The organism is Arthrobacter rhamnosi (genome assembly GCF_054510855.1).
Map to the genome: position 1 here is coordinate 1 of NZ_JBTNDT010000008.1, position 56,408 is coordinate 56,408.

Annotated in this window: 51 protein-coding genes, 2 pseudogenes and 2 riboswitches (1 of these 55 running past the window's edge); of the genes and pseudogenes, 31 read left to right on the forward strand and 22 right to left on the reverse strand. The window is 68.6% G+C overall.

Going from position 1 to position 56,408, the window contains the following annotated elements:
* The 4 genes and pseudogenes from ACX80I_RS14560 to ACX80I_RS14575 form a co-directional block, all read right to left on the reverse strand.
* Positions 1 to 212, reverse strand: a pseudogene (locus tag ACX80I_RS14560) (hypothetical protein); the annotation flags it as partial.
* A 14-nt stretch (positions 213 to 226) separates the two neighbouring features.
* Positions 227 to 1,225, reverse strand: coding sequence for a sugar phosphate isomerase/epimerase family protein (locus tag ACX80I_RS14565; protein WP_459345835.1), 999 nt, complete (start codon positions 1,223 to 1,225; stop codon positions 227 to 229).
* Positions 1,226 to 1,315: 90 nt separating this feature from the next.
* The gene (locus ACX80I_RS14570; RefSeq protein ID WP_459345836.1) at positions 1,316 to 2,488 is read right to left on the reverse strand and encodes a Gfo/Idh/MocA family protein; all 1,173 of its coding nucleotides are present in this window, start codon (positions 2,486 to 2,488) and stop codon (positions 1,316 to 1,318) included.
* A gap of 88 nt (positions 2,489 to 2,576) precedes the next feature.
* Positions 2,577 to 3,620 carry a substrate-binding domain-containing protein gene (locus ACX80I_RS14575; RefSeq protein WP_459345837.1) on the reverse strand — a complete coding sequence of 348 codons (1,044 nt, stop codon included), beginning with the start codon at positions 3,618 to 3,620 and terminating at the stop codon, positions 2,577 to 2,579.
* A 151-nt stretch (positions 3,621 to 3,771) separates the two neighbouring features.
* Here ACX80I_RS14575 and ACX80I_RS14580 point away from each other — a divergent pair, with 151 nt between their 5' ends.
* On the forward strand, positions 3,772 to 5,292 hold the full coding sequence (locus ACX80I_RS14580) for a sugar ABC transporter ATP-binding protein (RefSeq protein ID WP_459345838.1): 1,521 nt from the start codon (positions 3,772 to 3,774) through the stop codon (positions 5,290 to 5,292).
* Positions 5,289 to 6,374 carry an ABC transporter permease gene (locus ACX80I_RS14585; protein WP_459345839.1) on the forward strand — a complete coding sequence of 362 codons (1,086 nt, stop codon included), beginning with the start codon at positions 5,289 to 5,291 and terminating at the stop codon, positions 6,372 to 6,374. The genes ACX80I_RS14580 and ACX80I_RS14585 overlap by 4 nt, the downstream gene beginning before the upstream one ends.
* Positions 6,375 to 6,677: 303 nt before the next feature.
* On the opposite strand, the gene ACX80I_RS14590 is transcribed toward ACX80I_RS14585, so the two are convergent.
* Complete coding sequence (locus tag ACX80I_RS14590) at positions 6,678 to 7,649, reverse strand: sugar phosphate isomerase/epimerase family protein (protein ID WP_459345840.1); 972 nt, start codon at positions 7,647 to 7,649, stop codon at positions 6,678 to 6,680.
* A 301-nt stretch (positions 7,650 to 7,950) separates the two neighbouring features.
* Between ACX80I_RS14590 and ACX80I_RS14595 the strand changes: the two genes are divergently transcribed.
* The 3 genes from ACX80I_RS14595 to ACX80I_RS14605 all read left to right on the forward strand — a co-directional run bounded on the left by ACX80I_RS14595 (position 7,951) and on the right by ACX80I_RS14605 (position 10,843).
* On the forward strand, positions 7,951 to 9,159 hold the full coding sequence (locus tag ACX80I_RS14595) for an ROK family protein (protein ID WP_459345841.1): 1,209 nt from the start codon (positions 7,951 to 7,953) through the stop codon (positions 9,157 to 9,159).
* A gap of 72 nt (positions 9,160 to 9,231) precedes the next feature.
* Positions 9,232 to 9,807: an orotate phosphoribosyltransferase gene (gene pyrE / locus ACX80I_RS14600; RefSeq protein WP_459345842.1), complete on the forward strand. Its 576-nt coding sequence runs from the start codon at positions 9,232 to 9,234 to the stop codon at positions 9,805 to 9,807.
* Between the two features lie 34 nt (positions 9,808 to 9,841).
* Positions 9,842 to 10,843, forward strand: a complete 1,002-nt coding sequence (locus ACX80I_RS14605) for a thioesterase domain-containing protein (protein ID WP_459345843.1) — start codon at positions 9,842 to 9,844, stop codon at positions 10,841 to 10,843.
* A 23-nt stretch (positions 10,844 to 10,866) separates the two neighbouring features.
* Here ACX80I_RS14605 and ACX80I_RS14610 read toward each other — a convergent pair whose 3' ends face one another.
* Positions 10,867 to 11,646: an HAD-IIA family hydrolase gene (locus ACX80I_RS14610; protein ID WP_301224076.1), complete on the reverse strand. Its 780-nt coding sequence runs from the start codon at positions 11,644 to 11,646 to the stop codon at positions 10,867 to 10,869.
* A gap of 96 nt (positions 11,647 to 11,742) precedes the next feature.
* Between ACX80I_RS14610 and ACX80I_RS14615 the strand changes: the two genes are divergently transcribed.
* The 8 genes and pseudogenes from ACX80I_RS14615 to ACX80I_RS14650 all read left to right on the forward strand — a co-directional run bounded on the left by ACX80I_RS14615 (position 11,743) and on the right by ACX80I_RS14650 (position 17,249).
* A complete protein-coding gene (locus ACX80I_RS14615; protein WP_459345972.1) occupies positions 11,743 to 12,399 on the forward strand; it encodes a TrmH family RNA methyltransferase in 657 nt (218 codons plus the stop codon).
* A 138-nt stretch (positions 12,400 to 12,537) separates the two neighbouring features.
* Positions 12,538 to 13,557, forward strand: coding sequence for a class II fructose-bisphosphate aldolase (gene fbaA / locus ACX80I_RS14620; protein WP_459345844.1), 1,020 nt, complete (start codon positions 12,538 to 12,540; stop codon positions 13,555 to 13,557).
* A gap of 3 nt (positions 13,558 to 13,560) precedes the next feature.
* Complete coding sequence (locus ACX80I_RS14625; RefSeq protein ID WP_459314003.1) at positions 13,561 to 13,980, forward strand: DUF3151 domain-containing protein; 420 nt, start codon at positions 13,561 to 13,563, stop codon at positions 13,978 to 13,980.
* A gap of 244 nt (positions 13,981 to 14,224) precedes the next feature.
* The gene (locus ACX80I_RS14630) at positions 14,225 to 14,428 is read left to right on the forward strand and encodes a helix-turn-helix domain-containing protein (RefSeq protein ID WP_459314002.1); all 204 of its coding nucleotides are present in this window, start codon (positions 14,225 to 14,227) and stop codon (positions 14,426 to 14,428) included.
* 168 nt (positions 14,429 to 14,596) lie between these two features.
* Positions 14,597 to 15,094, forward strand: a complete 498-nt coding sequence (locus ACX80I_RS14635; protein WP_459345845.1) for a DUF2975 domain-containing protein — start codon at positions 14,597 to 14,599, stop codon at positions 15,092 to 15,094.
* Positions 15,094 to 15,324, forward strand: a pseudogene (locus ACX80I_RS14640) (helix-turn-helix domain-containing protein); the annotation flags it as partial. The gene ACX80I_RS14635 and the pseudogene ACX80I_RS14640, both read left to right, overlap by 1 nt.
* An 89-nt stretch (positions 15,325 to 15,413) precedes the next feature.
* The gene (locus ACX80I_RS14645) at positions 15,414 to 16,289 is read left to right on the forward strand and encodes an oxygenase MpaB family protein (RefSeq protein ID WP_459345846.1); all 876 of its coding nucleotides are present in this window, start codon (positions 15,414 to 15,416) and stop codon (positions 16,287 to 16,289) included.
* A gap of 111 nt (positions 16,290 to 16,400) precedes the next feature.
* A complete protein-coding gene (locus tag ACX80I_RS14650) occupies positions 16,401 to 17,249 on the forward strand; it encodes a trypsin-like serine protease (RefSeq protein WP_459345847.1) in 849 nt (282 codons plus the stop codon).
* A gap of 6 nt (positions 17,250 to 17,255) precedes the next feature.
* Here the strand turns inward: ACX80I_RS14650 and ACX80I_RS14655 are convergent, their stop codons facing one another.
* Positions 17,256 to 17,858: a hypothetical protein gene (locus tag ACX80I_RS14655; RefSeq protein ID WP_459345848.1), complete on the reverse strand. Its 603-nt coding sequence runs from the start codon at positions 17,856 to 17,858 to the stop codon at positions 17,256 to 17,258.
* A 218-nt stretch (positions 17,859 to 18,076) separates the two neighbouring features.
* Here ACX80I_RS14655 and ACX80I_RS14660 point away from each other — a divergent pair, with 218 nt between their 5' ends.
* Positions 18,077 to 19,366, forward strand: a complete 1,290-nt coding sequence (locus tag ACX80I_RS14660) for an adenylosuccinate synthase (protein ID WP_459345849.1) — start codon at positions 18,077 to 18,079, stop codon at positions 19,364 to 19,366.
* A 28-nt stretch (positions 19,367 to 19,394) separates the two neighbouring features.
* Here ACX80I_RS14660 and ACX80I_RS14665 read toward each other — a convergent pair whose 3' ends face one another.
* Complete coding sequence (locus ACX80I_RS14665; protein WP_459345850.1) at positions 19,395 to 19,901, reverse strand: DUF427 domain-containing protein; 507 nt, start codon at positions 19,899 to 19,901, stop codon at positions 19,395 to 19,397.
* Between the two features lie 75 nt (positions 19,902 to 19,976).
* Here ACX80I_RS14665 and ACX80I_RS14670 point away from each other — a divergent pair, with 75 nt between their 5' ends.
* From ACX80I_RS14670 to mmsB, 8 genes are all read left to right on the forward strand, one after another.
* A complete protein-coding gene (locus ACX80I_RS14670) occupies positions 19,977 to 20,783 on the forward strand; it encodes a carbon-nitrogen hydrolase family protein (protein ID WP_459345851.1) in 807 nt (268 codons plus the stop codon).
* 22 nt (positions 20,784 to 20,805) lie between these two features.
* Complete coding sequence (locus tag ACX80I_RS14675; protein ID WP_459345973.1) at positions 20,806 to 21,855, forward strand: LacI family DNA-binding transcriptional regulator; 1,050 nt, start codon at positions 20,806 to 20,808, stop codon at positions 21,853 to 21,855.
* A 236-nt stretch (positions 21,856 to 22,091) separates the two neighbouring features.
* The gene (gene araB / locus ACX80I_RS14680) at positions 22,092 to 23,807 is read left to right on the forward strand and encodes a ribulokinase (RefSeq protein ID WP_459345852.1); all 1,716 of its coding nucleotides are present in this window, start codon (positions 22,092 to 22,094) and stop codon (positions 23,805 to 23,807) included.
* Positions 23,804 to 24,535: an L-ribulose-5-phosphate 4-epimerase gene (locus tag ACX80I_RS14685; protein WP_459345853.1), complete on the forward strand. Its 732-nt coding sequence runs from the start codon at positions 23,804 to 23,806 to the stop codon at positions 24,533 to 24,535. Before araB ends, ACX80I_RS14685 begins: the two co-directional genes overlap by 4 nt.
* Complete coding sequence (gene araA / locus ACX80I_RS14690) at positions 24,532 to 26,046, forward strand: L-arabinose isomerase (protein ID WP_459345854.1); 1,515 nt, start codon at positions 24,532 to 24,534, stop codon at positions 26,044 to 26,046. The genes ACX80I_RS14685 and araA overlap by 4 nt, the downstream gene beginning before the upstream one ends.
* A 58-nt stretch (positions 26,047 to 26,104) precedes the next feature.
* The gene (gene chvE / locus ACX80I_RS14695; RefSeq protein ID WP_459345855.1) at positions 26,105 to 27,223 is read left to right on the forward strand and encodes a multiple monosaccharide ABC transporter substrate-binding protein; all 1,119 of its coding nucleotides are present in this window, start codon (positions 26,105 to 26,107) and stop codon (positions 27,221 to 27,223) included.
* Between the two features lie 125 nt (positions 27,224 to 27,348).
* Positions 27,349 to 28,878: a multiple monosaccharide ABC transporter ATP-binding protein gene (mmsA, locus tag ACX80I_RS14700; RefSeq protein WP_459345856.1), complete on the forward strand. Its 1,530-nt coding sequence runs from the start codon at positions 27,349 to 27,351 to the stop codon at positions 28,876 to 28,878.
* A 4-nt stretch (positions 28,879 to 28,882) separates the two neighbouring features.
* A complete protein-coding gene (gene mmsB / locus ACX80I_RS14705) occupies positions 28,883 to 30,118 on the forward strand; it encodes a multiple monosaccharide ABC transporter permease (RefSeq protein ID WP_459345857.1) in 1,236 nt (411 codons plus the stop codon).
* Positions 30,119 to 30,191: 73 nt separating this feature from the next.
* On the opposite strand, the gene ACX80I_RS14710 is transcribed toward mmsB, so the two are convergent.
* From ACX80I_RS14710 to sfnG, 3 genes are all read right to left on the reverse strand, one after another.
* Positions 30,192 to 30,692, reverse strand: a complete 501-nt coding sequence (locus ACX80I_RS14710; RefSeq protein WP_459345858.1) for a CoA-binding protein — start codon at positions 30,690 to 30,692, stop codon at positions 30,192 to 30,194.
* Complete coding sequence (locus ACX80I_RS14715; protein ID WP_459345859.1) at positions 30,689 to 32,068, reverse strand: O-acetylhomoserine aminocarboxypropyltransferase/cysteine synthase family protein; 1,380 nt, start codon at positions 32,066 to 32,068, stop codon at positions 30,689 to 30,691. The genes ACX80I_RS14710 and ACX80I_RS14715 overlap by 4 nt, the downstream gene beginning before the upstream one ends.
* Complete coding sequence (sfnG, locus tag ACX80I_RS14720; protein ID WP_459345860.1) at positions 32,068 to 33,240, reverse strand: dimethylsulfone monooxygenase SfnG; 1,173 nt, start codon at positions 33,238 to 33,240, stop codon at positions 32,068 to 32,070. Before sfnG ends, ACX80I_RS14715 begins: the two co-directional genes overlap by 1 nt.
* A riboswitch (SAM riboswitch) is annotated at positions 33,234 to 33,337 on the reverse strand. It overlaps the preceding gene by 7 nt.
* 99 nt (positions 33,338 to 33,436) lie before the next feature.
* Here sfnG and ACX80I_RS14725 point away from each other — a divergent pair.
* Complete coding sequence (locus ACX80I_RS14725) at positions 33,437 to 33,673, forward strand: hypothetical protein (protein WP_459345861.1); 237 nt, start codon at positions 33,437 to 33,439, stop codon at positions 33,671 to 33,673.
* Positions 33,674 to 33,789: 116 nt separating this feature from the next.
* Positions 33,790 to 33,958: riboswitch (cyclic di-AMP (ydaO/yuaA leader) on the forward strand.
* Between the two features lie 5 nt (positions 33,959 to 33,963).
* The gene (locus ACX80I_RS14730) at positions 33,964 to 34,878 is read left to right on the forward strand and encodes a C40 family peptidase (RefSeq protein WP_459345862.1); all 915 of its coding nucleotides are present in this window, start codon (positions 33,964 to 33,966) and stop codon (positions 34,876 to 34,878) included.
* Positions 34,879 to 34,970: 92 nt separating this feature from the next.
* On the opposite strand, the gene acs is transcribed toward ACX80I_RS14730, so the two are convergent.
* From acs to ACX80I_RS14750, 4 genes are all read right to left on the reverse strand, one after another.
* Complete coding sequence (gene acs, locus ACX80I_RS14735) at positions 34,971 to 36,902, reverse strand: acetate--CoA ligase (RefSeq protein WP_459345863.1); 1,932 nt, start codon at positions 36,900 to 36,902, stop codon at positions 34,971 to 34,973.
* Entirely contained in the window at positions 36,893 to 37,771 is an 879-nt protein-coding gene (locus ACX80I_RS14740) for an ABC transporter permease (RefSeq protein WP_459345864.1), read from the reverse strand. The genes acs and ACX80I_RS14740 overlap by 10 nt, the downstream gene beginning before the upstream one ends.
* Positions 37,768 to 38,805: an aliphatic sulfonate ABC transporter substrate-binding protein gene (locus ACX80I_RS14745; protein WP_459345865.1), complete on the reverse strand. Its 1,038-nt coding sequence runs from the start codon at positions 38,803 to 38,805 to the stop codon at positions 37,768 to 37,770. The genes ACX80I_RS14740 and ACX80I_RS14745 overlap by 4 nt, the downstream gene beginning before the upstream one ends.
* A 75-nt stretch (positions 38,806 to 38,880) precedes the next feature.
* Positions 38,881 to 39,693 (reverse strand): ABC transporter ATP-binding protein, encoded by an 813-nt coding sequence (locus ACX80I_RS14750; protein WP_459345866.1) that lies wholly within the window; start codon positions 39,691 to 39,693, stop codon positions 38,881 to 38,883.
* 254 nt (positions 39,694 to 39,947) lie between these two features.
* Between ACX80I_RS14750 and ACX80I_RS14755 the strand changes: the two genes are divergently transcribed.
* Entirely contained in the window at positions 39,948 to 40,364 is a 417-nt protein-coding gene (locus ACX80I_RS14755; protein WP_459345867.1) for a CoA-binding protein, read from the forward strand.
* Here ACX80I_RS14755 and ACX80I_RS14760 read toward each other — a convergent pair whose 3' ends face one another.
* Positions 40,365 to 41,252 carry a DUF1206 domain-containing protein gene (locus ACX80I_RS14760; RefSeq protein ID WP_459345868.1) on the reverse strand — a complete coding sequence of 296 codons (888 nt, stop codon included), beginning with the start codon at positions 41,250 to 41,252 and terminating at the stop codon, positions 40,365 to 40,367.
* A 186-nt stretch (positions 41,253 to 41,438) separates the two neighbouring features.
* Between ACX80I_RS14760 and ACX80I_RS14765 the strand changes: the two genes are divergently transcribed.
* From ACX80I_RS14765 to ACX80I_RS14775, 3 genes are all read left to right on the forward strand, one after another.
* Positions 41,439 to 42,005, forward strand: coding sequence for a DUF1990 domain-containing protein (locus tag ACX80I_RS14765; protein ID WP_459345869.1), 567 nt, complete (start codon positions 41,439 to 41,441; stop codon positions 42,003 to 42,005).
* Positions 42,006 to 42,282: 277 nt separating this feature from the next.
* Entirely contained in the window at positions 42,283 to 43,248 is a 966-nt protein-coding gene (locus tag ACX80I_RS14770; protein WP_459345870.1) for a hypothetical protein, read from the forward strand.
* 91 nt (positions 43,249 to 43,339) lie between these two features.
* Entirely contained in the window at positions 43,340 to 44,053 is a 714-nt protein-coding gene (locus ACX80I_RS14775) for a class F sortase (protein ID WP_459345871.1), read from the forward strand.
* Positions 44,054 to 44,311: 258 nt separating this feature from the next.
* Here ACX80I_RS14775 and purL read toward each other — a convergent pair whose 3' ends face one another.
* The 5 genes from purL to ACX80I_RS14800 all read right to left on the reverse strand — a co-directional run bounded on the left by purL (position 44,312) and on the right by ACX80I_RS14800 (position 49,485).
* Positions 44,312 to 46,597 (reverse strand): phosphoribosylformylglycinamidine synthase subunit PurL, encoded by a 2,286-nt coding sequence (gene purL / locus ACX80I_RS14780; protein ID WP_459345872.1) that lies wholly within the window; start codon positions 46,595 to 46,597, stop codon positions 44,312 to 44,314.
* The gene (gene purQ, locus ACX80I_RS14785; RefSeq protein ID WP_459345873.1) at positions 46,594 to 47,394 is read right to left on the reverse strand and encodes a phosphoribosylformylglycinamidine synthase subunit PurQ; all 801 of its coding nucleotides are present in this window, start codon (positions 47,392 to 47,394) and stop codon (positions 46,594 to 46,596) included. The genes purL and purQ overlap by 4 nt, the downstream gene beginning before the upstream one ends.
* Complete coding sequence (gene purS, locus ACX80I_RS14790; RefSeq protein WP_087072828.1) at positions 47,391 to 47,651, reverse strand: phosphoribosylformylglycinamidine synthase subunit PurS; 261 nt, start codon at positions 47,649 to 47,651, stop codon at positions 47,391 to 47,393. Before purS ends, purQ begins: the two co-directional genes overlap by 4 nt.
* A 260-nt stretch (positions 47,652 to 47,911) precedes the next feature.
* Complete coding sequence (locus ACX80I_RS14795) at positions 47,912 to 48,514, reverse strand: SSI family serine proteinase inhibitor (protein ID WP_459345874.1); 603 nt, start codon at positions 48,512 to 48,514, stop codon at positions 47,912 to 47,914.
* An 86-nt stretch (positions 48,515 to 48,600) separates the two neighbouring features.
* Complete coding sequence (locus ACX80I_RS14800; RefSeq protein WP_459345875.1) at positions 48,601 to 49,485, reverse strand: 3-methyladenine DNA glycosylase; 885 nt, start codon at positions 49,483 to 49,485, stop codon at positions 48,601 to 48,603.
* Between the two features lie 218 nt (positions 49,486 to 49,703).
* On the opposite strand from ACX80I_RS14800, the gene ACX80I_RS14805 reads away from it, so the two are divergent.
* Positions 49,704 to 52,865, forward strand: coding sequence for a S8 family serine peptidase (locus ACX80I_RS14805; protein ID WP_459345876.1), 3,162 nt, complete (start codon positions 49,704 to 49,706; stop codon positions 52,863 to 52,865).
* Between the two features lie 69 nt (positions 52,866 to 52,934).
* Here the strand turns inward: ACX80I_RS14805 and ACX80I_RS14810 are convergent, their stop codons facing one another.
* Positions 52,935 to 54,224, reverse strand: a complete 1,290-nt coding sequence (locus ACX80I_RS14810; RefSeq protein WP_459345877.1) for an aspartate kinase — start codon at positions 54,222 to 54,224, stop codon at positions 52,935 to 52,937.
* 230 nt (positions 54,225 to 54,454) lie between these two features.
* Here ACX80I_RS14810 and ACX80I_RS14815 point away from each other — a divergent pair, with 230 nt between their 5' ends.
* Complete coding sequence (locus ACX80I_RS14815) at positions 54,455 to 55,387, forward strand: ABC transporter ATP-binding protein (RefSeq protein WP_459345878.1); 933 nt, start codon at positions 54,455 to 54,457, stop codon at positions 55,385 to 55,387.
* A protein-coding gene (locus tag ACX80I_RS14820; protein ID WP_459345879.1) for an ABC transporter permease crosses the window boundary here: on the forward strand, positions 55,384 to 56,408 show its 5' portion. Its footprint extends 112 nt past the window's final position; the window shows 1,025 of its 1,137 coding nt (coding positions 1–1,025); it begins with the start codon at positions 55,384 to 55,386; the stop codon falls past the right edge of the window. Before ACX80I_RS14815 ends, ACX80I_RS14820 begins: the two co-directional genes overlap by 4 nt.

Consider the following 56,408-nt stretch of genomic DNA (forward strand, 5'->3'; position numbering starts at 1 on the left):
GGCCGCCGTGCCGTTCGGATCGGTGTCGCCGCGCCGGGTGCGCAGAGCCGTGGCGCAGGTACGGCCGATCGGGGCCGCCGCGCCGGGTGCACGACGACGGCCGCCGTGCCGGGCACGACGACGGCCGCCGTGCCGGGCACGACGGCGGCCGCCGGGTGCACGACGACGGGCACCGGGTGCACGACGACGGGCGCGGCGGCCCGAGGTGCCACTCCAGCCCGGGAGCCTACTGGCTGAAGGCGGCGTCGAAGGAGGTCTCCGACGGCGCGAAGTCGAAGCGCTTGAGGAAGGCGAGAGCCTCGGGCGCTCCCTCCAGCCGGTCCATGCCGGCGTCCTCCCACTCGACCGAGATGGGCCCGGTGTAGCCGATGGCCGTCAGCGCCCGGAAGCTGTCCTCCCAGGGCACGTCGCCGCGGCCGGTCGAGACGAAGTCCCAGCCACGCCGCGGGTCGCCCCAGGGCAGGTGCGAGGAGAGGATACCGTTGCGACCCCCGCCCATGCGCATCTTCGTGTCCTTGCAGTCCACGTGGTAGATCCGGTCCTTGAAGTCCGAGATGAACGCGACGGGGTCGATCTGCTGCCACATGAAGTGGCTCGGGTCCCAGTTCAGGCCGAAGGCGGGGCGGTGACCGATGGCGTCGAGGGCGCGCTGGGTGGACCAGTAGTCGTAGGCGATCTCGGAGGGGTGGACCTCGTGCGCGAACCGGACGCCGCACTCGTCGAAGACGTCCAGGATCGGGTTCCAGCGGTCCGCGAAGTCCTGGTAGCCGGCCTCGATCACGTCCGCGGACACCGGCGGGAACATGGCCACGTACTGCCAGATGGAGGATCCGGTGAAGCCGATGACGGTGTCGACGCCGAGCTTCTGCGCGAGGCGGGCGGTCAGCTTCATCTCCTCCGCTGCCCGCTGGCGCACGCCTTCGGGGTCGCCGTCGCCCCACACGTGAGCACCGACGATGCCCTTGTGACGGAAATCGATCGGGTCGTCGCAGACGGCCTGGCCCTTCAGGTGGTTGGAGATGGCCCAGACCTTCAGGCCGTTGCGCTCGAGGATGTCGAGGCGGTCCTGGATGTAGGCGTCGTCGTCCCAGCGCCAGGCGTCGAGGTGGTCACCGGAGACGGCGATCTCCAGGCCGTCGTAGCCCCACTGGCCGGCCAGCTCGGCGACCTTCTCGAAGGGCAGATCGGCCCACTGGCCGGTGAACAGGGTGAAGTTGCGTGCCATGGAATGTCTCCTTGTAGGGAAGGGGCGGGATGCTCCACTGTCTGGTCGCCGTCGCCGGGGAGTGGCTTCGGCTCGGCTCGCAGACCCGTTCTAGACGGTTCTGGTCCAGACGCTCTCGGCGCCCGCGCTCTGCTCCACACCGTTGAGCACCTTCTGCACCTGCAGGCCATCGGCGAACGACGGTTCGGGCTGCCGGCCTTCGGCGATCGCTTCGACGAAGTCCTTCGCCTGGTGGGTGAAGCCGTGCTCGTAGCCCAGGAGATGTCCTGTAGGCCACCACGCGGAAATGTAGGGATGGGCTGGTTCGGTCACCATGATGTCGGTGAATCCCTGTCGTGTGTCGGGCGCCGTCGCATCGTAGAAGCCGAGCGAGTTCATGTTCTCCAGGTCGAAGGAGATGGCGCCGGCGGAACCGGCAACCTCGATGCGGAGCGCGTTCTTGCGACCCGTGGACATCCGGGTGGCTTCGAATGAGCCGATCGCGCCACCGTCGAAACGGCCGGTGAACAGGGCAAGATCGTCCACGGTGACGCGCCCGCGCTCGGCTGCGGCCGTACCGGCGAGCCCTGATGCCTGGCCGAGCAGGGGTCGTTCGTGGACAAAGGTATTGAGAATGCCGCTGACGCCGATGATCTTCTGGCCGGTGATGAACTGCGCCAAGTCGACGGCGTGCGCACCAAGATCCCCGAGGGCGCCGGAACCGGCATGGTCCTTCTGCAGGCGCCAGGTCAGGGGTGCCTCTGCGTCGACCAGCCAGTCCTGCAGGTAAGCGGCGCGTATCTGTCGGATCTCACCGATCGCGCCTGACCGGACCAGGTCCCTTGCGAAGGTTGCGGCGGGAACACGGCGGTAGGTGAAGCCGACCATCGCGAAGACATCCTTGCCGGCGCTGTCTGCCGCGGCAGCCATTGCTTCGGCTTCTTCGAGGGTATTTGCGAGCGGCTTTTCGCACAGGACGTGTTTGCCTGCCTCGAGCGCAGCGATGGCGATTTCGGCATGCGAGCCACCGGGAGTGACGATGTCGACGACGTCGATGTCGTCACGGGCGATGGCGGCCCGCCAATCGGTGGTGGTCTCACTCCAACCCCACTTGGAAGCGGCTGCTTCCACCCCGCGCGCATTCCGTCCGACGAGTAGTGTCATTTCCGGCTGGGCTGGCAGGTCGTAGAAGCGTGGGGCAACCCGCCATCCCTGCGAATGGGCGGCTCCCATGAAGCCGTGTCCGATCAGTGCGACCCTCAGGGGTGCTACGTCGTTGTGCATGTTTCCTCTTATCCGGCGGCAGTTGTCCAAGCTGATGACCCGAGGTGGAGGTCCCTGTCAACAACAGGGACCCCCACCCGTCACTGTCCTACGACTCGAAGGCCGTCGGCAGGTACTGCTCGACGTTCTCCTTGGTGACGACCGGTGCGTTCAGGACGACGCGCTTCGGGACTTCAACTTCCACGAGATCGCTCATGGCCTTGCCCTGGGCGATCAGGCGAGCCATGCGGACGCCGTCCGCTGCCTGGGTGGATGGGTAGATGACGGTGGCCTGCAGGACGCTCTCGCCGGACTGGATCTCGCGCATGGCGTTGGCTGAGCCGGCGCCGCCGACCATGAAGAACTCGTCACGGCCTGCGTTGTCGATGGCGGCCAGGACGCCTACGCCCTGGTCGTCGTCGTGGTTCCAGATGGCGTCGATCTTCGGGGCTGCTGACAGGAGTTGCGACGTCGTTGCTTCGCCACCCTGGACGGTGAAGTCGGCGGCGACGCGGTTGTCGACGTCGAGCCCGCAGGCGTCCAAGGCGTCCTTGAAGCCTCGGCTGCGGTCCTGAGTGAGGGGCAGGGAGTCGATGCCTGCGATCTCGGCGACGATCGCATCGTCGTTGCCCTCGAGCTGCTCGCAGATGTAGGTGCCGGCGCTGACGCCCATTCCGTAGTTGTCGCCCAGGACGGTGGCGCGAGCCGCGAAGGGGCTCGAGAACTCCCGGTCGACGTTGATGACGGGAATCCCGGCCTCCATGGCCTGGATGGCCACCGGGGTCAGTGCAGCACCGTCGGTGGGCAGCAGGACGATCGCATCGACACGGTCGTTGATGAACTGCTCCACCTGGCTGATCTGCAGGTTCGCGTCGTTCGTTCCTTCAGCTACGCGCAGATCGATGTCCGGGAATTCCTCGGCAGCTGCGGTAGCGGCGCTGTTGATGGCACCCAGCCAGCCATGGTCCGCGGCGGGTCCGGAGAAGCCGATGACCACGGTGTCCCCCTCGGCCTGGTTACCTTCGACCGATGCGTTGGTGGGCTGCGTGTTGGTGTCTTCCGACCCCTCGGTGCACCCGGTGACCAGGGTGCCTACTGCAAGAAAGGCACCGGTGGTGATGAGCATCTTCCGGCCCGTACGAAGTGCAAGCATGTGTCTCTCCTCTTTGAGTAAGTGGTCTTCGTCGAAGCTGCAATCCCGGAACGAACGGTGCAACCCGCGTGACTACGATCACAATAACAGAAGGTGCGCAGAAATCGACGCCTTTCTACCGAGAATCGACGTATTGTGTTAGGTTCGTCGCATGTTCGATGAAGATCAGCCACGGCCGTTGCTCGAAGTCCGCGGGATCACCAAGCAGTTCGCTGGTGTCCAGGCGCTCAAAGGAGTGGACCTGCAGGTGCTTCCAGGGGAAGTGCACTGCGTCATGGGGCAGAACGGGGCGGGGAAATCCACCCTCATCAAGACCCTGTCCGGGGTCCACCAGCCCGACAGTGGCGAGATCTTCTGGGAGGGGGAGGAAGTCTCGCTCCCTCGCCCGACCGCCGCACTCGATCTCGGCATCGCCACCATGTATCAGGAACTCGACGTCGTCGACGGCCTGTCCGTCGCCGAGAACATCTTCCTCGGACACGAGCTGGCACGTGGCGGCGTGCTCCATGTGAGGAAGGCCAACGCCCTCACACGCACGCTGCTCAGTCGCCTCGGCCACGGCAGTCTGTCGCCCTCCACGGAAGTGGGGACCCTGTCGGCGGCGAACAAGCAGATCGTCAGCATGGCTCGAGCGCTGTCCCGCGACACGAAGCTCATCATCATGGATGAGCCGAGCGCCATCCTGGACTCGGGTGAAGTCGCCAATCTCTTCCGCGTGGTCCGTGAGCTCACCGCTCAGGGGATCGCGGTCGTCTACATCTCCCACAGGCTCGAGGAGATCCGGCAGATCGGGGACCGGATCTCGGTCATCAAGGATGGCCGGAGCACGGCGAACGGTTTGAGTGTCGCGGACACCCCGAGAGCTGAACTGATCCGGCTCATGACCGGCAGGGACGTCGAGAACGTCTTCCCGGCCCGGAAGCCCCTGCCCGCCGATGCACCGGTGGTCCTCGAGGTGAAGGACCTCGAACTCGACGGCCACTTCGAGAAGGTGAGCCTCTCCGTCCGTGCGGGGGAGGTCCTCGGCTTCGCCGGACTCGTGGGCTCCAAGAGGTCCGAGATCCTCGAGACCATCTATGGGGCGCGGAAGGCATCCTCGGGGACGGTCTCGGTCAAGGGCAGGACCCTCAGGGCCGGTTCCGTCAGGTCTGCCGTGGACGCCGGGATCGGTCTCTCGCCGGAGGAACGCAAGAGCCAGGGACTCATCCTGGACGAACCGTTGTTCAAGAACGTGACGCTCTCGACCTTCGAACGGTTCGCCCGCGCCGGCTACCTGAACGAGGCCGCCGAGCGGCAGGCGGCCCGTGAGCAGATCGCAGCCCTCGAGCTGCGTCCGGCCGATCCCGACCGGCCGGCCCGGACGCTGTCCGGCGGGAATCAGCAGAAGATCCTCCTCGGCCGCTGGCTCGTCCACGGAACGTCAGTCCTCCTGCTCGATGAGCCCACCCGCGGCGTGGACGTCGGGGCCCGGGCCGAGATCTATGCCCTCATCCGCGCACTGGCCGACGCCGGAACAGCCATCATCGTCATCTCGAGCGAGATCGAGGAAGTCCTGGGGCTCGCGGACAAGGTCCTCGTCATCGACGACGGCAGAGTCCTCACCCAAACGAATGCCAGCGACCTGGACGAGCACGGCGTGCTCGACCTCATCATGAAGGGAAGTGCCGCGTGAGCGAGCAGAACACCAAGGTGCCCGAATCACGCCTCGGCGCACGGGACGATCACGGCACACCGCGGGGCAACCCGTTGCAGAACTTGCTGAAGGGCTCAGCAGGACGCAGCCTCGGGCTGGTCATCGCCCTCGCACTGCTCTTCGTGGTGGGAGCAGCCACCAGTGGGGACAGATTCCTCAACCTCGAGAACATGCTCACGATCCTGCGCTATGCCTCGATCATCGGTGTGGTGAGCATTGGGGTCACCTTCGTCATCACCGCAGGCGGTATCGACCTGTCGGTAGGGTCGGTCATCGGCCTGGCGACAGTGGTCGCCAGCCTCAGTGCCGTACAACTTGCGGCCACCCGGTCATCCTGGATCCTCATGGTGCTCGTAGCACTGGGGGTCGGGGCCGGTGCAGGTCTCATCAATGGGCTGTTGATCGCCTACGGGAAGGTGGTCGCCTTCATCGCGACGCTGGCGATGCTCGTCGGTGCGCGTGGTCTCGCGGAACTCATCTCCGGCCGCAGGACCCAGGTCGTCAGCAACCGGGACTTCCTGCAGGTCATGCGCGCTGACCTGCTCGGCATTCCCATCCTCGTCTGGATCTTCGTCGTCGTCGCTGCTGCCGGATGGTTCCTGCTCAACCGCACCACGTTCGGACGTCGGACCATCGCCATCGGCGGCAACCTCGAAGCATCGAGGCTGGCCGGTATCAAGGTCAAGCGCCACTTGGTCTACCTCTACGTCCTCGCCGGCCTCACAGCGGGCATCGGCGGTGTCATGTTCCTGGGCCGCACCACGGCCGGCACGTCCACCCATGGTCTGCTCCTTGAGCTCGACGTCATCGCCGCCGTCGTCGTCGGCGGAACACTACTGGTCGGCGGGCGCGGCACCATTATGGGCACGGTTCTCGGTGTGCTCATCTTCAGCACTCTCACCAATGTCTTCACGCAGAACAACCTCGACACCTCCATCCAGGCTCTGGCCCGAGCCCTCATCCTCGTGGGCGCGGTCCTCCTGCAGCAGCGGTTCGCGTCACAGGGACCACGCAAGCGAATGGTCAATGCGGTGAGGACCGACGCAGCTCAGACCAGCTGATTCAACCGCACTCCGGGTGGGTGGCAGGTATGCACCCGCCCGGAGGCCCAGCGCGCCACGCGAAAGGGTCCCCCCGCATGTTGCGGGGGACCGTTGTCGGAGTCCGTCAACGATCGGCCGACGGGGAGAAGTGAACCTTTGTCGGGTGGGGTGCGTGGACCGACGGAACCGTGCGGGATCTGATCAGGGGGTGGTTCCTGTAGATGGATCCCAGCACTGGGGGATGCAGTTGAAAAGGCTCGGCCCGACCGGCGGTTCAGCAGGGAGCCGCCGGTCGGGTCGTCGTTCTAGGTGGTGCCGGTCTCAGTAGGCGTAGCAGGTGAGGAAGTCGAAGCTGTCGCGGGCGAATTCGGCAGTGGCCGGGGCATTGTCCCGCTCGATGACGTAGTACTTCACCTTGCCCTGGGCGGCGTCGAGGATCGGACCCCAGTCGATGTCACCCTCGCCGACATCGGTCAGCAGGGGGAAGCTCGCGAATCCGATCGTGTCGGCGGGAAGTGCGCCGTCCTTGATGTGGAGCAGCTCGATGCGGTCGCCGTGCCGGTTGAGCAGATCGACGATGTCGACTCCCGCGTCCGAGGCCCAGTAGACGTCGAGCTGGAAGGCGACGTAGCGGGGGTCGGTGTTCGCCAGGAGCACCTCGTAGGCCGTGGTCTGCTGGCCGGTCTTGGGGTCGGTGACGAGCGTAGTGAATTCCCACCAGTGGTTGTGGCCGAAGTGCTTCCCCGTCCCGGCCTTCACGGAACGCTCGCCCAGTTCGTTCATCGCCTCGGCGGTGGCCACCAGGTCCGCATAGGTGCTGGTGGCGTCCCTGTTCACCCCGGGCGCCGCCCAACCACCTGATCCGGTGTACTTCTGCCCGATCGTCTTGGCGTAGGCGAGGGTCTGGTCGAATGTCGCTTCGGCAGTGCTGCCGTGCGAGGTCGGGGCTTTGAGCTTGTACTCCTTGAGAAGCGCATTGAATTCCTCTGCGCTGCGTCCTTCGTAGGAGCCGCCGAAGGGCTCCACGTTCTTGTACCCGATCTCCGCCAACTCGGCGAGGATTCCCTCCGTTCCGATGTCCCTCTGCCAGCCGGCGTAGCTGTACAGCTGGAAGGAGATCTTGCTGGCGGGGACACTCCTGCCGGCACATTCGGACCCCGAGCCTGCCTTCGGGGCGGCTATGGCAGGACTGGCCAGAACAGTCGTCGCTGCGATGGCGAGAGCGGCTGCTGCCGCCACTCTGCGCGCGGCTCCCCGGCGCGGGTGGTGAACGGTGGTGTAGGCGTTCTTCATCAAAGCTTCCTCCTTGAAGTGGTGATGCAGGGGAATCCCGTCGATCGGGTGAGTCGGCCGAAGCCTGTCTTTGTGACGGAAGTCCCAGCGAACCTAACACGGGTAATGGCGAGAAACAACGAATGTTGCATGTCCGTCGATGTAATCAGAAAAGTCTGCCCCGATGTAAAGTCGAGCTCAGGCAGTACTAAGGGCGACAGACAGTCCCGTAGCACCGGAGTGGTGGCTACTTTCCCTCAAGTCATCACCACCAGACCTTTCTGCACTCATGTTTCGTCGGTTTATATGCTGTAATGAGTCGATGCGTGACATAAGTAGCTTCAACGGACTCGGCTCCTCCGGAGCCAGCGAGCTCTTCCAGATCCTTCGGGACGGGCGTCCCCGCACGCGGTCGGAGCTGGCCGAGCAGATGGGTCTGGCCCGGTCCACCGTCACCCTGCGGATCGAATCGCTCATGGAACTGGGGCTGGTCGGTTTCGTCGACGACGCTGTCTCGACCGGGGGTCGCCCGTCCTCGCGCGTCGCGCTGAAGGCGGGGAGCAAGGTCGTCCTGGGTGTGGACATCGGGGCGTCGCACCTCCGCGTGGCACTGACGGACCTCACGGGCCATCAGCTCCATGAAGCGGCACGCACCATCGAGGTGTCGTCGGGTCCCACCTCCGTGCTCCAGGCGGTCGTCGAGATGTCCGGCGGACTCCTCGAGAAAGCGGGCCGTGAGCTCTCGGACCTGCTGGCCATCGGGGTCGGTGTCCCCGGGCCGGTCGAACACAGCACTGGCATGCCCATCAACCCGCCGATCATGCCTGGCTGGAACCGCTTCGACGTCCCTGGCTACCTGCAGAACCACTTCCACGTCCCGGTCCTCGTGGACAACGACGTGAACATCATGGCGGTGGGTGAGCGAAACGCCGCCTGGTCCGATGTGGACGACCTGATCTACGTGAAGGTGGCCACCGGCATCGGTTCCGGCATCGTCTCGAGCGGCATGCTCCAACGCGGCGCGAATGGCGTCGCAGGGGACATCGGCCATATCCGCGTGCAGAACGGCGGTGGCGTTCCCTGCCACTGCGGCAACCAGGACTGCCTCGAAGCCGTTGCGTCAGGGCCGGCCGTCGCAGCGAAGCTGAGAGCCCTCGGGTTGGAAGCCCACAACAGCGAGGACGTCGTCCGCCTCGTGGGGAGCGGGAACAAGGAGGCCGTGCACGCGGTGCGCCAGGCCGGTCGAGACGTAGGAGAAGTGCTCTCGGCCTGCGTAAGTCTGATGAATCCGTCGGTGATCGTCATCGGGGGGTCGATGGCGCTCACCGGCGAGCACTTCATCGCGGGCATCCGCGAAGTCGTCTACTCACGCACCATCCCGCTCGCTACCCACCACCTGCAGATCGTCCAGTCCTCCTCCGGCCTGGACGCGGGTGTCCTCGGCGCGAGCATGCTCGCCATCCACGACGCGATGTCACCCCAGCGGATCGACGACATGGTCCTCGGCCTCAACGACACGATCGCCGACTGAACAGTCGCAGACGACGCCGACCGGCTGATGGCCCGTGACGGTGCGTCCCGTGCCTCTCGATAGACTGGCCGCATGACCGCCGAGACCTCCGCGCAGACCACCGACCGTACCCGGCTCCTCGAGCTCATCAAGGAACTCGCCGTGGTGCATGAGCGCGTCACGCTCTCCAGCGGAGTCGAGGCCGACTACTACATCGACCTCCGCCGCATCACCCTGCACCACGAGGCGTCCGTCCTCGTGGGCCGCGTGATGCTCCAGTTGCTCGACGACGCCGGCATCACCTTCGAGGCGGCGGGCGGCCTCACCATGGGCGCCGACCCCGTCGGAACCGCCGTGATGCACGCTGCGGCCCAGGCCGGACGGCCGATCGACGCGTTCGTGGTGCGCAAGACCCAGAAGACGCACGGCATGGGCCGGCAGGTCGAGGGACCGGACGTGTCCGGGCGCCCCGTCGTCGTGCTCGAGGACACCTCGACCACGGGCGGCTCCGCGCTCACCGCCGTCGAGGGCGTACGCCGCGCAGGCGGCGACGTGCAGGCCGTCGCCGTCATCGTGGACCGGAGCACGGGCTCCAAGGAACGCATCGAGTCCGAGGCCAGGGTGCCCTACCTCTTCGCCTTCGGCAAGGACGAGCTGGGCCTCGCCTGACGATCACTCCCGGCGGGTTGCGGGAGGGAAGCGCGTGAAGCACGACGACGCCCGCGCCCTGCAGGGCGCCCGCGAGTTCCGTGAGTCCTCCCGCCGGTCCTTCCTGATCGGCTCGGCGGCAGCCGCAGTGGTGACGGCGGACCTCGCCTTCACCCGCGTCATCCAGTCCCAGCGCGACCAGAACCGCATCCTGCCGCTCGACGACGACCGCGCGGCCGCCCGGTTCCCGAACGACCGGTGGGTCCTCTTCCCGGGGTACAAGACCAGCTGGGAGGAGGGGCTCTGGATCCTCAACTCACTGCGGCCGGTCCTGTCCCGGCGTGCGCAGATGGCGGTCCTCGGATACTCCAACCGGGGGCTCGACATCAACAACATCGTGGCCACGATGAACCGCTACGTGGACAACTTCCGCCTCGAGAGGCTCTACTTCTACGGCCACAGTTTCGGCGGGATGGTGGCGGTCGAAGTGGCTGCGCGACTGCGGGACCGCGGGATCCCGGTGGAGCTGGTCCTGCTGGACTCCTCGCCGTCCAGCCGCTTCGACGTCCAGGACCAGCGCATGTTCGACGGCGTGGTGCTGCTCTACGAAGCCGGGGTGCGCGTACCGATCAGCGTGCGGGGGACGTACGAGCTCGGTGAGCGGATCGTCCACAAGAACGAGCGCACCTGGAGCCAGATCATGGACCAGACGCTCGAGCAGCTCTCGCCCCTGGCGCCCAGCAGCGAGCTGATCCAGTCCGAGTCCTCGTACATCTACCACTTCGACGCCACACGGTTCAGGCTCTCCCTCGGGGACACGAAGGTGGTGTTCGCCGGGAACCCGGGCGACGGTGTCGTCGACTACGCGAGGGCCCGTGCGGGCTGGGCACGCGATCTGCCCGACAACGTGATGTCCGTGGACTACGTGACGGACGGTGCGCTGCCTGCACACGCCAGCCCGCAGTGGAACCCAGGGGTGTACCAGGGCATCGTGTCCGCGGTGCAGCGGGAGTACGCGCCGATGCCGCGCGGCGGGGGCTGGAGGAGCTTCTTCTAGAGCTCCACCAGGCGTGCTGCCGATCAGACCTGGTCGATCAGGTCCGCCACCGAGTCGCAGATCTGCGCCGGGCGGAACGGGTAGGCGTTGATGTCCTCCGGCTGCGTGATGCCGCTGAGCACCAGGACGGTGTGCAGGCCGGCTTCCATGCCGGCGATGATGTCCGTGTCCATGCGGTCTCCGATCATCGCCGTGGTCTCGGAGTGGGCGTCGATCTGGTTCATGGCCGAGCGGAACATCATGGGGTTCGGCTTGCCCACGATGTACGGGTCGCGGCTCGTCGCCGCCGTGATCATCGCCGCTATGGCGCCGGTCGCGGGGAGGGGTCCCTCCTTCGAGGGGCCGGTGACGTCAGGATTCGTCGCGATGAAACGTGCCCCGTCGAGGATCAGGCGTACGGCGGTGGTGATCGCCTCGAACGAGTACGTGCGCGTCTCGCCCAGCACCACGTAGTCGGGGTTGGTGTCGGTGAGGACGAAACCGGCCTCGTGCAGCGCCGTCGTCAGCCCGGCCTCGCCGATCACGTAGGCGCGGCCGCCGGGCAGTTGGTCGCGCAGGAACTGCGCGGTGGCCAGCGCGGAGGTCCAGAGGTTCTCCTCGGGGATCTCGAGTCCGGAGGCCTTCAGACGCGCGGCGAGGTCGCGGGGCGTGTAGATCGAGTTGTTGGTCAGGACGAGGAACCGCTTCGAGGTGGCCACCCACCGTTCGATCAGTTCGGCCGCGCCGGGGATGGCGGAGTTCTCGTGCACCAGCACGCCGTCCATGTCGGTGAGCCAGCACTCGATGTGTTCGTTCTCGCGCATGGGGCTTCCTTCCAAGGGGGCGGACGCACGGGGAACTGCCTGTGCCAGTCTTCCACCTTTGCCGCCGATTACGCTTGGACGGTGAAAGAACCCCTGCTGGAGCCGACCGACACCACCGAGGCCACGGACGGAGCCCCGGGAGGTCCCGCCGTCGGCGTCGGACCCTGGGAAGGGGAGTGGCCCGACGGCGATCACTGGGACCGCGGCCTCCTGGCGGACGGGGACACCCGGAACGTCGTCGACGGCTACCGGTACTGGACGCACGAGGCGATCGTGGCGGACCTGGACGAGCGGCGCCACGGCTTCCACGTCGCGATCGAGAACTGGCAGCACGACCTCAACATCGGTTCGGTGGTGCGTACCGCCAACGCGTTCCTCGCGAAGGAGGTCCACATCATCGGGCGACGGCGGTGGAACCGGCGCGGCGCGATGGTCACCGACCGCTACCAGCACGTCCGCCACCACCCCACGGTGGCCGACTTCACCGCCTGGGCGGCAGCCGAGGGGCTGGCCGTGATCGGGATCGACAACTTCCCGGACTCGGTGCCGCTCGAGACCTACGACCTCCCCGAGAGGTGCGTGCTCGTCTTCGGCCAGGAGGGCCCCGGCCTCACTCCGGAGGTGTACGAGGCCGCGGAGGCGACGCTCTCCATCGCCCAGTTCGGATCCACGCGCTCCATCAACGCCTCGGCGGCTGCCGCGATCGCGATGCACGGCTGGGTGCGGCGGCACGTCTTCGGCCAGCACGTCTGATCGGCATCCGGCCGGACGGGCACATCCGCCCCGGTCCGTCCCCGGTCGCGTCGTCATGAGGCGTCGACTTCCACTGCGCCCGGCAGGTCTGCTCGCTAGGATGAAGCAAGCACTTCCCACCACTAAGGAGTCCTCAGCATGCCTATTGCCACCCCTGATGTTTACGCCGAGATGATCGACCGCGCGAAGGCGGGCGGGTTCGCTTTCCCGGCTGTGAACGTGACCTCCTCCCAGACCCTGAACGCCGCGATGCGTGGTTTCGCCGAAGCGGGCTCGGACGGCATCGTGCAGGTCTCCACGGGCGGCGCTGCCTACTGGTCCGGCGCGAGCGTGAAGGACATGGTCGCCGGTTCGCTCGGCTTCGCGGCGTTCGCGAAGGAAGTGGCGAAGAAGTACGACGTGAACATCGCCCTGCACACGGACCACTGCCCCAAGGACAAGCTCGACGACTTCGTGCTGCCGCTGCTGGCCGCGTCCGAGGACGCCGTGAAGAACGGCCGCGACCCGCTCTTCAACTCCCACATGTGGGACGGGTCCGCCGAGACCCTCGAGGAAAACCTGCGGATCGCCCGCGAGATCCTGCCCCGCGCCGCTGCCGCGAAGATCATCCTCGAAGTGGAGATCGGCACCGTCGGCGGCGAGGAGGACGGCGTGGAGAACGCCATCAACGACAAGCTGTACACCACGGTCGAGGACGCCCTCGCGACCGTGGAGGCCCTCGGTGCCGGCGAGAACGGCCGCTACATCACCGCGCTGACCTTCGGCAACGTCCACGGTGTCTACAAGCCCGGCGGTGTGAAGCTGCGCCCGGAGATCCTCAAGGACATCCAGGACCAGGTGGGCCAGAAGATCGGCAAGGACAAGCCCTTCGACCTCGTGTTCCACGGCGGGTCGGGCTCCTCCGACCAGGAGATCGCCGACGCCGTCTCCTACGGCGTCATCAAGATGAACATCGACACCGACACCCAGTACGCGTTCACGCGTCCCATCGCCGATCACATGTTCCGCAACTACGACGGCGTGCTGAAGGTCGACGGCGAGGTCGGCAACAAGAAGACCTACGACCCCCGCGTCTGGGGCGCCTCCGCCGAGGCCGGCCTCTCGGCCCGTATCGTCGAGGCCGCCGCGTCCCTCGGGTCCGCCGGAAAGAAGCTCTAGCCCGTGTCCGACGAGTTCCGGAAGAACCTCCTGGGGCCCGAGCCCACCCTCCTACCCGAAGAACCCGACGTCGTCGAGCGCCTCGCGGCCGGTGACGAGGCCGTCGACCTGGCAGCCCAGCACCCGACGTCGTCGCTGGTGTGGGCGATCCTCGCCGACGAGGCCTACGCCGAGGGCCGGACGATCGAGTCCTACGCGTACGCCCGTACCGGCTACCACCGCGGCCTCGACGCCCTCCGGCGCAGCGGCTGGCGCGGCGCCGGTCCGATCCCCTACTCCCACGAGCCGAACCGCGGGTTCCTGCGAGCGCTCTTCGCGTTGGGCCGGGCTGCGGCGTCCATCGGCGAGATCGAGGAGGCCGAGCGCATCGCGGTCTTCCTCCGGGAGTCCGACCCGGAGGCGAGCGCCCAGCTGGCGGGCTGACGCCACGGGAAGCAGCCGCATCGGCTGGAGGAATGGCGGGGCGATCGTTCGCCCCGCCATTTTTCCGTTCGGGCGGTGCACGCGGGCGGGCGGTCGGGGCGCCCGGAGTGTCGCTGGTGAGGCGCCTGGTACTTGCTGTTGCAGGTGATAAACGAGTAGTCGGGTTTCTTGTGCTGCCGTTACTCCCGGGATCAGAGTTAATAGCTCCACAGCACGTGGTGAGGCGGATGGAAGTGGTGCTGCAATGTCCACAAAGGTAAGCACGGGACAGCTGTACACGGTGGCCGAGGTGGCCGCGATGATGCGGGTCTCGAAGATGACGGTCTACCGGCTGGTGCAATCGGGAACCATCCGCAGCATCCGGTTCGGGCGGTCCTACCGGGTGCCGCAGAGCGCGGTCCGGGAGTATCTCGACGCAGCGAACCCGGGGTCGGACTTCTCCATCTGACTCCTGCGCAGCAGGTTCCGGACGCGGGCCGGCGAAGGGTGCGGGGTGGCGCTGGATCCTGCCCCGGTACGGCAATCCGTAGTGCCTCGCGCCCTGCTGCAGGAGCCCTTGCCCTGACTATCGATTAACGATAGCTTTGTGTCGTAACTCGGCATAGAAGGAGCTGTCATGGGACGAATCACCGTCGTCGCGCTACGGGTAGTGCTGTGCCTCATGTTCGCGGGTGCCGTGTTCATCCAGGTGGTGATGCTCTCGCTCCTCGGCATCGATCTCGACTCCGCCGATCCCGACGTCGCCCTGATCCGGACATCGCTCGTCGTCCTGACGGTGCTCGGAATCCTCGCCCTCCAGGCAGCCGTGGTCTGCGTCTGGGGCCTGCTGACCATGGTGCGCCGCGGGACCGTCTTCTCGACGGACGCCTTCCGGCTGGTCAACACGGTCATCGGCGCGTTCGCCGCTGCGAGCCTGTTCGCATTCGGCCTCGGAGTCGCCCTCGCGCCGGGGGAGGCCGTGGCTCCCGGCGTCGTGCTGCTGATCGGGGGCGTGTCCGTCATGATCGCGGCCGTGGCGCTGATCGTGCTCGTGCTCAGGGCGCTGCTCGTCCAGGCGGTCGACCGGGACGCCGAGGCGCGCCAGCTGCGCACGGAGCTGGACGAGGTCATCTGATGCCCATCGTGGTGCGTATCGACGTCGAGCTCGCCCGGCGGAAGATGAGCGTGGGGGAGTTCGCGGACCGCGTCGGCCTCACGCCGGCCAACGTTGCGGTCCTGAAGAACGGGCGCGCCAAGGCCGTCCGGTTCAGCACGCTCGAGGCGATGTGCAGGGTGCTGGGCTGCCAGCCGGGGGACCTGCTGGAGTGGGTCGACGACGGGACCGACGGGACCGAGGAGAACGGCAGCCGGGACGACGACGTGGGTGCCCACGACGAGGGAACCAGCGCGGCGGCGGGCGGCGGCTCCGCTGCGGTGCACGGGGAGGGTGGCGCGTGAAGGGGCTCGGCCGGTTCTTCCCTCGGGCTCCTGCGCCCGGCAGAGCGGGTGACCCGGGGATCTTCGGGCCGGGCTCGGCTGCGTGGCGGATCGCGCGCGAGCGCGCCATCTTCGCCGGGGGTCCCGCCGCGCTCCTGCTGCAGCTGGCGCATCCGCTCGTGGCCGAGGGCGTGCGGGCCCACAGCGGGTTCGCCACGGATCCCCTGCAGCGCCTGCGCGGCACGCTCGACGCCGTCCTCACCGTCTCCTTCGGCGACCGGGACCAGGTCCGTTCCGCCGCAGCCCATGTGGCGCGGAAGCACCGACCCGTGCGGGGTACCCTGACCGAGCCCAGCGCATCGCTGCCGGCGGGCACGCCCTACAGCGCGGACCATCCCGAGCTCGCCCTGTGGGTGTTCTCGACCCTCGTCTGGACCGCCCTCGAGGTCACGGACGCCTTCCTCCGTGCGGTCCCGGTGGGGGAGCGGGATGCGTACTACCAGGACATGAAGCGGATGGCGCACCTCTTCGGTGTCCCGGACGCACTCCTGCCGGAGGATTACAGCGCCCTCGAGCGGTACGTGGAGCACCAGGTGCGAGCCTCACTCGACGTCGGCGGCACCGCACGGACGATCGCGGGGCAGATCCTCGCGCCCGACCCGCCGCTCCTGCCGCGGCCGCTCCGTCCGGTGCCCTCCGTGCTCGCCGCAGGAGTCCTCCCTCCCTCCCTGCGCGAGGCCTACGGACTTCCGTGGGGCCGCCGCGAGCAGGCGTCCTTCGCCGCCATCCGCCGGGCCGCACGGCTGGCCGCGCCGCTGCTGCCTGCACGCGTGCGGTACTGGCCGCACTACACCGTCGCCCTCGACCGCGTGCGGGGCGCATCCGGCCGGTAGCGCTGCCGGCTCTCCGTCTCCGGTCGTGTCGGTCCCGAGAGGTGCGTGCCGGGAGCGGTCCCGCCAGTATGCTCGGCTCAACACCCCTGTCCGCTCGAAAGGTCCCCACCCATGAGGCTCCTCAGCCGCGCCCTCGCCGCAGCAGCCGTGCTCGTCCTGCTGGCGGCAGGTGCATCACCCGCCACAGCAGTCACCGGTGGGGAGCCCGACGCGGACGATCACCCCGGCGTCGCGCTGGTCTTCACCTACAGCGGCACCGGAGCCCTGCAGCGTTGTTCCGCGACGCTCATCAGCCCCACGGTCCTCCTGACGGCGGCCCACTGCGTCTCGGGGACGGTGGGGGAGTCCTTCGTGACGTTCGATCCCGTGATCGGGAATGCCCCGCCCGTCGCGATCCCGCGAGCCACCGACCCTGCCGTCGGCTACACGCGCGCCGATCTCGCCGCTGCCGGTGCACTGTCCGGCAGTTCCACGGCGCACCCCGACTACTCGGGTGCAGCTCCCGTCACCGACCGGGCCGATGTCGGCGTGATCGTGCTCGACGCCCCTGCGGCCGGCATCGCGCCCGCCGAGCTCGCGCCGGTGGGGTACCTCGACCAGTACCGGGCACCGCTGCTCAATCGGACGATCTTCGAGGTCGTGGGGTACGGCACCGAGGTCCGGAAGCCGGACGCCGGACCGCAGAAGCCCGAGCCCATGAACTTCCCCCTGCTGCGCCGGAGCACGACGTCCCCCGGGCAGAAGCTCGGGGAGCAGGTCCTGCAGCTGCAGGGCAATCCGAACGACCCGCGCGGCGGCGGGGGCACCTGTTCCGGGGACTCCGGCGGGCCCGTGTTCCTGGACGGCTACCTCGTCGCCGTCAGCTCCTACGGGTTCAACACCATCTGCCGGTACATCGACGGCTACCAGCGGACGGACACCGCCGTCGTCCAGGACTGGCTCGCCCTGACGGCCGGCTGACCCGACTCAGGGCTCCGGGCGGCGGATCGTCGTGGTCACGGACACCAGTTGCGGCCGTGCAGGGGCGGAGCTGAAGCCGAACCGCACGGGCGGACGGACGGGGGCGAGCGCACCCAGGTCGGAACCGCGCCAGGTTGCCGCCACCCGGGTGATCGCCCGCGCCGACGTGACTCCGTAGTACTCCGTGCGGCCCTGTCCGGCGGAGCCGGCGGTCGCCACGCCCTTCACCAGGACCGACGCCACCGGGTTGACCAGCGCCAGCCAGCGCGGGTGCGTGGCCAGGCGGGGCGGAACGAGGCCGAGGAGCCGCCCGAGCAGCGTGACGGCCCCGATCCCGGCGAAGACCCGGAGATCCCCGGCCTCCACCTCGAGGCGGTCGCGCGTCAGCGTCGAGGTGATCGGCGAGAGCACGACGTCGTCGAACGCGTACGTCGCACCGACGTAGTCCGCCACGTCCCGGCTCGGAGCGAGCAGGGTGCGGTGGCCCGCTGCATCCTCCATCATGACGTCGGTGAACGCGCCGAACGGGGACGTGTCCCAGCGGCCGATCACCAGCCTGGTGCCCGAGGCGGTGCCGATGCCGGCGATGTGTCCTTCGAAGCGGTCCATGCCCCATTGTGCACGGAATCGTCGCTTGGGAGCGTGCCGCCGGGCGGCACGCGTGCCGTCATGCGCCGCGTTTTTCGGCGCCCCCGGAGCGGCTCGGCTAAACTCGGACGGTAAGAGCCCCAGTGCCCGCGCACACCGTGCGGACGGTTGGGGCGTTCTGATGCACGGCGTACTTCTCCGCGGCGCGGGAAGGGCCGTACCGAATGGGGGAGGATCCCATGCCAGCAATCGTCATTGTCGGAGCCCAGTGGGGCGACGAGGGTAAGGGCAAGGCCACTGACCTGCTGGGCGGCCGGGTCGACTACGTCGTGAAGCCGAACGGCGGCAACAACGCCGGGCACACCGTCGTCGTCGGCGGTGAGAAGTACGAGCTGAAGCTCCTTCCCGCCGGCATCCTCAGCCCCAACGCGATCCCGATCATCGGCAACGGCTGCGTCATCAACCTCGAGGCCCTCTTCGACGAGATCGAAGGGCTTCAGGCCCGCGGCGCGGACACCTCGAGGCTGCGCGTGTCCGCCAACGCCCACCTGGTGGCCCCGTACCACCAGGTGTTGGACAAGGTCACCGAACGCTTCCTCGGAAAGCGCGCCATCGGCACCACGGGCCGCGGCATCGGCCCGGCGTACATGGACAAGGTGGCGCGGCTCGGCCTGCGCGTGCAGGACGTCTTCGACGAGTCGATCCTGCGCCAGAAGGTGGAGGGCTCCCTCAAGCAGAAGAACGAACTGCTGGTCAAGGTCTACAACCGGCGCAACGTCGAGGTCGAGGAGGTCGTGGAGTACTTCCTGTCCTTCGCCGAGCGGCTCAAGCCCCTCGTCATCGACTCCACGTTCGTGCTCAACGAGGCGCTCGACGCCGGCAAGGTGGTCCTCATGGAGGGCGGCCAGGCGACGTTCCTCGACGTCGACCACGGCACGTATCCGTTCGTGACGTCCTCGAACCCCACGGCCGGCGGCGCGTCCGTCGGCTCGGGTATCGGGCCCACGCGCATCTCCCGCTCGATCGGCATCATCAAGGCCTACACGACCCGCGTCGGCGCCGGCCCGTTCCCCACGGAGCTCTTCGACGAGATGGGCCTGTACCTGCAGAAGACCGGCGGCGAGTTCGGCGTGAACACCGGCCGTCCCCGCCGATGTGGCTGGTACGACGCCGTGCTGGCGCGCCATGCCTCGCGCGTCAACGGCTTCACCGACTACTTCGTCACGAAGCTCGATGTCCTCACCGGTATCGAGACCATCCCGGTGTGCGTGGCGTACGACGTCGACGGCGTGCGCCACGACGAGATGCCCATGACCCAGACCGAGTTCCACCACGCGAAGCCGATCTTCGAGTACTTCGACGGCTGGACCGAGGACATCACGGGAGCCCGGACCATCGAGGACCTGCCGGACAACGCGCAGACCTACGTCCGGGCGCTCGAGAAGCTGTCCGGCACCCGGTTCTCCGCCATCGGCGTCGGGCCCGACCGCGACCAGACCATCGTGGTCAACGACCTGATCGGCGGCTGACCTCCGGTTCCCTGCCGGTCCCGGCGGGCTACCAGCCCCAGGTCCCCGCGCCGCCCTTGAACGGTCCCACGACGGCGGCGGTGATCCAGCCGCCGTAGAAGTCGCCCTCCTGGGACCGGACCCGCTCGCCGTCGACGGTGCACTCGTCCATCCGGGACGGGTAGACGGCGGCGCGGGCGGCCAGGTCCTCGTACCCGTGGACCGGCGTGGGGTAGGTCCAGGCGGCGCGCGGACTGCGCTCAGGTCCTGCGACGACGTCGAAGTAGCCGGCCGTGCCCTTGAACTCGCAGTGCGACGTGCCCTCGACGGGCACGAGCACGCCGGGTGCGAAGTCGCTGATCGGCAGGTAGTAGACCGGCGGGTGGCTCGTCTCGAGCACTCGCACGGCGTCGTCCGTCCTGATGATCAGCCGTCCGCCGAAGCGCACCTCGATGACCGCTGGCGTCCGCTCCACGCGGGGCGGCCTCGGGTAGTCCCAGACGGACTCCTGGCCGGGGCCGGGCTCCACGCGCCTGCTCGTGATCGGGTTCCTCATGGGGAGAAGGCTACTCCGCCGTGCAGGGCGGGAGTCTGTACGCTGGAGAAAAGGCATACGGATGAGGGCGGCATCATGAAGGTCAGCGTTGGTCAGTTCAGGCCGGGTGGGGACGTCCAGGCGAATCTCGCCGTGATGCGGGAACTCGCCGCGGAGGCGAGTGCCGGGGGGTCGGGGCTGATCGTCTTCCCCGAGGAATCGATGTTCTCGATGGGCGAGGTGAAGGGTTCGCTGCGGGAGGCGGTCGACGCCGACTGGAGCTCCTTCGTGCAGCAACTGTCCTTCCTCGCCGCGGAGCACGGCATCGCCGTCGTCGCCGGAGGCTACGAGCCGAGCGGCGAGGAGCGGCCCTTCAACACGCTCGTCCTGCTCGACGCGACGGGCCGCATCGTGGACACCTACCGCAAGCTCCACCTCTTCGACGCCTTCAGCTACTCCGAATCCACGCGCATCAAGCCGGGCGACGGCGGCATCAAGATCGCCGATCTCGGCGACGTCCGGGTGGGCCTCATGACCTGCTACGACCTCCGCTTCCCCGAGCTCGCGCGCGCCCTCGCCGACGCCGGGGCCGACCTGATCTGCGTTCCGGCTGCCTGGTTCAAGGGCGAGCACAAGATCGAGCACTGGGAGACACTGCTGAAAGCGCGCGCCATCGAGAACACCCTCTGGGTGGCCGCGGCCGGGACGTCCAGCGGCCACACGATCGGCCACTCGGCCATCATCGATCCGATGGGTGTCCCGCAGGTGCACCTCGAGGACGAGGAGCGGGGCCTCGCCACGGCGGAGGTCACCCGCCGCAGGGTCGACGACGTCCGCGAGTTCCTGCCGGTGCTCCGGAACCGGCGCTTCGCCCGGAACGACAGCATTGTCGACTCCCACTGACGCAGCCGGCCCTCCGGAGGCAGTGCCCGCCGGGGAGCGGGCCCGGCAGGCGGACACCGGCCGCGCCGCGAACATCAGGGACGTAGCCCGCCGCGCCGGTGTCTCCCACCAGACCGTGTCGCGGGTCCTCAACGGACACCCGAGCCTGCGCGCCGAGACGCGGGACCGCGTCCTGGTCGCCATGGACGAGCTCAGCTTCCGCCCGAACAGGGCCGCCCGCGCCCTCGTGACCAGCCGCTCCACCACCATCGGCGTCCTGGTGGGCAAGGGCTTCGAGTACGGGCCCGCCGCCAGCCTGCAGGCGATCGACAGTGCGGCGCGCGAGGCGGGGTACGCCGTCGACGTCGCGCACCTCGACGCCATGGACGCCGGCTCCATCCGCTCCGCGCTGGACCGCCTGCTCGCCCACGGGGTCGACGGGCTCGTCATCCTGGCACCGCAGATGCAGGCCCTCGGTGAGATCGGGCGCCTGTCCATCAGCCTTCCGTTCGTGACCGTGCACTCCCCGCGGGCCCAGGGGGACCACCGGCTGTCGATGGACCAGTCGGGAGGCGCCGCCCTCGCGACGCGCCACCTGCTCGAACTGGGGCACCGACGGATCGTGCACGTCGCCGGTCCGGACGGCTGGTTCGAGACGGAGGCGCGCGTGCGCGGGTACTGCGGGGAGATGGAGGCCTGGGGCTGCGATCCGGAGCTCCAGCTGTCGGGGGACTGGACCGCGGAGTCGGGCTACCGGGCAGGGCGGGCCCTGGCGGAGGACAGGGGGGTCACCGCGGTGTTCTCGTCCAACGACCAGATGGCGCTCGGACTGCTCCACGCCTTCCGGGAGGCCGGGCGCCGCGTCCCGGAGGACGTGAGCGTCGTGGGCTTCGACGACGTCCCCGAGGCCGCGCACTACTGGCCCCCGCTCACCACCGTCCGCCAGGACTTCCCCGAGCTCGGCAGGCGCTGCGTCGCCAGGCTGCTCGCGCTCATCGGCGAGGCGGGAACGGGCCCCGACGCCGCCGGGACCCCGCAGGACGTGGTCCCGGAACTCGTCATCCGGGCGTCGACGGCAACACCGCCGGCCTGACGGACCCGGGGACCGCGCGCCGACATGCCGTCGGAATCGGGTCGCAGTGTGCTCCTGTGAACGACTTCCCTGTGCGGGGTGGTAGCGGGTGACACGGCAGAACCATTGACATACCCCACGGGCGCTCCCCTACACTGATGAGCGCAGATGTGAACGGTCACATGACCGCGTTGCAGTACCGATGATCCACCAGAGAACCGCAGCGCGGTCTCGAGAAGAACAAAGAGGTCCTTCCCTTGAGTGACTCCACCACGGGCACACCCGCCACGACCGCGGCCGACAGGCCCACCTACGTCATCGGCGTCGACTACGGCACCCTGTCCGGGCGCGCCGTCGTCGTCCGCGTCTCCGACGGCGCCGAACTCGGCGCCTCGACGCTCGAATACCCGCACGCGGTCATGGACTCGACCCTCGCAGCGACCGGCGAGCAGCTTCCGCCCGAATGGGCCCTCCAGGTGCCGTCCGACTACGTCGATGTGCTCCGCTCCGCCGTGCCGGCCGCGGTCGAGGAGGCAGGCATCGACCCGCAGGACGTCATCGGCATCGCCACGGACTTCACGGCCTGCACCATGGTGCCCACCCTCGCCGACGGCACCCCCCTGAACGAGGTCCCCGGCTACGAGGGCCGGCCGCACGCCTACGTGAAGCTGTGGAAACACCACGCGGCGCAGGGCCAGGCCAACCGCATCAATGACCTCGCCGCCGAGCGCGGCGAGGCATGGCTGCCCCGCTACGGCGGCCTGATCTCCAGCGAATGGGAGTTCGCGAAGGGGCTGCAGCTGCTCGAGGAGGACCGTGAGCTGTACGACCTCATGGACCACTGGGTGGAAGCGGCCGACTGGATCGTCTGGCAGCTCACGGGGGAGTACGTGCGCAATGCGTGCACCGCCGGTTACAAGGGAATCTACCAGGACGGCGCCTACCCGTCCGAGGAGTTCCTCGCCGCGCTGAACCCCGAGTTCGCAGGCTTCGCCCGCGAGAAGGTGGATCACACGATCGGCGCACTCGCCTCGAAGGCGGGCTCGCTCTCCGAGGAGGCCGCCGCCTGGACCGGCCTGCCGGCAGGGATCGCTGTGGCCGTCGGGAACGTCGACGCCCACGTCACGGCCCCGGCAGCGCAGGCCACGGACCCCGGCCAGATGGTGGCCATCATGGGCACCTCGACCTGCCACGTCATGAACTCCGACCGGTTGAGCGAGGTGCCGGGCATGTGCGGTGTCGTCGACGGCGGCATCGTCGAGGGCTTCTACGGCTACGAGGCCGGCCAGTCCGGCGTCGGCGACATCTTCGCCTGGTTCGTCGCGAACCAGGTGCCCGGCGAGATCCGGGACGCGGCCGCCGCGCAGGGCCAGAGCGTGCACGAGTACCTGACGGAGCAGGCGCAGGACGAGCCCGTGGGCGCGCACGGACTCGTCGCCCTCGACTGGCACTCCGGCAACCGCTCCGTCCTCGTGGACCACGAGCTGTCGGGCACCATCGTGGGCCTGACGCTCGCCACCAAGCCCCACGAGGTCTACCGCGCACTCCTGGAATCGACGGCCTTCGGGACACGCAAGATCGTCGAGACGTTCAACGCGGCCGGCGTGCCCGTCACCGAGTTCGTCGCCGCGGGCGGCCTCATCCGCAACCCGTTCCTCATGCAGGTCTACGCCGACGTGCTCAACCTGCCCATCTCCGTCATCGGCAGTTCCCAGGGGCCGGCCCTCGGCTCCGCGATCCATGCCGCCGTGGCCGCCGGCGCCTACGAGGACATCCACGCGGCAGCCGCCGCGATGGGCCGCCTGAACCGCGCCGCCTACACACCCGACGCGGACCGCGCCGCCGCCTACGACGCCCTGTACCGCGAGTACACCGAACTGCACGACTACTTCGGCCGCGGCACCAATGACGTCATGCACCGGCTCAAGGCCCTGCGCCGTTCCGCCCGCTCCCCTCAGGCGGTGTCGGCATGAGCCCTGTATCGCCTGCCGGCACCTTCAGCCCCGAGGTCGAGGCCGCCATCCTCGACGTCCGGAAGGACGTCGCCGCCCTGCACGCCGAACTCGTGCGCTACGGACTGGTGGTCTGGACGGGCGGCAACGTCTCCGGCCGCGTCCCGGGAGCGGACCTGTTCGTCATCAAGCCCTCCGGCGTCAGTTACGACGAGCTGACGCCGGAGAACCAGATCCTGTGCGACCTCGACGGCAACGTCATCGAGGGAACGCCCGGGTCCGAGCGCTCGCCGTCGAGCGACACCGCCGCACACGCCTACGTCTACCGCAACATGCCCGACGTCGGCGGTGTGGTGCACACGCACTCCACCTACGCCGTGGCGTGGGCCGCGCGCGGCGAGCCCATCCCGTGCGTCATCACCGCCATGGCCGACGAGTTCGGCGGCGAGATCCCGGTGGGTCCGTTCGCGATCATCGGCGACGACTCGATCGGCCGCGGAATCGTCGAGACGCTGACGAACCACCGGTCGCGCGGCGTGCTGATGAAGAGCCACGGTCCCTTCACGATCGGCAAGGACGCGAAGGATGCCGTCAAGGCCGCCGTCATGCTCGAGGACGTCGCCCGCACCGTCCACATCTCCCGTCAGCTCGGCGCCCCGGCAGGCATCCAGTCCGAGCACATCGACTCACTCTTCGACCGCTACCAGAACGTGTACGGTCAGTCCCCGACTCCAGGAGCACCCGCATGAGCCCCCTCAGCACGACCCTCGACGCCTACGAAGTCTGGTTTCTCACCGGCAGCCAGGACCTCTACGGTGAAGAGACGCTCCAGCAGGTCGCGGAGCAGTCCCAGGAGATCGTCCGCATCCTCGGGGAGGCCGGCCTGCCCGTGAAGGTGGTCTGGAAGCCGACGCTCAAGGACTCCAGCTCCATCCGGCGCATGGCGCTCGAGGTCAACGCCGATGACAACGCCATCGGCGTCATCGCCTGGATGCACACCTTCAGCCCCGCGAAGATGTGGATCGCGGGCCTCGATGCACTCCGCAAGCCCCTGCTGCATCTGCACACCCAGATCAACGTCGCGCTGCCCTGGGGCGAGATCGACTTCGACTTCATGAACCTCAACCAGGCCGCCCACGGCGACCGTGAGTTCGGGTACATCCAGTCGCGTCTCGGCGTCCCGCGGAAGACCGTCGTCGGGCACGTGTCGGACGCGTCCGTGTGCGCCAAGGTCTCCTGCTGGCAGCGGGCGGCCGCGGGCTGGGCCGCCGTCCACGAGCTCAAGGTGGCCCGTTTCGGCGACAACATGCGCAACGTCGCCGTCACGGAGGGCGACAAGACGGAGGCGGAGCTGCGCTTCGGCGTCTCCATCAACACGTGGGGCGTCAACGAACTCGTCGCGGCCGTCGAGGCCCAGTCCGATGCCGACGTCGACGCGCTCGTGGCCGAGTACGAGGAGACGTACGACGTCGTCCCCGAACTGCGGCGCGGCGGCGAACGGCACGAGTCGCTGCGCTACGGCGCACGCCAGGAACTCGGCCTGCTGTCCTTCCTCGAGGAGGGCGGCTTCGGTGCCTTCACCACCAACTTCGAGGACCTCGGTGCACTCCGTCAGCTGCCCGGACTCGCCGTCCAGCGGCTCATGGCACGCGGCTACGGCTTCGGCGCCGAGGGCGACTGGAAGACCGCCGTCCTCGTCCGGGCCGCCAAGGTCATGGGTGCGGGACTGCCCGGCGGTGCGTCCCTGATGGAGGACTACACCTACCACCTGGTGCCGGGTGAGGAGAAGATCCTCGGAGCGCACATGCTCGAGATCTGCCCCACCCTGACCACGTCGAAGCCAACCCTCGAAGTGCACCCGCTCGGCATCGGCGGCAAGGAGGACCCCGTACGCCTCGTGTTCGACACGGACGCCGGCCCCGGCGTCGTCGTCGCGATGTCCGACATGCGGGACCGCTTCCGGCTGACGGCCAACGCCGTCGACGTCGTCCCGCCCGATGCCCCGCTCCCCAACCTGCCGGTCGCGCGCGCAGTGTGGAAGCCGGAGCCGAGCCTCGAAACCTCCGCAGCGGCATGGCTCAGTGCCGGCGCCGCACACCACACCGTCCTCACCACCGCCGTGGGCCTCGACGTCTTCGAGGACTTCGCGGACATCGCCGAGGTCGAACTGCTGCGGATCGACGCCGATACGAAGCTGCGCGAGTTCCAGCGCGAACTGCGCTGGAACGCGGCCTACTACCGGCTGGCGCAGAAGCTGTAAGAGCTCCTCCCCGAAAGCCGGCACTGTCGCCGGAAACTCCACTCAAGAAAGTTGCACCATGAATCGGAAATACCTGGCCGGCATCGCGGCCGCCAGCATCCTGACCCTCAGCCTCACCGCCTGCGGCGGAAGCCGGGGCGGCGGCGACGACGCCGCTGCCGAGGGCGGGTCCAACGAAGGGGCGAAGATCGGCGTGGCCATGCCCACGCAGCAGTCCGAGCGCTGGATCGCCGACGGCGAGAACGTCAAGAGCCAGCTCGAGGAGCTCGGCTACGAGGTGGACCTCCAGTACGCGAACGACGACATCCCCACCCAGGTCTCGCAGATCGAGAACATGATCAACGGCGGCGTGAAGGCCCTCGTGATCGCCTCGATCGACGGCACCACCCTCACGAGCGTCCTCGACCAGGCCGAATCACAGGACATCCCGGTCATCGCCTACGACCGCCTGATCAACGGGTCGGACACCGTGGACTACTACACGACCTTCGACAACAAGGAGGTCGGAGTGCAGCAGGCCACCTCGCTGCTGACCGGTCTCGGCATCCTCGACGCCGAGGGCAAGGAGACCGGCGAGAAGGGTCCCTTCGACGTCGAGCTCTTCGCCGGCAGCCCCGATGACAACAACGCGACGTTCTTCTGGGACGGCGCCATGGAGACCCTGCAGCCGTACCTCGACAGCGGCGTGCTGCGCGTCCCCAGCGGCCAGACCGACTTCGAGCAGGCGGCGATCCTCCGCTGGCTGCCCGACACCGCGCAGGACCGCATGGAGGACCTGCTCACCGTCGGCGGCGGCGAGCAGCTGGAAGGCGTCCTCTCCCCGTACGACGGCCTCTCCATCGGCATCATCTCGGCGCTGACCTCGGGCGGCTACTCGGCGGACGACCTTCCCGTGGTCACCGGCCAGGACGCCGAGGTGGGGTCCGTGAAGTCCATCATCGCGGGGGAGCAGTACTCCACGATCTTCAAGGATGTCCGCAACCTCGGCAAGCAGGCCGTCACCATGGTCGACGCCCTCATGAAGGGCGAGGAGCCCGAGGTCAACGACACCGAGACGTACGACAACGGCGAGAAGATCGTCCCGTCCTACCTGCTCGAGTCGGAGATCGTCACGGTCGACAACTACGAGACCGCGCTCGTGGAGACCGGCTACTACACCGAGGACGACCTCAAGTAGCCGTCCCGCACCACCTGTAGCACCTCTCCTGCCTGTGGCTCCGTACCGTTCCGGTCCGGAGCCACAGGTGCTGTACCTCGCCCGGCCCCTGCCGGGACTTCCACTCAAGTAAGCGAGGCCTGACCATGGCGGAAAACATCCTGCGGATGCGCCGCATCACCAAGACCTTCCCAGGCGTGAAGGCACTGCAGGACGTCCACCTGGACGTCGCGCGCGGCGAAGTCCACGCGATCTGCGGGGAGAACGGGGCCGGGAAATCGACCCTCATGAAGGTGCTGTCGGGTGTGTACCCGCACGGCACGTACGACGGCGACATCGAGTTCGAGGGCACGGTCGCGGAGTTCAAGGACATCCGCGACAGCGAGCGTGACGGCATCGTCATCATCCACCAGGAGCTCGCCCTCTCACCCTTCCTGTCCGTCGCGGAGAACATCTTCCTCGGGAACGAGCGCGAGAAGCGCGGGTTCATCAACTGGAACGACACCAACATGGAGGCGGCGAAGCTCCTCCGGCGCGTGGGCCTCGACCTCAACCCGGTCGTGCGGGCCGGCGACATCGGCGTGGGCAAGCAGCAGCTCGTCGAGATCGCCAAGGCGCTGTCGAAGAACGTGAAGCTCCTGATCCTCGACGAGCCCACCGCGGCCCTCAACGACGAGGACTCCGCGCACCTCCTGGGGCTCGTGAAGGGGCTCCGCGCAGAGGGCATCACGTGCATCATCATCAGTCACAAGCTCAACGAGATCCGGGAGATCGCGGATTCCGTGACCATCCTGCGGGACGGGCGGACCATCGAGACGCTCAGCCTCCACGACGGCTCCGTCACCGAGGAACGCATCATCAAGGGCATGGTCGGCCGGGACATGGAGAGCCGCTATCCCGAGCGCACCCCGGTGATCGGCGAGGAAGTGCTCCGCGTCGAGGACTGGACCGTGCACCACCCGCAGGAGAACACCCGTGTGATCGTCGACTCGGCGAACCTGGCGGTCCGCGCCGGCGAGGTAGTGGGCATCGCCGGACTCATGGGCGCCGGGCGGACCGAACTCGCCATGAGCATCTTCGGCCGGAGCTACGGCTCCCGCATCACCGGAACCCTCTACAAGAACGGGACGCCGATCATGGCACGGACCGTCGGCGAAGCCATCCGGCACGGCATCGCCTACGCCACGGAGGACCGCAAGCGGTACGGCCTGAACCTGATCGACGACATCAAGCGCAACGTCTCCGGCGCCGCCCTCGGCAAGCTGGCGAAGCGCGGCTGGGTGGACAGCGGACGCGAGGCCGTCGTCGCCGGCGAGTACCGCCGGTCGATGAACATCAAGGCGCCCACCGTCACCGCCATCACCGGCAAGCTCTCCGGCGGCAACCAGCAGAAGGTGGTGCTCTCCAAGTGGATGTTCTCGGACCCCGACGTCCTGATCCTCGACGAACCCACCCGCGGCATCGACGTCGGTGCGAAGTACGAGATCTACACGATCATCAACCGGCTGGCTGCCGAGGGGAAGGCCGTCATCGTCATCTCCTCGGAGCTTCCTGAGCTCCTCGGCATCTGTGACCGCATCTACACCCTCGCCGAAGGCCGCATCACCGCGGAAGTGCCCATCGGGCAGGCGACCCCTGAACTCCTCATGCAGTACATGACCAAGGAAAAGGACTGATTCCATGGCAACCACCGTCAAGGACCCCGTCGTCGCGACGACACCTCCCACCGTCAAGGAGGGGTTCTCCTTCCTGACCAGCAGGCTGCGGCAGATCGGTATCTTCGTCGCACTCCTGGTGATCGTCACCCTGTTCCAGGTGCTGACCGGCGGCGCACTGCTGCAGCCGGACAACGTCTCGAACATCATCGTGCAGAACAGCTACATCCTGCTCCTGGCCATCGGGATGGTCATGATCATCGTGGCCGGACACATCGACCTGTCGGTCGGATCGGTGGCGGCCTTCGTCGGCGCCATGTCCGGCATCATGGTGCAGGACTGGGGCTTCCCGTGGTGGGTGGCGTTCGTCGCCTCGCTGATCATCGGCGGCCTCGTGGGCGCCTGGCAGGGCTTCTGGGTCGCCTACGTGGGCATCCCGGCCTTCATCGTCACCCTCGCGGGCATGCTGGTGTTCCGCGGCCTCACGCAGATCGTGCTGGGGAACCAGCGCATCACCGGGTTCCCCGAGGAGTACCGCCAGCTGGGCGGCGGCTTCCTGTTCCCGGGACTGTTCCCGCCCGAGACCAACCTCCTCGACTGGACCACCGTGGGACTCGGCGTCATCGCCGTCGCGCTCCTGGTCTTCACGCAGCTCCGTGGCCGTGCCACCCGCGCCCGCCTCAAGCTCGAGGACGAACCCGGTGCCTGGTTCTTCACCAAGCTCGCGTTCATCGTGGCGATCATCCTCGGCCTGACCTACCTGCTCGGCAGCTCGCGCAGCGGGACGCCGATCGTGCTCGTGGTCCTCGGCGTGCTGATCGTCGCCTACAGCGCGGTCATGGGCAACAGCGTCTTCGGCCGCCACATCTACGCGGTCGGCGGCAACCTCCAGGCAGCACAGCTGTCCGGTATCAACACCAAGCGCATCGACTTCATGCTCTTCGTCAACATGGGCGTGCTGGCCGCCCTCGCCGGTCTCATCTTCACGGGGCGCCTCAACTCGGCAGGCCCGGGCGCGGGCAACCTGTTCGAGCTCGACGCCATCGCGGCGGCGTTCATCGGCGGAGCGGCCGTGACCGGCGGCGTCGGAACCGTGATCGGAGCCATCACCGGCGGGCTCATCATGGGTGTGCTCAACAACGGCATGTCCCTGCTGGGCGTGGGCATCGACGTCCAGCAGTTCATCAAGGGCATGGTGCTCCTGCTGGCCGTCGGGTTCGACGTCTTCAACAAGCGCCGCGCCTCCAATGCCCTGAAGTAGGACCGGAAAACGGGAGAAGCCGGAACGGGAGTGATGTCCTGTTCCGGCTTCTTCCGTCTGCGGGCGGCCTTCCCTACGAGGTGATCTGCCGCTTCGACGAGATGATGCCCGTGTTGAAGCCCGCGAGGTTGAGTCCGCCGTGGAAGCGCGCGTGCTCGATCTTGATGCAGCGGTCCATCACGACGTTCAGGCCGGCCGCCTCGGCGTCGCGTGCGACGTCCTCGTGCCACGAGCCCAGCTGCAGCCACAGGGTCCTGGCCCCGACGTCGAGCGTCTCCTGCAGGACGGACGGCAGGTCGTCGTGCTTGCGGAACACGTCGACGACGTCGGGTACTTCGGGGAGGTCCTTGAGGGACGCGTAGGCCGGCTGTCCGAGGATCTCCTTCGCCACCGGGTTCACGAAGTACAGGCGGTAGGGCGAGGACGACTGCAGGTAGGTCGCGACGAAGTAGGAGGCGCGCGAGGGCTTGTCCGATGCCCCGACGATCGCCACGGAGCGCGCGTTCCTCAGGAGGTTGAGCCGTTCGGGGGCCGACGGCCCTTCCCAGGTCCGTTCCGGTGCGGTGTTGCTCATGCTCCCACTCCTACTGCCCGTGTCGTCGAGGGGTCGTCGTCGTTCCTTCCGGCCGCCTCCTGCGGGAGTTCGTCGAATCCGTCGTCGGGAGCGTCCACCGCGATCTCGAGCGCCTGGTCGAGGTCCCACAGGATGTCGTCGAGGTCCTCCAGTCCCACCGAGATGCGGACGAGGTCCTCGGGGACACCCGCGGCGACGAGCTGCTCGGCGGAGAGCTGCTGGTGCGTCGTCGAGCCCGGGTGGATCACGAGGGTGCGGGAATCGCCCACGTTCGCGAGGTGCGAGGCGAGCTGCAGCGATTCGATGAACTTCTGGCCCGCCTTGCGCCCGCCCTTGATGCCGAAGCTGAACACGGATCCGGGGCCCTGCGGCAGGTAGGTCCTGGCACGCTCGTGGTGCGGGTGCGTGGGAAGCCCCGCGTAGTTGACGTATTCGACACGGGGGTCGGCCTGCAGCCACTCGGCCACGGCCTGCGCGTTCTCGAGGTGCTCGTCGAGGCGCTGGGCGAGGGTCTCGACGCCCTGCAGGAGCTGGAAGGCCGACATCGGCGACAGCGAGGGCCCGATGTCGCGGAGCTGTTCGGTGCGCAGCTTGGTCAGGAACCCGTACTCGCCGAAGTTCCCCCACCACTGGATGTTCCCGTAGGAGGGGACGGGCTCGGTCATCATGGGGAACTTGCCGTTGCCCCAGTCGAAGCGGCCGCTCTCCACGATCACACCGCCGAGGGTGGTGCCGTGCCCGCCGATGAACTTGGTGGCGGAGTGGATGACGATGTCCGCGCCGTGCTCGATGGGTCGCACCAGGTAGGGCGTGCTGAGGGTGGAGTCGACGATGAACGGCACACCGGCGTCGTGGGCCACCTTGGCCAGGCCCGCGAGGTCCGCGATCTCGCCCGAGGGGTTCGCGATGACCTCGGCGTAGACGGCCTTGGTGTTCTCGCGGATCGCCGCCGCGTAGTCCGCCGGATCCGTTCCCGGGACGAAGGTGGTCTCGATGCCGAAACGGCGCAGCGTGACGTCCAGCTGGGTGACCGTCCCGCCGTACAGCTGCGAGGCGGCGACGATGTGGTCGCCCGCCTGGCAGAGCGCCGCGAAGGTGATGAACTCGGCGCTCATGCCCGACGCCGTCGCCACCGCGCCGATGCCGCCCTCGAGGGACGCGATGCGCTCCTCGAACGCCGCGACCGTCGGGTTGCCGATGCGCGAGTAGATGTTGCCGTACTTCTGGAGCGCGAAGAGGTTGGCGGCGTCGTTCGTGTCCTTGAAGACGAACGACGTCGTCTGGTAGATCGGCACGGCCCGGGCGCCGTGGGTGGCGTCGGGTGTGCCGCCGGCGTGGAGTGCGCGCGTACGGAAACCGAAGGAACGTTCTGCCATCAGACACCTGCCTTGCTGGGGACGGCGAGCGTGCCGTCGGGGTCGAAGTCCACTCCCGCGCTGCGGGCCGCGTCCGCCTCGAGCTCCCGCACGATCGGCAGGATGTCGGTGCCGAAGGCGGCCACTTCCTCCTGGAAGTGCAGGTAGCAGGTGAGGAAGAGGTTCACGCCGATCTTCTTGTACTCCACGATGCGCTCGGCGATCTGCTCCGGCGTCCCGATGAGCTGCGTCTTGAAGCCGTCGTTGTACTGCACGAGGTCCTCGAAGGTGGAGTCGGCCCACATGCCCTTGCCGTCCTTCGTCGAGGGGCCGGCTTCCTGCACGGCGTCGCGGAAACCCTCGACGGCGGGGCGGTGCGCCTGCTCGACGATCTCGCGCAGGGTGTCGCGCGCCTCCTTCTCGGAGTCGCGGGCGATGACGAACCCGTTGAGGCCGTACCGCGGACGCCGCCCGGCCTGCTCGGCGGACGCCTGCACGCCGGCGATGTTCTCCTTGAAGCCCTCGAGGTCCTTGCCGTTGGAGAAGTACCAGTCGGCGACGCGGCCCGCCGTGGCCTGGGCCGCCGTCGAGTTCCCGCCGAAGAAGATCTCTGGGTGGGGGCGCCCGGGGACGTCGACGGGTGCCGGGCTCAGGGTGAAGTCCTTGATGTTGTAGTACTTGCCCGCCTGGCTGTAGCCCTGCTCCGTCCAGAGGCCGCGCAGCACGCGGATGAACTCCTCGGTGCGGACGTAGCGCTCGTCGTGCTCGAGCCATTCGAGGCCGAAGTTGGTGAACTCGTCCTTGAGCCAGCCGGAGACGATGTTGACGGCGGCGCGGCCGTTGGAGATGTGGTCGGCGGTGATGATGTACTTCGCGAGCACGCCGGGGTGCCACATGCCCGGGTGGACCGCGGCGATCACCTTCAGCTTCTCGGTGGCCGCCAGCAGGGCGAGGGAGAACGACGTCGCCTCGTGCTGCTTGTCCGCACCGTAGGACGCGGCGTAGCGCGTCTGCGACAGCGCGTACTCGAACCCGGCGTCCTCGGCGATGCGGGCGAGCTTCTTGTTGTAGTCGAAGTCCCAGCTGGTGCGCTGCTCGATGGTCGAGACCACCAGTCCGCCACTGACGTTGGGGACCCAGTAGGCGAACTTGAGGGGCGTGGAAAGGTCTGCGACGCTCATGGTTTCCTCCATCGGTCTGGCAGTAGCACCCTAATGTCGCCGCACGAAGCGGTGGCCAGGGTTGCTGCGGCGTCAGTGAGCCAGATCTCTCAGCCGCTCGGGATGGTCACGTCGAGTGTGACACCGGAGGGCTGCAGAACCAAACAATGTGTCGTCCAATGGCGGCCGTGGGTCATCGGGCGGGAGCCCGGGTGCCTAGGGTGGAGGAATGGATAGCTGGAGGTCGGCGGGCCGCACGCAGGAACGCACGCTCTGGAACACGCTCTTCTGGGTCGGCGTGGTCGTGACCGTCACCGTGGCGAGCAGCGTCCTGCTGGTCGCGGGGAGCGCGGGAACAGCGGCTTCTGCCTGGTTCTACCTGCAGCAGTGCGTCCTGCTCGTCCTCAGTGCGGGTGGCACGGTCCTCGCGTTCCGCCGCTGGCGGTCCTTCCGTTCGGACGCGTAGGGTACGCGCCGTTATACAAATGTGACAAACCCGGTGAGCGCTGGGTATCGTCGTCGCGTGCCTCCGTCCATAGGAGGCCCTCCCGGATGGATTGCCGAGCCCTGCCGCCGAACGGGATACGTACATCACCGAGGCGGGGACGGGGGAACCACAGTTCCACGGGACGCGCAGCACACCTGCTGCATCCCTGGGGTTAAGTCGCTGCAGCTCCCACCCCGAGTACGCACGGCCGGGTGACTCCCATCCGAACCCGACAGCTCACCCCGCAGGCATGGGAGAGGTATACATCCATGTCACGAAAGACTTCCCCGGCGCGCCACCGCGCCGGCAACCCCGCACTGCAGGGCCTGTCCCGCGCCGTGAAGGCCTCCGCCACCGCGGTCGGCCGTCCGATCGCGGTCGCCGCGGTCACCTCGGGCCTCGCACTCGGTGCGGTCGGCACCGCCCACGCCGGTGAGTACACCGACGCGGGCGCGACGACGGTTCCCGCTGCCGCCGCTGCCACCGCTGCACCCGTCGCGCAGGCTGCTGCACCCGCGGCGCCGGCCGCTGCACCCGCCGCGACGACCCACACGGTCGTCGCCGGCGACACCCTCAGCGCCATCTCCGCCGCCTACGGCGTGGACCTGAACGCTGTCCTCGCAGCCAACGGGCTGTCCCTGGCATCGGTGATCTTCCCCGGCGACGCCATCACCATCCCCACCGGCGATGTCGCCCCTGCACCGGCTGCGGTGGCCGCAGCACCGGCAGCCCTGGTCCAGCAGGCCGCAGCCGTCGCTCCGGTCCAGCAGGCCGCAGCCGTCGCTCCGGTCCAGCAGGCCGCCGCTGCCCCCGCCTCGAGCGTGTACCTCGCTTCGGCGGACATCACCCCGATCGCGTCCTCCAGCAGCGTCGCCGGTACCCTCGTGGCGTCGGCGCAGGCGCAGCTCGCAGCCGGCGCGATCCAGGACTGCACCGTCCTGGTGGAGACCGCGCTGCGTGCCGCCGGCATCCCCGTCGGCGACCTCGGCCCCTCGCAGTTCTTCCAGTTCGGCGCCACCGTGGCGACCCCGGCCCCCGGCGACATCGTCATCACGGCCGGGCACGTGGCGATCTACGTCGGTGGTGGCCAGGTCATCAGCAGCGGCATGAACGGCTCGAACCTCACCATGCAGCACCCTCTCTCGGACCTCCCGGGAGCATCCTTCGTTCGGGTAGCGGGCTAGTACCGGAACGGACCCCACACGGGAAGCGGCAGGTGCTTGGACGGGGCGCCTGCCGCTTCCTCCTTTTAACGCGGGTCGGTTCCGACGGCGGGTCAGTGCCTGCCGGCCAGGACGTCCTGGATGCCGGGGATGCAGCCCTCGTTCTGCAGCGAGGTGGTGTCCCCGAGCGGGGTGCCCTCGTAGAGCTGCGTGAGCAGGCGCCGCATGATCTTCCCCGACCTCGTCTTCGGCACATCGGGAACGACGACGACGGCCGAGGGCCGCGCGATCGGCCCGATGGCCTCCGCGACATGGGCCCGGAGCGTGGCGGACACATCCGAGTCCCGATCCGCGCCCGGCGCCAGCACCACGAACGCAGCGATGGCGTGGCCCGTCAGGGGGTCGGGAACCGGGCAGGCGCCGGCTTCGGTCACGAGCGGGTGCGCCACGAGGGCCGACTCGATCTCGATCGTGGAGAGGCGGTGGCCGGAGACGTTGATGACGTCGTCGACGCGCCCCAGGATCCAGGTGTCGCCGTCGTCGTCGTACCGTGCTCCGTCGCCGGCCAGGAACCAGCCCTGCGCGGCGAACTTCCGCCAGTAGGAGTCGAGGTAGCGCTGCGGGTTGCCCCAGACGGTGCGTGCCATGGCCGGGCCGTGGCGGTCCACGACGATGAGGCCCTGCACGCCGGGCGGTACCTGCCGGCCCTCCTCGTCCACGATGCGGGTGCTGACCCCCGGAAGGGCGCGGGCGGCGCAGCCCGGCTTGAAGTCGGTGTCCGTGGGGCTCGGCGAGAGGACCGTGGCGCCCGTCTCGGACTGCCACCAGGTGTCGACGACGGGGACCTCGTCGCGGCCGAGGTTCTTCCGGAACCAGCGCCATGCCTCGGGGTTCACCGCCTCGCCGACCGTCCCCAGCACGCGGATGCTGGAGAGGTCGTAGGAGGACGGGACGCCGTCGGGGAACCAGCCCATCAGTGACCGGACCAGCGTGGGCGCCGTGTAGTAGCTGGTGACGCCGTAGCGTTCGATGATCTCGAAGTGGCGGCCGGGATGGGGCGTGTTCGGGGTGCCCTCGAAGATCACCTGCGTGGCGCCGTTGGACAGCGGACCGTACAGCTCGTACGTGTGCGCCGTGACCCATGCCAGGTCGGCGGTGCACCAGTGGACGTCGCGGTCCCGCAGGGACGGATCGGGATTGCTGAAGAGGTGCTCGAAGCTCCACGACGCCTGGGTGAGGTAGCCCCCCGAGGTGTGCACGAGCCCCTTCGGCTTCCCCGTCGTACCGGAGGTGTACATGATGAACAACGGTGTCTCGGCGTCGAACGCCTCCGGCTCGTGGTGCGCTGGAGCGGCACCGACGACGTCGTGCCACCACACGTCGCGTCCCTCGGTCCAGGCGACGTCCGAGCCGGTACGGCGCACCACGAGGACGTGCTCGATGCTGTTGGTACCCGCGACCGCGGCGTCGGCATTGGCCTTCACCGGGACGGCGGCGCCCCGTCGGAACTGGCCGTCCGTGGTGACGAGCAGCTTGGCCCCGGTGTCCTCCACCCGGAAGCGGAGGGCCTCGGCGGAGAAACCCCCGAACACGAGGGAGTGCACTGCTCCGATGCGCGCGCAGGCGAGGGTGATCACGACCGTCTCGACGAGGACGGGGAGGTAGATGACCACGCGGTCGCCCTTGCCGATGCCGAGGGCGAGCAGGGCGTTGGCCGCGCGCGACACCTCCTCCTGGAGCTGCGCATAGGTGACCGTGCGGTGGTCCCCGGGCTCGCCCTCGAAGTGGAGCGCGACCCGGTCGCCGCGGCCGGCCCGCACATGCCGGTCGACGCAGTTCGCGGCGACGTTGAGGGTGCCCCCGGCGAACCACTCGATGACGGGGACGCTGAGCGACCCGTCCGCCTGCGGGAGGGCCCTGTCGAAGGTGTGGAGCGTGTGCCACGGGGTGTCCCACTCGAGCCGGCCCGCCTGCTCGGCCCAGAAGGCGAGCCGGTCGGCTTCCACTGCAGCGGCCCCTTCCGGCGTCGTCGTACCTACGCCCATCGCCGTACCGCCCAGCGTTCGGCAATGCCCAGCAGGGCGTCCGTGGTCTTGCCGATGACGGCCAGCAGGATGATCGCGAGGATGATCCGGTCCACGCGGCCGGTCTGCTGGGAATCCGTCAGCAGGAAGCCGAGGCCCATCGAGGAGGCGATGAGCTCCGCCGCCACGAGGAACAGCCAGGACTGCGCGAGGGCGAGCCTCAGGCCCGAGAACAGTGCGGGCACGACGGCGGGAAGCTGCACGGTGGTCAGGAGGCGGACGCCGTTCAGGCCGAAGGCGCGCGCCGCCTCGACGAGGTTGCGGTCCACGTGGCGCAGCCCGAGGTAGAGCGTGGTGAACACGGGGAAGAACGCACCGATGGTGATCAGCGTGACCTTGGAGTCCTCGTTGATGCCGATCCAGAGGACCAGCAGCGGGACCCAGGCCAGGGACGGAACCGCGCGGAGGGCTCCGACCGTGGGTGTCAGGAGGATGTCGGCGATGCGGGAGAGGCCCAGCAGGGCGCCGGCCAGCACCCCGAGCAGGGAGCCGATGAGGAAGCCGAGCAGCACGCGCTGGGTGGAGATCAGGATGTGGTTGGCGAGCTGGCCGCGCTGCACCAGGTCGACGGCGGCCGCGAGGACCGATGCCGGGGAGGGCAGCTGCGACGGCCGGAAGTAGCCCGAGGCGGTGCTGAGGTGCCAGGCGAGCAGGATGAGCGCCGGGACGATGAGCCCGAGCAGGATGACGCCGGCGCGGCGTCCGCCCGCTAGGCGTGTGCGTCCCCCGTTGCCCTTGTTCGAAGGCCCGGTCACCGGGGAGCCGGTGGCCTCCAGGCCCGCCGTGCTGAGGGGTGTTGCGCTGCTGCCCGTCAGGTATTCCGCACTCACGAGTCGGAACCGATGGCGGCCGGGTCCGCCTTCTCGACGAGCGAGGCATCCAGGAGGGAGCCGAGGGCGTCGTCGATCTGGTCCTGGCTCTGCACGTCACCGGTCTCCACGAAGACGGGGCCGATCTTCTCGAGGACGCTGCGCTGGGCATCGCCGGGGGCGGGATCGACGTCGAGGTTGGTGCGGTCGAGGATCACCGAGTTCGCCACGGCCTGATCGATGCCGGCGACCTCCGCGAGGATCGACGCCGTCTCCTCGGGGTTCTCCTTGGCCCACTCCCGGGCCTTCTCGTAGGCGTTCACCACGGTCTGCGCGACGTCGGGCTTCTCCGAGAGGAAGTCCTCCGTCGCATTGAGGAAGCCGTAGGTGTTGTAGTCGATGTCCCGGAAGAAAAGCTGCGCGCCGTCCTGCTCCGCGGCGGCCATGATCGGATCCAGCCCGGACCACGCATCCACCGCGCCGCTCGCCAGCGCGGCGCGCCCGTCGGCGTGCTGCAGGTTCTCGATGGTGACGTCGGACTGCTCCACGCCCGCGGCCTCGAGTGCCTGCAGCAGGAAGAAGTACGGGTCGGTGCCGCGGGTGGCGGCGACGGACTTGCCGCGCAGGTCCTCGACGCTGGTGATGCCGGAGTCCGGCAGCGTCACGAGGGCTGCCCACTCGGGCTGCGAGAAGATGTCGATGGCCTTGATGGGGGAGCCGTTCGAGCGCGCGAGCAGCGCGGCGGAACCGGCCGTGGAACCGACGTCGATCGCTCCGGCGCGCAGGGCCTCATTGGCCTTGTTGGAGCCGGCGGACTGTACCCAGTTGACGGTGATGTCCTGGTCCGCGAGCTCGTCCTCGAGCCAGCCCTGCTTCTTGATGATGAGGCTGAGGGGGTTGTAGGTGGCGAAGTCGATGTTGAGGGTTCCGCCCTGCGTGGTATCCCCGGCCGCGGCCTGGGTGTCGGAGGCGTTCTCGCCGGCCAGGCAGCCAGTGAGGCTGAGCGAGAGGGCCGTGGCGAGTGCGAGGGTGGGCAGGAAGGCGCGGCGGTTCATGGTGGTCCTTTGAGTGGGTGGTGCGAAAGGGTAGGAAGGCGCCGCGGTCCGGCAGCGCCGGGGGCGGAAGCCGGGCTAGTGTCCGGTGACGCCGAGCAGGGAGAGCAGGGAGCTGCGGAGCACCCCGAGGTCGGCGGAGTTGCGGTCCCGCGGGCGTGCGCCGGGCACGGCCACGAGTTCCGCGATGGTGGAACCGGGCTGGTCGGTGTCGCCGGGCCCGAGGACGAGGATCCGGTCGGCGAGCTGGAGGGCCTCGTCGACGTCGTGCGTGACGAGCAGCACCGTGGTGGGCTGCGCGCGGTGGATGTCCAGCAGGAGGTCCTGCATCTTGATGCGCGTCAGGGCGTCGAGGGCTCCGAAGGGCTCGTCGAGCAGCAGCACTCCGGGGTTGCGGGCGAGGGCGCGGGCCAGCGATGTGCGCTGAGCCATGCCCCCGGAGACCTCGCGCGGCCTGTGCTTCGCGAAGGTGTCGAGGCCCACGAGCTTCAGCAGCTCGTGGACCTTGGCCTTGCCGGCGCTGGCGCTGGAAGACTTGGGCAGCCCGATCGCGACGTTCGCCTGCAGGGTGTGCCAGGGCAGCAGTCGGGGTTCCTGGAACGCGACGGCGCACCGCTCGTCGATGCCGGTCACGGGCGTTCCATCGATCAGGACCTGCCCGCTGTCGGGGATGTCGAGGCCGGCGGCGGCCCGCAGGAGGGTGGACTTGCCGCATCCACTGGTGCCGAGGATGGCGAGGATCTCGCCCGGCTTCACCTCCACGGTGACGTCCCTGAGGACGACCCTCCGGTCGCCGGACGAGCCGAAACTGCGCCCCAGGCCGGAGAATCGAACCCCGAGGGCCTGCTTGTGGTGGGGCTTGGTGCTGCCCGGTGCCAGAACTGCGGTCATGGTGTCTCCATCGGTCCTGGCGGTAGCACCCTACGGGACGAGCCTTCGCCACCGTTCGCGGTGGTGCCCGTGGCTCGGGCCTCGATATTGCCCGGCATCAGGGGGATGCGGACAACCAGGGTTGCTGCGGCTTCATCGATCCAGGTCTCTCGGCCGCTCGGGATGGTCCCTCCTATGAAACGCCCGCGGTAGGGGAGGAGCAAAATAGGGCGTGTAACAAAGGCTGTAACAAATCCGAAGTCGAAGGAGGCCCCGTGGTCCACCAGAACGATCCGCAGGTGATCCGGAGGCTCCTGACGGAGCACGGCAGCTGGGCGGTGGTGGGTCTGTCCAACAACCCGCGCCGCGTCGCCGTCGGTGTCTCACGCTTCCTGATGGACGGGCTCGGGATGGAGATCATCCCGGTGAGCCTCAAGGGCGACGACGTCCACGGGCAGAAGGGCTACACGCGGCTCGCGGACGTCCCGGGAACCATCGACGTCGTCGACTGCTTCGTCAACTCGTCCCGTGTGGGCGCCGTGGTGGACCAGGCGATCGCCGTCGGCGCGAGGGCGGTGTGGCTGCAGCTCGGCGTCATCGACGAGGACGCTGCCCGGCGTGCGGCCGAGGCCGGGCTCGACGTCGTCATGGACACGTGCCCCGCGATGGAGGCACCGGCACTCGGCCTCTAGCTACATGCGCTGGTACTTCGACCTCACCATCATGAAGACGCCGTAGGCCATGAGGCCCACGGCCACGGCACCGAGGAGCCAGGGACCGAACGGCTGGTCGCGCACCGTCTTGAGGGCGCCGTCGAGCCCTGTCGACTTCCCGGGGTCGTTCGTCACCGTGGCGACGATGACGAGGATCCCGAGGACTCCGAGGGCGAACCCCTTCGCGATGTATCCTGCGGTGCCGAGTCCGACGACGGCCCTGCCGGCACTGCCGGCGGGGAGGCCCGAGAGCTTCCTGAGGAACCGCTGGGTGAATCCGCTGTAGACGTAGTAGCCGGCGACTGCGAGGATGCCGACGCCGACCGCGAGGACGAGGGCCGTGCCCGCGGGGTTCGACATCAGTGACGCGGTCAGCGACTCCGTGCTGCTGCTGCTGTTGCTCGACCCGCCGAGCGCATACCTGCCGAAGGTCACGCCGATCGCCGCATAGACGACGGCCTGACCCCCGCTCTTGAGCCGGAACTTGAGCTTGTCCCTGTCGCTTCCACCCCTGGCGCCGAGAAACACCTCGCTGAGCTGGAACAGGGCGAGGGCGATGCACCCGATGAAGCAGAACCACAGGAGGAACGTCCCGCCCGGACTGGCCGCCACCTGCCCGATGGCACCGCTCTGGTCCGCGCTCCCCGAGCGGCCGGATGCCAGCCCGAAGGCGATCAGGCCGATCAGGAAGTGGAGGATGCCTGCCGCCACGTAGCCGGCGCGGGCCGCGAGTTCGAAGCCCTTCGAGTTGACGACCTCCTCGGCGGTGTCGGATGCCCTGCCCGCGGCATCCTTTCCGGCATTTCTTCCGGCCGACATGTGGCCCAGCTTCTTCGATGACCTGTTGGACGCCGTCTTCGGTGCCATGGTGATCCCGCCTCCTTGCCGGATCGGCGGACGCGTGCGCCGCAGGTGCGGGCCCGGTCCGATGTGGTCACCATCCTGCCACTGCTCCGGCCGCCCCGGTATGTTTCCCGTCCACTAGGTTGGGACGGAGGTTCTGGGGCAGCACGCCGCTGTCGGAAGGCTGGCGCACATCGGAAGGGGAACAGCATGGAGCAGTTCACGTACGAGGAGCAGGGTGCTACGGACAGGCCCTTCCCCGAGCCGTTCGAGGGCGGCTGGCCCGCCGGCTACACCGTGATGGTCGAGTCCCAGGAGATCCCGACCGATGATCCGTCCGGCGCGTTCGCCGCACTCACCGAGGGGATCCTCGGGTGGGAACTGCATCGTCGTGCCGGCCTCAGCATGGAGCCGGATGCAGAACGGGCGGCGCCCGGCGTCCGTGTCGTCTCCGGGTTCGGCGTGGGTCCGGCCCGGGTCAAGGCGCCCTGCAGGGTCATCTGGGCGAGGGAGGCCCGGCTCGACGGCGCGGGCAGGGCCGTCCCGGGACAGCGCGGCGGATTCGGTTACGGAACGCTGCCCGGGCATCCCGTGCGGGGCGAGGAGGGCTTCTATGCGGAACTGACCGCGGACAACCGCCTGCTGTTCATCTGCTCGGCCTACAGCATGCCCGCAACCCTCCTGTTCCGGCTCGCGGCGCCCGTGACCCGGCTGACCCAGCGGTACGTCCTGTCGCGCTACGGCAAGGCAGCACGGGAGCTGGCGGCGGGCGACTGACCGTTCTCTCCCGGGCACTGGCATGCGCTGATACCGAACCGTTATCCATCGGGACCACCGACTCATTGCTTCAGACACCGAACCGTCCTAGGTTGAGAAATACAGTGATCGCCCAGGGAAGACCCAGCAACGTCGGGACCAACGCCCTGGACCAGCGATCGGCGGATTCCGGATTCTTGTCGAGCGGCGCCCCTACGGGCGCCGCTCGCATGTGGCGCCGCAGGCTGCGCCGTCGGGAACGGCCCGGGGGAAACTACGTGTCAGGAGACGCGCACACATGTTCGTTACCAAGAAGTGGATCGCTGCAGGATCGACCGCCACCCTTCTCGCCGGAGGACTGTTCCTCGGGGCTCCGATGGCTTCAGCCGCACCGGGTGACGCAGCCTGCCTGCAGGCGTCCGTGACGTTCAACGCAGCGCTCGGCGCCGCCGGGATCGACGTCGCCTTCGTCAGCCAGCTCGAGCTCGCGACGGCGGCCGTCGTCGCCGCTGCCGAGAATTACGAGGCCGTCAGCGAGGCCGCAGTGGCCTCCCCGGCTGCGGTGGAGGCGGAGGCGGTCCTGGCGCAGGCGGACGAGGACTACCAGGTTGCCCTCGAGCTGGCAGCAACCGAGCAGGGCGAGTACGACGCCGCCCTTCTGGCAGCCGGAGGGGACGTGACCGCCGAGGCCGTCGTCGCGGCGCAGGGCGAGCTCACCGTCGCACTCGCCGCACAGGCAGCGGCGCTCAACACCGCCGATGCCGCCGCCGCCGCCTATCAGGTGGCTGTCTACACCCCGGAGGTACAGGCTGCGGAGGACGCCCTCGCTGACGCATCGGCCACCGCCGACGCGCTCGTCGCCCAGCTGAGCGGGGATGAAGCAGCCGCAGCAGAGCTCATCGCCCTGTTCAAGGCATTCCTTGCCGCCTGCGACGCCAGTGCCATCGGCGTCGAGCCCGTCACGCCCGTCGTGGTTCCTGTTCCGGTAGCGCCGGTCGCCCCGGTTGCGCCCGTAGCCCCCGTTGTGCCCGTGACGGTAGCCCCTGTGCCGGTGGCACCCGTGACGGTCGCACCCGTCACGGGAACCGGCAGCGGTGTCGCCGCTCCCACCGGCACCAACCAGGGCCTGAACGTGCAGACCGCCGTCGCCACCGAGGACGACAGCCCGGCCGTCGCACTCCTCGCCGCACTGCTGGCAGTCGGTGTCGCTGTGCCCGTGGCCACCGCTGCCCGCATGCGCCGCCTCGCGCGCGCACAGCGCTAGCACAGGCCGTCCCGGCCCGGCGATCTGGTCCAGAACCACTCGCCGGGCCGGGACGGTGCACCATCCCTCACCACCCAGGACAGCGCACCGCATGGAACAGCACGGAGTCGACGAACCGGCCGGTCAGCAGCTCGGCGCCCCAGCGCACACCGGGGCCCCCAAGCGGTCCCGGAAGCCCTGGATAGCCCTCCCGCTCGTCGCGGCAGTCGGCCTCGCGATCGGCGTATCGGTCCTGCCGCCGGACTCCGCCGGAGCACCATCGACCGCGCCGTCGAGCACTCTCTCCGCCGTCGCGACGCCTTCGGCGGCCCCTCCAGCAGCCTCCGCGGCGCCCGCAGCACCCGCAGTGGACCCTGGGCCCGCCGCATCCCAGCCCATCGCGCTGTCCTTCGCCGCCGCGGGTATCGACGTGGCCGTACTCCCGCTGACCCCCAGCGACGCGGACCTGGCAGCCCAGTCGCTGGTGCCGCCGCTCACCCTCGACGCCTACTGGCTCACCTCGTACGGGGTTCCCGGCGCAGGCTCGAACAACACCACCTACATCGCCGGGCACAGCTGGGACGGCCAGGACGCGCCCTTCAACCGGCTGAGCAACGAAGCGCTCGTGGGAAGCGAGTTCACGCTCACCACACAGACGGGCGACATCACCTACGTCGTCGATTCGGTCCTCACACACGACAAGGACACCCTGAAGGACAGCGATATCTGGAACATCGTCCCGAACCGCGTGGTCCTCATCAGCTGCTACACCGAGGACCCCTGGGGCAAGAATGTCGTCGTCACGGCGATGCCCAAGACTGCGTGAACCGGTGATCCGGCCCGCACCGTGACTTCCGGCTCCTGACGCATGGCAGCCGGGCAACAGCGTCGTGGTCGGGCCGTAAACCCGGGGCTGCGGCTCCGGTGCGGTGGGGCGCCGCCACGGGTTTCGGCGCCCGGCGCGGCGGCCCAGCCCCGACAAGCAGTCCGCGACGGACTCCGAGGGGTCCGGACGACGCAGGAGGCCGCCACCCGGTCGGGTGGCGGCCTCCTGCGAGCCGGGGCGTGCTGCCCCGTCGAGCGACTAGCCGAAGTGCTTCGGCAGTGTCTCCTCGTGTGCCTTCCGCAGCTGGTCCAGCGGCAGGTTGAAGTAGCCCTGTACGTCGAGCGCCTGGTTCTCCGTGTCCACTACCCCGATGCGGATGGTCGGGAAGTTCCGGGCCGTGCACATGTCGTTGAAGCGCACTTCCTCCGAGCGGGGGACGCTGACGACGGCGCGTGCCTGGCTCTCGCTGAACAGCGCGGTGAACGCGTCGATGCCGTCGCGCTCGCAGAGCTCGTCGAGCCCGATCCGCGCGCCGACACCGAACCGCAGCGTCATCTCGCTCAGGCCTGCCGCGAGGCCGCCCTCGGAGAGGTCGTGCGCGGCGTCGATCATGCCGTCGCGTGAGCAGTTGACGAGGATCGCCGCGAGGGTCTTCTCCGCCGCCAGATCCAGCGCGGGAGGCTGTCCGCCGAGGTGGCCGCGCAGGTTGGCCCACTCGGACCCGTCCAGCTCGTCGGCCGTCGTGCCCAGCAGGTAGACGGCCTGGCCGTCCTCGCGCCAGCCGGACGGCGTGCGCCGCGCGACGTCGTCGAACACGCCCAGGACGCCGACCACCGGGGTGGGGTGGATGGCGACGCCGCCGGTCTGGTTGTAGAGCGAGACGTTGCCGCCGGTCACGGGCACACCGAGTTCCTGGCACGCGTCCGCGAGCCCGCGCACGGTCTCGGCGAACTGCCACATGACCTCGGGGTCCTCGGGGGACCCGAAGTTCAGGCAGTCGGTGACGGCGAGGGGCGCGGCACCCGACGTGGCCACGTTGCGGTAGGCCTCCGCGAGGGCCAGGCGTGCGCCCTCGTAGGGGTTGAGGTAGGAGTAGCGGCCGTTGGCGTCGGTGGAGATGGCGACGCCGAGGCCGGTCTCCTCGTCCACGCGGATCACGCCGGCGTCGTCGGGCATGGCGAGCGCCGTGTTGCCCTGCACGTAGCGGTCGTACTGGTCCGTCACCCAGTTTTTCGCGCACATGTTGGGAGAGGCCATGAGTTCGAGCACGGCCTCCCGCAGGTCCGCGGGTTCTGGGACGAAGGAGTTTCCCTGGACGCCGTCCAGCCACTCCGGCCGGTGGAACGGGCGGTCGTAGACCGGTCCCTCGTGGGCGACGGTGCGCGGATCGACGTCGACGATCTTCTCGCCGTCCCACTCGATGATGAGGCGCCCGGTGTCGGTGACCTCGCCGAGCCAGGAGTACTCCACGGCCCACTTGTCCATGATCGCCTCGAACGCCGCGACGTTCTCGGGCGTCACGACCGCCATCATGCGCTCCTGCGACTCCGACATGAGGATCTCGCCCGGTGTCAGGGAGGGGTCGCGCAGCAGCACGTTGGTGAGTTCGACGTGCATGCCGCCGTCGCCGTTCGAGGCCAGTTCCGACGTCGCACAGGAGATGCCTGCGGCACCCAGGTCCTGGATGCCCTCGACCACGGAGGCCTTGAACAGTTCGAGGCAGCACTCGATGAGCACCTTCTCGGCGAACGGATCGCCCACCTGGACCGCGGGCCGCTTGGAGGGCTTGGCGTCGTCGAAGGACTCGGAGGCGAGGACGGATGCGCCACCGATGCCGTCGCCGCCGGTGCGGGCGCCGAAGAGGACCACCTTGTTGCCGGCGCCGGACGCGTTGGCGAGGCGGATGTCCTCGTGGCGCAGCACGCCGACCGCGAGGGCGTTGACGAGCGGGTTGCCCTGGTAGATGGCGTCGAAGACCACTTCGCCGCCGATGTTCGGCAGGCCGAGGGAGTTGCCGTAGCCGCCGATGCCCGAGACGATGCCGTGGACGAGTCGCGCGGTGTCGGGGTGGTCGATCGCACCGAAGCGCAGCGGGTCCATGACGGCGACGGGGCGTGCGCCCATCGAGATGATGTCGCGCACGATGCCGCCGACGCCGGTCGCGGCACCCTGGTAGGGCTCCACGAAGGACGGGTGGTTGTGGCTCTCCACCTTGAACGTCACGGCCCAGCCGTCCCCGATGTCGACGACGCCGGCGTTCTCGCCGATGCCCACGAGGAGGTGCTCCTTCATGGCCTCGGTGACCTTGTCGCCGAACTGGCGCAGGTGCACCTTGGAGGACTTGTAGGAGCAGTGCTCGCTCCACATCACCGAGTACATGGCGAGCTCCGCGCCGGTGGGCCGGCGGCCGAGGATCTCCTCGACGCGCTGGTACTCGTTCTCCTTCAGGCCGAGCTCGGCCCAGGGAAGCGCCTGGCCAGGGGTGGCCTCGGCGTTCGCGACGGTGTCGATGTTGAACTTCTTGGACATTGTCTCTGCGGTCACTTGCCCACCAGTTTCTTGAGTACCGAGGTGAAGATGCCGAGCCCGTCGGTGCCGCCGCGGACCTCGACCTCGCCGCGCGCCGAGGAGTCGGGGCCGAAGCCGGCCTCCACCGCGTGCTCGGGGTGCGGCATGAGCCCGACCACGTTGCCCGCAGCGTTCGAGATGCCGGCGATGTCGCGGCGCGAGCCGTTGGGGTTGCCGCCGACGTAGCGGAAGACCACGCGGCCCTCGCCCTCGAGCTCGTCGAGCGTGCGGTTGTCCGCGACGAACTGGCCGTCCTGGTTCTTGAGCGGGATGACGAGCTCCTCGCCCTGCGCGTATTCCGACGTCCAGAACGTGTCCGCGTTCTCGACCCGCAGGCGCTGGTCGCGGCAGATGAAGTGGAGGTCGTTGTTCTTGATCATCGAGCCGGGCAGCAGGTGCGCCTCGGTGAGGACCTGGAAACCGTTGCAGATGCCGAGCACGGGAAGGGCGTCGGCCCCGCCTGATGCTGCTGCGGTGATCTGCTCCATGAGTGGTGCGAAGCGGGAGATGGCGCCTGCCCGGAGGTAGTCGCCGTAGGAGAATCCGCCGGGGATGATGACGGCGTCGACGTCCTGCAGGCTGTGGTCGCCATGCCACAGGTGGACCGCGCTGCCGCCCGCGAGGCGGACGGCGCGGACGGCGTCGCGATCGTCGAGCGAGCCGGGGAACGTGACGACGCCGACCTTCACGCCGCTGAGCGGGCTGTCCTCGTTGTTCGAGGCGACCGGCTGCGGGCCGCCGATGAGGGGCGTCTCGATGTTGGAGGTGGTCACTGCGCGTCCTCCTCGAGAACCTCCACGCGCGTGACATCCTCGATGACGGGGTTGGACAGCAACGTGGCGGCGGCGTGGCGGGCCTGCTCGAGGATCTCCTCGGTGACGTCACCGTCCACGGTCAGCTCGAAGCGCTTGCCCTGGCGGACACCGGCGAACCCGGTGAGGCCGATCCGGGGGAGGGCTCCGGCGATCGCCTTACCCTGCGGGTCGAGGATCTCGGGCTTGGGCATGACGTCGACAACAATCCGGGACATCCGGCAACTCCTGTGCGTGAGCGGCAAGTGCTGGGGATTCCAGCATTAAATGCAGTAGCCCGGAAGTGCCGTCTCACGCCGCATCTGGGTTGACACCGGCGCTCCGCGAGCTTGCCCTACAAGTCTACCGGGGATTCGCCCGGCGCCGGTCCGGGGCCGTCGCACTCCTCCACGGACCCCTCGACGGACTCCCTTTCGGACGTCTTCAGGGGCGTCATGGGCCCGATCTCCCACTCCGACGGGCGGAAGGCGGGCAGGCGCTACTGCGCCCCCGGAGCCCCGAGGATGTCCCGGACCCTGTTCCATCGCGAGATCTCGCAGCCGTCCGTCAGGGCGAAGGAGGCGAGGATCGACGTTCCGTCCAATGTGCCGGTGATGCTTGCGGTCTGCGGGCCCCCGTACTGCTGGGTGCAGATGATGTCCTTGTCGGGGCGGGCCGTGAAGAACCTCGTGCCGAGCCGGGCGAGGGCGGCGCAGGCGGCCTCGGCGCCGGGGAGGGTCGAGGCGGGACCAGGCGCGCCGTCCACGCATTCCAGGACATACTGCACTGGCTCCGCGGACGCATCCTGCTGGATGGAGATGGTCAGCAGAGCCCTGGTTCCCGGGGCGGTGGGAGGTGCCGTCGGCACCGCGCTGCTGTCAGGTGTCGAGGCTCCGGCGGTTTCGAAGGGCCCGGGCGTTCCGGAAGCCTCAGGCGGTCCGGAGGAATCGGGGGAGGACTGCACGGCGGTCTCCTGCTCTGTCGGTTCGGCTGCCGGCCCGCCGCACGCGGAGAGGGCGAGGGGCAGTGCGGTGAGGACGAGCGCGAGCCGCACGGTTCCTCGGCGTGGCCGGGCTGCTCGCGTCAGGACAGGCGTTGTCATGGTGGTCCCCCTCGGCTGCCAGCGTAATGGCTGATGCAGGCTCAACGAGGGACGACGGCGGAGCGTCCCGGTCCGGACCCGCACCGTCACGACCCGCCGAGCGCCCTCTCGAGGTGGTCGAGCAGCCGCGCCCGGAGCGCCTGAGATTCCTCGGCGAAGCCGCGCTGCAGGCGGACGTACTCGGCCTTGCCCTCGGCCGTCTCGATCGCGATGGGCGTGTATCCCCAGTCCGAGAGGTCGTACGGCGACGCCCTCATGTCCATGGTGCGGATCCGCCACGAGAGCTCGAAGCAGTCCATCACCAGTTCGCTCGGCAGGAGGGGGGTGAGTTTGTACGCCCACTTGTAGAGATCCATGTTGGCGTGCAGGCAGCCCGGCTGCTCGAGGTCGCGCTGCGTCTCCCGCGTGGGCGCATGCTCGTTGAGGGGCACGGCTTCCGGCGCGTAGAAACGGAAGGCGTCGAAGTGGGTGCAGCGGATGCGGGACTGCTCGACGACGTCGTCCGTGCCCGCGGTACCCAGCCGGAGCCGGAGGTAGTCGTGCCGCACGCCGTGTACCGCCGACCGGTAGGCCATGGCCCACTCGTGGAGCCCGAAGCAGCCGAACTGCGCCGGCCGTGCTGCCGTCCGGGCGAGGATCAGCCGGGCGAAGTCGACCGCCTCGCGCCGCTCCGCCGTGAACCGGCGTACATCCACCTGCACGCCGTCGTCGTCCGCCGTGTAGTACTTCCAGGTGGCACGCGCCGCCGCCGCCGCTCCCGTCAGCACCACACCGGCTCCCGGGTGCCAGCGCAGGAGCTGGCCCGGCTTCTGGTTGTAGTAGGTGAAGAGGAAGTCCTCGACGGGGTGCCGGGAGCCGCGGGACCGGCGGTCGAGGTAGGGCTCCGCGAAGCGGGCGGCGCGGTCCTGGTGCCGCCGTTCACGATCCTGCCATTCGACCGCCTGCAGGCGGGGCAGGAGGACGTCGGTCATCCTTCCATTATCACCGGGGGGTGGATTGGTAAATACCGCGTGGAAATTGTGCGCGGGACACGCTGGATCCTGTGGGCGTCGTGAGTTGCCTGGGGTAAGTTTGTGCTCGCCGTGGCGTCTGTGGCCATCATCACAGGCTGGGGTCCTAGCCAGGAAAGCACGGCACCGGGGGAACGGCCTTGGCCGGCCCGCACTTTCACGAGAGGCACTACCTTCCTATGAAACAACGGAGTAAAGCCGGACGGGGGAGCGGCGCCGCGCGCGCTGCCGCGGCCATCGTCCTGGGTCTGCCGCTACTGGTGACATCGACGGCCGTGGCGCCTGCTGCCTTCGCAGCGCCCGCCCAGTCCGGTTCGGTGACGCCGCAGAAAGCCCCTGCCAAGGAGTTGGACCCGGCGCAGTACCCGGCCGGCAAGTACATCGTGGTGCTCGCCGACAAGCCGCTGGCCACCTACGAGGGCGGCGTGCAGGGCATCGCGCCGACCAAACCCGAGCAGGGCCGCAAGCTCGACGCCGCAGCCGACAACGTCAAGAAGTACTCGGAGTTCCTCGAGACCAAGCAGCAGGAGGTCGCCGCCGAGGAGAACGTCGAGATCAAGCGCACCTACACGGCGGCGCTCAACGGTTTCGCCGCGGACCTCAGTGCCGACCAGGCCGTCCAGCTCGCGAAGAGCGACGACGTCCTCCTCGTCGCTCCGGACGTCGAGAACGCCCCCGACTACTCGAGCATCGACTTCCTCGGCCTGGGCGGCAACAAGGGCGCCTGGAAGACCCAGTTCGGCGGAGAGAAGAACGCGGGCGCGGGAACGGTCGTCGGCGTGATCGACACCGGGTACGCGCCGGACAACCCGTTCCTCGCGGGCGACCCCGTCAAACCGCTCAAGGGCAATGCGAAGCCCAAGGTCGGAGTGCCCTACCTCGACGCCGCGGGCGACATCGCGATGCTCAAATCCGATGGCTCCACCTTCACCGGCGAATGCCAGGTCGGCGAGGACTTCGACGGAAGCCTCTGCAACTCCAAGGTCCTCTCGGCCCGGTACTTCGCCGACGCGTTCCTCGCGAGCGTTCCGGCAGAGGATCGCGCTCCCGAGGAAGTCCTCTCCCCGGTGGACATCGACAACCACGGCACGCACACGGCGAGCACCGCCGCGGGCAACTCCGGCGTGACCCAGACCGTCGACGGCCGCAGCTTCGGCGTCTCCTCCGGCGTCGCTCCTGCCGCCAAGGTCTCCGTCTACAAGATCTGCTGGGAAGACACCAATCCCAATACGGGCGGCTGCTACAACTCCGCCGCCATCGCGGCCATCAACCAGGCCATCCTCGACGGCGTCGACGTCCTCAACTTCTCGATCTCGGGCAGCACGACGACGACGACGGACCCCGTGTCCCTCGCCTTCCTCTCGGCCACGTCCGCAGGAATCTTCGTCGCAGCCTCGGCCGGCAACTCCGGCCCCACGGCCAGCACCGTCAACCACGGCGCTCCGTGGATGACGACGGTCGCCGCCAGCACGTTCAGCTACGAACTGCAGGGGACCGCCGAATTCTCCGACGGCACCAAGTACCGTGGCGCCTCGATCATGCGAGATGGCGTCCCGGCCAGCCCTGTAGTCCTCGCCGTCGATGCTGCAGCAGCAGGCGCGGCGAACCCGAACCTCTGTGGTCCCAACACGCTCGATCCCGCAAAGGTCGCCGGCAAGATCGTGGTCTGCGACCGCGGCGTCGTCGACCGCACCGCCAAGAGCGCCGAGGTCGCACGCGGCGGGGGTGTCGGCATGATCCTGGTGAACCTCGTCGACTCCTCGACGGACACGGACCAGCACGCGGTTCCCACGGTGCACGTCAACGCCCCCGAGGCTCTCGAGCTCAAGGCGAAGGTCGCGGCCAACCCGGCACTCACCGTCGCCCTGCAGCCCAAGGACACCACGGGCAAGCCCCTGCCTCCCGCGCCCCAGGTCGCAGGCTTCTCCTCGCGCGGCCCGCTGCTCGCGACCGACTCCGACCTCCTGAAGCCGGACGTCACGGCTCCGGGTGTCGCCGTCCTCGCCGGCGTCTCCACCGTCGGCTCGCACGGTGAGCAGTTCGGCTTCCTGTCCGGAACGTCGATGGCGTCGCCGCACGTCGCCGGCCTCGCCGCCCTGGTACTCGGCAAGAACCCCGCCTGGTCCCCGGCGACCGTGAAATCCGCGATGATGACCACGGCCTACCCGCTGAAGACCGCCACCGGCGCCGTCGAGACCGACGTCCTCGCCGTGGGCGCGGGACACATCAATCCGGCCGGCGTCCTCAGCCCCGGACTGGTCTACGACCAGGACATCGACGACTACCTGCGCTTCATCGAGGGCACCGGCGTCGAGTTGGGTATCGACGGCATCGAGCCCGTCGCCGCGAAGGACACCAACGTCCCGTCGTTCGGGCTCGGCAACCTGACCGGCCGTATCGAGGTGACCCGCACGGTCACCGCCGTGACGCCCGGGCTCTACCGCGCGACTGCCAGCGTGCCCGGAGTGAAGGTGACCGTCACGCCGTCGGTCCTGAACTTCAGCGCACCGGGAGAGACCCGCACGTTCAAGGTCTCCTTCGAGAACCAGGGCGCACCGTTCGGTCAGTTCGCCGCCGGTTCACTGACCTGGTCCGGCCAGGGCAAGAAGGTCACCTCCCCGGTGGCTGTCCGCGCCCAGGCCGTCAACGCGCCGAATGAGGTGGCCTTCTCCTCCGCCGGACCCGACGGAAGCGGCAGCTTCGACGTCACCTCGGGCACGAACAGCCCGATCCAGATGACGCTCGAGGGCCTCTCGAAGGCGGACTCGACGGCGATCAGCCTAGTGCCGGGCGACTACGAGGACACCGACAACGCATCCAATGCCTCCAAGTCCGTCACGGTGCCCGCGGGTACTTCCGTGGCCAAGTTCTCGGTGCTGTCGGACGATCCGTCCGCGGACTTCGACATGGCCGTGGTCAGGCCGAACGGCACCGTGACCCAGGTGGCAACGGCCGATGCCAGTGAAACCATCACGATCCCGAACCCGGCAGCCGGCACCTACCGCATCATCGCGAACCTGTACGCCAGCACCGACAACGCGCCCACCACCGGCACCATCGATGCTGCGATCCTGAAGAGCGGCGAGAACAACGCGACGCTGACACCCAATCCGCTCGTCCTCGCGAACGGCAGCACGGGTGCCGTGACCCTCGCCTGGACCGGCCTCACCCCCGGCTCCTACGTGGGACGGGTGACCTACGCGGGGTCCTCCGCCGTGACCTACGTGACGGTCGTCGTCGACGGGGAGGGCGAGGCCGTGGCCCAGCTCCCGGCCGTCGACCCGGCGGCCAAGCTTCTGACGGGGCCGCGCGAAGCCATCACCCCCACCGGGGACAAGTAGCAGTACCTGACGGACACGAGAAAGGCCGGTGGATCATCCACCGGCCTTTCTCGTTCTCTGGAGGGGAGGCTAGCGCCCCGTGCCGGCGTACACGGTCGCCGTGGTGTCGCCGTCGAGCTCGAAGGCCGCATGCACGGCGCGGACCGCAGCGTCGAGGAGGTCGGCCCCCGTCACCACGGAGATGCGGATCTCCGATGTCGAGATCATGTCGATGTTCACGCCGGCGTCGGACAGGGCCCGGAAGAAGCGGTAGGAGACACCCGGGTTCGACCGCATGCCGGCGCCGATCAGGGAGAGCTTGCCGATGGTCTCGTTGTACTCGACGCTCTCGAAGCCGACACGGTCCTGCGCCTCGCCGAGCGCGGCGAGGGCCTCGGCGCCGTCGACGATCGGCAGGGTGAAGGAGATGTCCGTGCGTCCCGAACCATGCGTCGAGACGTTCTGGACGATCATGTCGATGTTCGTGTTGGTGCCCGCGACGATGCCGAAGATCTCCGCGGCCTTCCCGGGGATGTCGGGCACGCCGACGACGGTGACCTTCGCTTCGGAGCGGTCGTGCGCGACACCGGAGATGATGGGCTGTTCCAAGGGTTCTCCCTCTTGAATCTTGATCTGGTCGTCGGGGCTGGGCAGGACCCAGGTGCCCTCGTTATGGCTGAAGGAGGAGCGGACGTGGAGGGGGACCCCGAAGCGCCGCGCGTACTCGACGCAGCGAAGGTGCAGGATCTTGGCACCCGATGCGGCCATCTCGAGCATCTCCTCGCTCGAGATGGTGTCGATCTTCTGCGCCGACGGGACGACCCGGGGGTCGGCCGTGTAGACCCCGTCGACGTCGGTGTAGATCTCGCAGACGTCGGCGTCGAGTGCCGCCGCGAGCGCGACGGCGGTGGTGTCCGAGCCGCCCCGGCCGAGGGTCGTGATGTCGTTGCTGTCGCGGCTCATGCCCTGGAATCCGGCCACGATGGCGATGTCGCCCTTTTCGATGGCGGTCCGGATGCGGTGCGGTGAGACGTCGATGATGCGGGCCTTGCCGTGGATGGCGTCGGTGATCATGCCGGCCTGGCTGCCGGTGAAGGACTGCGCCGACGCTCCGATGCCGTGGATGGCCATGGCGAGCAGGGCCATCGAGATGCGCTCGCCCGCGCTGAGGAGCATGTCCATCTCGCGGGCATCGGAGGACGCCGGACTCACCTGGGCGGCGAGGTCCAGCAGCTCGTCGGTACTGTCACCCATCGCGGAGACGACGACCACCACATGGTGGCCGGCCGCCTGCGTGTCGACGACGCGCTGCGCCACGCGCTTGATGCCCTCGGCGTCGGCGACCGATGATCCGCCGAATTTCTGGACTATGAGGCTCATGCACTCGCTCACTGGTGAAGGAGGACGGCGGTGGAACCCACCGCGCTGGTTGTTGGCGGGCGACGGCACCGGCGCCTCGGGAACATGGAACCGGGATCCGCGCCCGTGCCAGTGTAGCGGCGCGGCAATTGCCCGCCCAAAGTCTGGGTCCGAATAAGAACAGCGTCCCCTGCGCGAATACCTCGTGCTCCGCGGGGTCCGAGCGGGCATTCGTCGCATACCCTCATAGCATGACCGACGAATTCGGGGGGATCGTTGTCGAGGGAGTCGCCCGGAGCTTCGGCTCGGTGCAGGCCGTCCGGGATATCGATTTCGAGGCTCCGCCCGGGGAGGTGACCGCCCTGATCGGTCCCAACGGCTCCGGCAAGACCACGCTGCTGCTGATTCTGGCGAGCCTCCTAGCCCCCGATTCCGGCACCGTGCGCGTGGCAGGGTTCGATCCCGTCACGCAGCCGGGGGAAGTGAGGAGCCGGGTCGGCTGGATGCCGGACACGCTCGGCATGTGGGAGTCCCTGACGGCCTTCGAGGTGCTGACGACGCTCGGTGCCCTGTACGGGATGAGCGCGGAGGACCGTACGCGCCGTGCCGACGAGCTGCTGGTCGCCGTGAACCTGGCCGAGTTTGGCCGCCAGCCGGCCCGCGTGCTCTCGCGCGGACAGCAGCAACGGCTCAGCCTGGCGCGATCCCTGATCCACGACCCACAGGTCCTGCTGCTGGATGAACCCGCCTCCGGACTCGACCCGGGGTCCCGCGTGGAACTGCGCTCACTCCTGCGGTCCCTCGCGGCCGACGGCAAGACCGTCGTCGTGTCCAGTCATGTCCTGTCCGAGCTGGACGAGATCGCGGACCGTGCCGTCTTCGTCAGCCGGGGGCAGTCGGTCAAGACCCAGACGCTCGACGAGGCGGGCAGCCAGGTGCGCCGCTACTACGTCCAGGCGCAGCCGATGTCGGCGCTCGCCGCGGCGCTCGAGAGCTACGGGGTCCGCTTCGAGACGCGCGGGGACTCCCGGCGCGAGGAGTTCCTCGTCCAGCTGGGCAGTACTGCCGAGGCGGCCTGGTTGCTGCGCACCCTGGTGACGGGCGACGTCGTCATCACCGCCTTCGCTCCCGCCGGCGGTGCCCTCGAGGAGACCTACATGAGCCTGGATACGGACCGGCGATGAGTACCGCAACCGAACCATCGACCCCGCACCCCGTCCGTGCCGCCACCACGCTGCCCTTCTGGTCGGCCGTCCGCACGGTGTTCTCCCTCGAGATGAGGCAGCGCCTGCGTGGCAGGGGCTGGTACTGGATGCTCGGCATCTGGTTCGTGGTGATCGGCTTCATCTTCGTGCTCGGTACGTCCCTGCTGGGAACCACCGCCAATGAGGGCGGCATCCTCTTCGACCTCGTCGTCGGCTTCGTCCTGCTCTTCGGCCTCCTCGTGGCCCCGGGACTGTCGGCCAACGCCATCAACGGTGACCGCGCCGGCGGAACCCTGGCCATCCTGCAGGTGACCCTCGTGAGTCCCTCCCAGCTCCTGGCCGGCAAGTGGCTGGCATCCTGGGTGGGATCGCTGGCCTTCCTCGTGCTCAGCAGCCCCTTCATCTTCTGGGCCCTGGCGCTCGGTGGCGTCAACGCGCAGGAAGCATTCGTCTCCCTCCTGATGCTCGCGGTCGAACTGGGCGTCGTCTGCGCGCTCGGCATCGGCGTCTCGGGGATCGCCCACCGGCCGCTGTTCTCGATCGTGAGCACCTACATGCTGGTGGCGCTGCTGGCCATCGGCACCGTCATCGTCTTCGGGCTGAGCACCACGCTGGTGATGGAGGAACGAACCATGACGACGTCGTACTACACCTACACCGAAAGTAGTCTCGACAACTCCGGCGGTCCCCGGGAGGATGCCGAGATGGAATGCGTCACGCGGACGAGCCAGGGCATGATCCCGCACACGGAGTACATCGCATGGCTACTCGCCGCAAACCCGTTCGTGGTGGTTGCCGACGCCGTGCCCTACCGCACTGAGGGTCTACCGGAGGGCACCGGGCCGGATCCGCTCGCCGGAGATGGCCCCTACTACGTCCCGGGCGTCATGGAGTCGGTCAGTCAGGGTGTGCGGTCGGCGCAGGCCGGACCCGATCTCGACCAGACCTGCGAGGAGCTCGCCGAGTCCCTTCGGCCGCTGCCTCAGGAGACGCCGATCTG

Coding starts and splice junctions, on each gene's coding strand:
- fbaA (WP_459345844.1), top strand. CDS start 12,538: ATGCCTATTGCCACCCCTGATGTTTACGCCGAGATGATCGACCGCGCG.
- ACX80I_RS14610 (WP_301224076.1), bottom strand. CDS start 11,646: ATGCGCGAGAACGAACACATCGAGTGCTGGCTCACCGACATGGACGGC.
- araA (WP_459345854.1), top strand. CDS start 24,532: ATGAGCCCCCTCAGCACGACCCTCGACGCCTACGAAGTCTGGTTTCTC.
- sfnG (WP_459345860.1), bottom strand. CDS start 33,240: ATGGAGGAAACCATGAGCGTCGCAGACCTTTCCACGCCCCTCAAGTTC.
- ACX80I_RS14750 (WP_459345866.1), bottom strand. CDS start 39,693: ATGACCGCAGTTCTGGCACCGGGCAGCACCAAGCCCCACCACAAGCAG.
- pyrE (WP_459345842.1), top strand. CDS start 9,232: ATGACCGCCGAGACCTCCGCGCAGACCACCGACCGTACCCGGCTCCTC.
- ACX80I_RS14800 (WP_459345875.1), bottom strand. CDS start 49,485: ATGACCGACGTCCTCCTGCCCCGCCTGCAGGCGGTCGAATGGCAGGAT.
- ACX80I_RS14595 (WP_459345841.1), top strand. CDS start 7,951: ATGCGTGACATAAGTAGCTTCAACGGACTCGGCTCCTCCGGAGCCAGC.
- mmsB (WP_459345857.1), top strand. CDS start 28,883: ATGGCAACCACCGTCAAGGACCCCGTCGTCGCGACGACACCTCCCACC.
- ACX80I_RS14685 (WP_459345853.1), top strand. CDS start 23,804: ATGAGCCCTGTATCGCCTGCCGGCACCTTCAGCCCCGAGGTCGAGGCC.
- ACX80I_RS14715 (WP_459345859.1), bottom strand. CDS start 32,068: ATGGCAGAACGTTCCTTCGGTTTCCGTACGCGCGCACTCCACGCCGGC.
- ACX80I_RS14650 (WP_459345847.1), top strand. CDS start 16,401: ATGAGGCTCCTCAGCCGCGCCCTCGCCGCAGCAGCCGTGCTCGTCCTG.
- ACX80I_RS14805 (WP_459345876.1), top strand. CDS start 49,704: ATGAAACAACGGAGTAAAGCCGGACGGGGGAGCGGCGCCGCGCGCGCT.
- ACX80I_RS14815 (WP_459345878.1), top strand. CDS start 54,455: ATGACCGACGAATTCGGGGGGATCGTTGTCGAGGGAGTCGCCCGGAGC.
- ACX80I_RS14575 (WP_459345837.1), bottom strand. CDS start 3,620: ATGCTTGCACTTCGTACGGGCCGGAAGATGCTCATCACCACCGGTGCC.
- ACX80I_RS14655 (WP_459345848.1), bottom strand. CDS start 17,858: ATGGACCGCTTCGAAGGACACATCGCCGGCATCGGCACCGCCTCGGGC.
- chvE (WP_459345855.1), top strand. CDS start 26,105: ATGAATCGGAAATACCTGGCCGGCATCGCGGCCGCCAGCATCCTGACC.
- ACX80I_RS14795 (WP_459345874.1), bottom strand. CDS start 48,514: ATGACAACGCCTGTCCTGACGCGAGCAGCCCGGCCACGCCGAGGAACC.
- ACX80I_RS14565 (WP_459345835.1), bottom strand. CDS start 1,225: ATGGCACGCAACTTCACCCTGTTCACCGGCCAGTGGGCCGATCTGCCC.
- ACX80I_RS14770 (WP_459345870.1), top strand. CDS start 42,283: ATGTTCGTTACCAAGAAGTGGATCGCTGCAGGATCGACCGCCACCCTT.
- ACX80I_RS14630 (WP_459314002.1), top strand. CDS start 14,225: ATGTCCACAAAGGTAAGCACGGGACAGCTGTACACGGTGGCCGAGGTG.
- acs (WP_459345863.1), bottom strand. CDS start 36,902: ATGGGCGTAGGTACGACGACGCCGGAAGGGGCCGCTGCAGTGGAAGCC.
- ACX80I_RS14665 (WP_459345850.1), bottom strand. CDS start 19,901: ATGAGGAACCCGATCACGAGCAGGCGCGTGGAGCCCGGCCCCGGCCAG.
- ACX80I_RS14745 (WP_459345865.1), bottom strand. CDS start 38,805: ATGAACCGCCGCGCCTTCCTGCCCACCCTCGCACTCGCCACGGCCCTC.
- ACX80I_RS14710 (WP_459345858.1), bottom strand. CDS start 30,692: ATGAGCAACACCGCACCGGAACGGACCTGGGAAGGGCCGTCGGCCCCC.
- ACX80I_RS14635 (WP_459345845.1), top strand. CDS start 14,597: ATGGGACGAATCACCGTCGTCGCGCTACGGGTAGTGCTGTGCCTCATG.
- ACX80I_RS14760 (WP_459345868.1), bottom strand. CDS start 41,252: ATGGCACCGAAGACGGCGTCCAACAGGTCATCGAAGAAGCTGGGCCAC.
- ACX80I_RS14810 (WP_459345877.1), bottom strand. CDS start 54,224: ATGAGCCTCATAGTCCAGAAATTCGGCGGATCATCGGTCGCCGACGCC.
- ACX80I_RS14765 (WP_459345869.1), top strand. CDS start 41,439: ATGGAGCAGTTCACGTACGAGGAGCAGGGTGCTACGGACAGGCCCTTC.
- ACX80I_RS14660 (WP_459345849.1), top strand. CDS start 18,077: ATGCCAGCAATCGTCATTGTCGGAGCCCAGTGGGGCGACGAGGGTAAG.
- purS (WP_087072828.1), bottom strand. CDS start 47,651: ATGTCCCGGATTGTTGTCGACGTCATGCCCAAGCCCGAGATCCTCGAC.
- mmsA (WP_459345856.1), top strand. CDS start 27,349: ATGGCGGAAAACATCCTGCGGATGCGCCGCATCACCAAGACCTTCCCA.
- ACX80I_RS14730 (WP_459345862.1), top strand. CDS start 33,964: ATGTCACGAAAGACTTCCCCGGCGCGCCACCGCGCCGGCAACCCCGCA.
- ACX80I_RS14570 (WP_459345836.1), bottom strand. CDS start 2,488: ATGCACAACGACGTAGCACCCCTGAGGGTCGCACTGATCGGACACGGC.
- ACX80I_RS14670 (WP_459345851.1), top strand. CDS start 19,977: ATGAAGGTCAGCGTTGGTCAGTTCAGGCCGGGTGGGGACGTCCAGGCG.
- ACX80I_RS14580 (WP_459345838.1), top strand. CDS start 3,772: ATGTTCGATGAAGATCAGCCACGGCCGTTGCTCGAAGTCCGCGGGATC.
- ACX80I_RS14725 (WP_459345861.1), top strand. CDS start 33,437: ATGGATAGCTGGAGGTCGGCGGGCCGCACGCAGGAACGCACGCTCTGG.
- ACX80I_RS14775 (WP_459345871.1), top strand. CDS start 43,340: ATGGAACAGCACGGAGTCGACGAACCGGCCGGTCAGCAGCTCGGCGCC.
- ACX80I_RS14590 (WP_459345840.1), bottom strand. CDS start 7,649: ATGAAGAACGCCTACACCACCGTTCACCACCCGCGCCGGGGAGCCGCG.